We start from the raw sequence: 57010 nt of genomic DNA on the forward strand, positions 1-57010 counted from the left end.
GAGTATCCGGCCTTATACGTGACCCCGCCATGGGCCCATCAGGCATACGCAATCGAAAGCACAGATGATGAATGGGTCATCTATTCAGGAAGAAGCGGACGACCATCAACCGATTATCGAGCGAATGGTGTCGAATTGAAACCGCATCGTTTGGCGGACGGGGAACTGTTCTTCCCAGTCGACCGGATTTCAAAAGACAAAGGGACACTTGCCCTTGCCGAGTGGCTACGGCTAGAACGGAGAGAAGTCGAGGACTTTATGATGTCGTTCATGCAGACGATTCAAAAGTTTGACCCGTCATTCGGATTCGCGTGGGGGGGGACAGAAACGTTTTTTCATGGGGTACCAGTGGAGCCTTATGCGCAAGTACTCAGACTCGAGAATCGTAAACGCCGCTATCGCGTCATGAATAATACGGAGAAACGGTTGTTCGCCGTATCGGACGACGCGAACGAATGTCTGAAAGAAGTGAGTCAGACATTAAGGACGATCACGCTACCAGAACGACGTGTGTCAGCACTTGGACAACTTGTCATGGGAATTTGGCAGCAGTTCGAGCCTGATGAAGAAACCTATATTCAAGAAGTTGCTTATCGAGATATCTCTAAATTTCAGATGGAAGAGAAAATTGGTCATGCTCTTGCGAATCAACAACCGATTCGCTGGATCGACAAGAATCATCCACATCAACACGTGATTGAATATGCTCATTTACGGATTACGTTTCCGAATCGACCACCAGGTCTTGTTACTGTCGAACCTGCTGACTCTGGTTATGAGAGAGGTGCCTTATGAGAATCGTTGACGCACGGTCCATGCCTATCGACCACGAAGATGTAATAGCGGTCACGTCATCTTCTGTCTACTATCGAGAAAAAGTAGGTCGCACGACTTTTTCTCTTTATCGTTTTGATGAAGAGAACGCTGCGGTTACACAGTTAAATCGTCATTCGTATGAAGACTACGGCTATTCAAAACTCTTCGTGGATAGGGACATCGTGTATTTTTTGAATGAGATACCCGATGGGCAAGGTGTGATCAAGACAGAGTTGATTGCTTTTTCTTATGAGGAGGGGACCGAGGAAGTCCTAACAATGTTTGAAAAACGAGGAAATAGTACGTTGTTTTGGGTACTTGATAACCGTTACTTCCTCTTTTTGACGGCGTTTGAATCGTCTGAATCTGATGAGGCGTGGTTATACGATCGAGTGACGGGTCAACGTGAACGCATTCGGGATGAACGACTCGTCGGCAAAACAGAACGTTTTCGTGAGTTGTACTTGTTCACTACTAATTTTGATGGTGTGCCATATATTGTATGTAACGCGAGACTTGATGAATTTGACTATTATGACGCGCTCGATAACGGACGAATCTCTCCAGATGATCCGATTGATCACTCCGAGGCACTTCTCATATGCACGCTAGACGAAGCGGTCGAGGCTATCTGGGACCAACAAGATGAATTGCCTTTTGATGATATTCTTCGCTTACATGGAGAAGGGGATACAGTTCAATATCTTGGGGATAACGATGGTATCCTTCGATTTTCCGCATTTGTCGATGCATTGAACGAGGAAGTCATCTATGACTTGACGGCACCAGATGTGTTACACGAAGTGTCAGTCGTCGATTGGGGCGCCTATGAACCGCTCGACTTCACATATGACGACATCGGTTCAACGATTTTTATAAAAGTTGATGAAAGTGATATGCATACAGAGGTCATTGATATCACCACAGGGGCACGCTATATCGATGTGAACCCTTTTGAACGTGTCATCAGTCAACGCTATCTCGTCCATGAGTATACAGATGGACTCACAAGCGGGGTCATCCTCTTTGATTTGGAATTAGAAGAGCGTTTTGCATACGAAAATGCTTACTTTATGGTCATTGATGATACAATTTTAATTTTGTCAATGTCTAGCATTTAAATATAAACACCACCTAATTTATAGGTGGTGTTTATATTTGGATATATATTTAACATAACATATTATTGTAAACCTGATACCGCGTGTTTTTTGCGTTCGTCACCGATATGGGCATAAACTTGGGTCGTTGCTACCGATTCATGTCCGAGAAGTTGTTGAATCGTCAACACGTCAATCCCACTCATTGCAAGTCTTGTCGCGAATGTATGTCGAAGTTTATGTGGTGTCACTTGTTTGTGGGTCAAAAAGGGAAGGTACGGCTTTAACCGAACGATGTGGCCTTTCAGCACATGTTGAACCGTCCGCACAGCAATACGTCTCCCTTTATCATTTTGAAATACCGCTCCATCATTCGATACGTGTCTATACTCAGTAAGGAGGGGATGGAGTGGGCTGGCGATCGGGATGACACGTTCTTTATTCCCTTTTCCGATCACACGGATCGTTTCCGTCTCGAAGTTGATATCGGACCAATTGAGTCCGACGAGCTCGGACACGCGTATCCCCGTCAATCCGAGCAGTTGGATAATCAAAAAGTCGCGCGTGCGATTCGTTTCATAATAACTCGCTTCGCGGTTCGTCATCCCGACGTTGCTTCGTACGAGCGTGGAGAAGTCGAGCCATTCCGACTCTGTCAAATAGACTGGATTCCGTTTGCCTCGTTTCGGACGTTCCACAGCTTGGAATGGGTTCACTGCTGCCTGGTTTGTCTCAATCAAATAATTGAACAGGGATTGTAATGTCGATAGTTTTCTATTAATGACACTCGGTGCGTTCTCGAGGTCGAGGGCTAAATAGGTCGCATACGCTTCTGCCCCAGCATGGTCAATCTCGATGAATGCCGTTAAATCAATTGTTTCAGGGTCTAGTTCAGTCCCGCTTGCATGCTCGACCCACCGAAAGAAGTCCAATACATCATAAACGTAGCGTTGTGCCGTTTGTTTTGAATAGTGTTTGGCTGCTAGATGGTGAAAAAAATATTGAATAAATATCGGTAGTCGATGCAGACCATTCAACTCGAATCGTTTCGTAGTCGTAGGTGTCGATCGCTGTCCAAGTTGACGAAAAATACTCATTAAAATCTCCTTTCTTCAGGTTGATCTGACTTGATTTTTACCGTTTTGCTTACCTTCTCGAAGATAATCATCCGCCTCTTTCACTATCTCTTCAATCGTATCAAAACCACTGCGAACCGCGAGTCCGAACGTCATCGTGACACGAAGTCGTTCGCCTGCGTAATCGAGATACGTTGTCTCGATATGTCGTCTTAACTGTTCGATTGTCTCGTAAAAGTCGTCGGACGGGTCGGATAGGAAGATCAGGAACTCTTCTCCCCCCCCAACGGACCGTAATCCCGTCGACATCGGATAGGGTCGAGGCAACCTGTTGAATGACACGATCTCCACAGTCGTGACCATATGTTTCATTGAAAGATTTGAATCGATCGATATCACCGAGCGCGAGCGCGTATGGTACACCGTCCCGAGTGGTCTGCTCGATTGCTTCGGAGATTCGTTCATGACCGACTTTACGATTCAATAGCCCGGTCAACCCATCGGTCGAGGCGAGGATTTGCAACCGCTCGTTCGACAGTTCGAGTTCATCCGTCACTGCCACGACAGCGGACTCGAAGATGAAGGAGAGCCCTGCAATCATCATAACGGTCGATAGGATACAAAAGAGTCCAAGCGCTTGTTCTACGTGTATCGGTAGGGTCTCGATGCCGTCAGATACATAGATGAATAGAAGGCTATAAATCAGCATCGCAAGGGCCGTGGTTAAAATTCGTTGGCCCCTTGAGACACTCGGCATGAAAAAGACACCGTAGGCCATCATGAGAATAAAGTAATGCATATTGATCTCCCATCCGAGGATGACCGTCGAGATGATGGCGTTATAGATGACCTCGACGAAGAGCCCAGTGAAGAAAATACCATACCACCGTTTATGTACGAAATAAAACGAGATTGTATAATAGACGACGCTCAATCCGTTTGAAATGAAAAGTGAGTTTACTTCTAGTCGCCAAAATAAAATACAAAATAGGAAGTGGACCAACCAAGCGAGCACATTTCCGTAAAAAGCGATGCGCTCATTATACAGTGTTCCACGACTAACTTCATAAGCTGTCCTCATCTTACACCTCCTACTTTTCAGTATATCGAAAGAAGAATCATATTTGTATAAAAGTCATAAAAACACTATATAAATATTGCCTATACTCGGTATCTAACCTTGCGTGAAATAGATATTTCACGCAAGGTTCTTGATTTGTACTTTCGTTTGCTTATCGGTCAGTTATCATTAAATCATTTTTATCGCAAAATAAAAGGTATACAATAATTTGTTATGTAAACCATATTGATTTGTCTTGAGATTGAAATGATGAACCATTATACCTTATGATGAAAATAAGACTTGAAACCGTTAGGAAGGTAACGTTACACTGTAAACGTAAACTAAAGGGGGATTTTGGATGGATGATCAGCGTTTGAAACAACTTTTGTCTGAAGCGAAAACCATCGCGGTCGTCGGCGTGTCCGACAACCCAAACAAGACGGCCAACCAGATTGCGGAGTATTTACTCCGTGTCGGCTATACCGTCATCCCTGTCAACCCGATGCTCGAAAAATGGAACGGCCGCAAGGTGTATCCTTCCGTCGAGAGCATCCCGGGTAGAATCGATATCGTCGACGTGTTCCGTCGCAACGAATTTTTAGCAGGTGTCGCGGAAGATGCGGTACGACATGGGGATGTCGGGCTCGTCTTCAATCAGCTCGGGCTCTCAAGTACTGAGGCAGAGCAGATCGTACGCGATGCTGGACTCGATTATATCGAGAATCGTTGCCTGTACGTGGAGCATGCTCGTCTACTCGGATAAGACCTACCTCCTTGGTAGGTCTCCTTTTTTTCAGCGATGGCTGACGAGGGAGGCTTGCCAGAATCGATGAACAGCTATACAATAGGAAAGAAAAACGAACGTGTGTTCGAAATTGAGGTGACTGCTATGTCAACAGATCTATTTAATTACAATGAAGACGCCATCCAGGTGCTCGAAGGACTCACGGCCGTGCGGAAACGACCGGGGATGTACATCGGGTCAACCGACCATCGCGGACTTCACCATCTCGTCTATGAAATCGTCGACAACGCGATCGATGAGGCGCTCGCTGGGTTCGGTGGTCAAATCGATGTGACGATTCATAAGGACGATGCCATCACGGTCCGTGACCACGGCCGCGGGATGCCGACAGGAATGCACGCCTCTGGAAAGCCTACCCCAGAAGTCATTTTTACGGTCCTTCACGCTGGTGGTAAGTTCGGACAAGGCGGATACAAGACATCTGGTGGACTCCACGGCGTCGGTGCTTCGGTCGTCAACGCCCTCTCGAGCAAAGTCGTCGTGACGATTTATCGAGACGGCAAAGTGTTCGAACAGACTTTTGCGGATGGCGGTGTGCCTCAAACGACACTGATTGAGACAGGCAAGACACGCCAAACCGGCACGAGTGTCTATTTCAAACCGGATGCGACCATCTTCTCAACGACGACGTATAACTATGACACGCTCGCCGAACGCCTCCGTGAATCGGCTTTCCTCTTAAAAGGATTGACGATCTCACTCACGGACGAGCGTACCGATAAACAAGACACGTTCCATTACGAGGAAGGGATTGCCGAGTTCGTCCAATACTTGAACGACGATAAGGCGACACTCCATCCAATCGTCTATTTTGAAGGGGTCGAGAATGAGATCGAGATCGAACTCGCGTTTCAGTTCACGGACGCCTATTCCGAAAATGTGCTCTCGTTCGTCAACAACGTCCGGACACGCGATGGTGGAACGCACGAGGTCGGTGCCAAGACGGCGATGACCCGAATCATGAACGAGTATGCGCGGAAGAACGGATTGCTCAAAGAGAAGGACAAGAATCTAGACGGCGGTGATGTCCGCGAAGGGCTCACGCTCATCGTATCGGTCCGAATCCCTGAGGAGTTCCTCCAGTTCGAGGGACAGACGAAGTCGAAACTCGGGTCACCGGAGGCACGTGCGAGCGCTGACAGCGTCATGGCGAAACAGTTGACGATCTTCCTAGAAGAGAACCCGCAGATGGCCACAATGCTTATCAAAAAGGCGATTCGTGCGGCCCAGGCACGCGAGGCGGCTCGAAAGGCCCGGGAAGAGGCACGTAACGGGAAGAAAAAGAAACGTTCGAGCATCTTGAACGGAAAATTGACGCCTGCGACGTCAAAGAATGCAGCTAAGAACGAGCTCTTTCTCGTCGAGGGTGACTCGGCCGGTGGCTCCGCCAAACAAGGGCGCGACCGGACGTTCCAAGCCATCCTCCCATTACGCGGGAAGGTCATCAACTCGGAGAAGTCGAAACTCCAGGACATCATGAAAAACGAAGAGATCAACACAATCATCCATGCGATCGGCGCCGGGGTCGGTCACGATTTTGATTTGGACGACTGTAACTTCGATAAGGTCATCATCATGACGGATGCCGACACGGACGGTGCACACATCCAAGTGCTCCTCCTCACGTTCTTCTTCCGTTATATGCGACCGCTCGTCGAGGCAGGCCGCGTGTTCGTCGCCTTGCCACCGCTCTATCGTATCTCAAAAGGGAAGGGCAAGTCCGAACAGTTCGACTATGCCTGGGACGAAGAGGCGCTCGAGAAGCTCGTCAAAGTGTATAAGAAAGGCTATATCCTCCAACGCTACAAAGGTCTTGGTGAGATGAACGCGGACCAGTTATGGGAGACGACGATGAACCCGGACACGCGCACACTCATCCGCGTCACAGTCGACGATGCGGCCGTCGCGGACAAGCGAGTCTCGGTCTTGATGGGTGACAATGTCACACACCGCCGTGAATGGATTGAGGAGAACGTCGCCTTCGGACTCCAGGAAGATGATTCGATCATCGCCAATGAACATGTGACTAAAGCGATTGAGGAAGTGATGTAACGATGTTGACGATTCAACACATTTTAAACTTATCTCTCGAGCAGGTCGTCGGTGACCGGTTCGGGCGTTATTCGAAATATATTATCCAAGACCGTGCCTTACCGGATGCTCGTGACGGGCTCAAGCCCGTACAGCGCCGGATTCTATATGCGATGCACCATGAGGGAAATACGAACGACAAGCCATACCGGAAGTCTGCGAAGACGGTCGGGAACGTCATCGGGAACTATCACCCGCACGGTGACTCGTCCGTCTATGAGGCGATGGTACGTCTCTCGCAAGATTGGAAACTCCGGTATCCGCTCATCGACATGCATGGGAACAACGGATCGATGGATGGTGACCCGGCGGCGGCCATGCGTTACACGGAAGCCCGTCTCTCGAAGATTGCGGGTGTCATGTTGACGTCAATCGCGAAGAATACGGTCGATTACACGCCGAACTTTGACGATTCAACGGAAGAACCGCTCGTCTTGCCATCGCTCCTCCCGAACCTGCTCATGAACGGAACGACAGGGATTTCAGCCGGTTATGCGACGGAGATCCCACCGCATAATTTGACAGAAGTCCTCAACCTTGCCATCGCACGTTTGAAAGGCCAGGTCGATATCGCTAAAGATGCGCTCGAGTATGTCACAGGTCCTGACTTCCCGACCGGGGGGACGGTCATGGGTAAAGACGGTATCCTAAAGGCGTTCGAGACCGGTAAAGGGAAGGTCATCATCCGAGCGAAGTCCGAGATTGAGCAATTAAAAGGTGGCCGTGAACAGATCACGATCACAGAACTTCCGTATGAAGTGAATAAGGCGAACCTCGTCAAAAAGATGGAAGAGCTCCGCCTCGATAAAAAGGTCGAAGGCGTCGCAGAAGTCCGTGACGAAACAGATCGGACGGGACTTCGGGTCGTCATCGAATTGAAGAAAGAGGCCGACGCAGAAGGTGTGCTTCACTTCTTTTTGAAGCATACGGACTTGCAACTCGCCTATAACTATAATATGGTCTCCATCGTGAACCGGACGCCGAAGCAGATGGGAATCATCCCAATCATCGATGCTTACTTGAAGCATGTCGAAGAGGTCGTGACGCGCAGGACGACGTTCGAGCTCGAGCAGGCGAAGAAACGCGCTGAAATCGTCGATGCCTTAGAACAAGCCATCTCGGTCCTCGATGAGACACTTGAATTGATCCGTTCCGCCAAAGACAAGGCGGACGCGAAGAAGAAACTGATGGAGCGGTTCTCATTCACGGAACGACAAGCTGAAGCCGTCGTCATGCTCCAATTGTATCGACTCACGAATACGGACATCGTCGAGTTGCAAAAAGAAGCAAAGGCGCTCCAAAAAGAGATTGCCCGCCTCTCAAACATCCTCGACGTGGACGCGACAAAACGGAAGTTGATCGTGAAAGAGCTTACGGCATTGCGTGACGAGTTCGGAGATGACCGTCGTTCGGTCATCGAGTCGGAAGTTGAGGAATTAAAACTGAAGACGGAAGTTATGATTGCTGTCGAAGAGACGATGGTATTCGTCAGCCGTGACGGGTACGTCAAACGTGCCTCGATGCGTTCGTATGGAGCATCGAGTGACGTTTTACCGGAGATGAAAGAGAAGGATCGTCCACTCCTTACGACACAAGCCATGACAACGGACCACTTGCTCGTATGGACGAACAAAGGAAGCTACCTCCTCATTCCGATCCACCAGATCCCAGAATCAAAGTGGAAGGATGCTGGGCAACATGTCGCCAACCTCGTTCCAATCGAAGGGGAGCAGGTCATCTCGGCAGACGTCGTCTCGACGTTCGAAACAGATGCCCATTGCCTCTTCGTGACGAAAGACGGGATGGTCAAGCGTACGCCGTTACGTGACTATGACGCGCAGCGGAAATCGAAACCGCTCATGGCCTTGAAACTGAAAAGTGACGATGAGGTCGTCTTCGCCGGAATTAGCGACGGTCCTGGACAGTTGTTCCTCGTCTCAGAGCGTGGATATGGACTCTGGTTCAAAGAAGATGATGTTCCGGTCGTCGGACAGCGGGCGGCGGGCGTAAAAGCCATGAATTTGAAAGACGGTGACGTCGTCTCCGATGCCTTCTCATTCTTCACACCACCGCTGTTCGTCCTCGTGACGCAACGGGGAGCGGTCAAGAAGATGAAACTCGAAGACCAGTTCGACTGTACGAACCGCAACCTTCGCGGAACGATGCTCATTCGTGAGGTCAAATCGAAACCGCATCAAATCCGTCGTGCGCTCCCGGTACATGGGGATGAGACGCTTCATATCGTCGGTAAAGAAAAAGTGAAAGAAGTGAGCACCAAAACCCTTACGCTACTCGATCGCTATGCCAATGGGTCATTCGTCTTTGACGAAGATTCGTTCGGCGAGATTGAAGATGTGTATCTCGATTAATCAAATTAGGTCTGTGGGTCGGCGACTATGCCACTCACAGACTTTTTTTGTGAATTCATTACGCCTGACTGTTTCAAGGGAATGTAAAAACCAAAAAGGAAGAATGCCTCGATTTGCCGAAAGAACATATAAGACAAAAGATAGGGGGATCTATATGTCTCAATGGCTGACGTGGGCAAAACGGATTCAGGCGCTGTCTCAGGCCGGTCTTACGTTCACACATGATCAATTTGACCGAGAACGGTATGAAGAGTTGCAGGAAATCGTAAGAGAAATGTTCGAACGTCATTCCGACTTATCGAATGATGCCATCTTACAATTGACGCATGTGAACGGTTATCCGACACCGAAGCTTGATGTACGTGGTGTGGTCTTTAAAGATGATCGACTATTGCTCGTCAAGGAGCGGTCAGACGGATTATGGACCTTACCAGGTGGATTCTGTGAAGTAAATCGTTCTCCTGCGACGAATATCATTAAAGAAGTGGAAGAAGAGGCTGGTTTGGATGTGATTCCTGTGCGTCTACTCGCGTTGTTCGATATGCACGAACATCCCCATCCGCCACTTTCCGAGCATTACTATAAACTCTTTATCGAGTGTGCGCTGATCGGTGATGGAGAGGGGGTTGCTGGCATTGAGACGAGCGACGTCGGTTTCTTTGAGCGTGACCATTTACCGGAACTCTCTCTTGCCCGAAATACGATTGAACAGATTCATATGTGCTTCGATGCGCATTGGCAAGAAGAAGACTGGACCACTTTATTTGATTAGGAGGTTTTTTCGATGAAAGTAAGACGATACGGACATATCCATCAACTAACTTTTTACGCTCCCGTTCTGCCGATCAACGTTCAACTGTTTGAACATGACCTCGGTCTCGTCTTGATTGATACGGCGCTGAAGCGGAACGCGACCGATATCCTGTCATATATCGCTGAGCTCGACAAGCCGCTCCTGGCGATATTGTTGACGCATGCCCACGAAGACCATGTCGGCGGGGTAGACATCATCAAAGCGGAACATCCGCTCGCCGAGCTCTTCATCTCCCGCCGTGATGCCCGTATTTTGTCAGGAGACCGATCCCTTGATGAGGGAGAACAGAGGGAAATTCGGGGGTCGTTACCGACGCTCCGCTCCACACCGGACACGTTACTCGAACCTGGTGAACGGCTATTCGGTCTACGTGTCCTTGATGCAGGGGGCCATACGCCAGGGTCTGTCGCCTATTATGACGAGACAAATCGGGTGCTATTCGCAGGAGATGCGTTTCAATCGCAAGGAGGGGCGGCGGTGGCGGGGGATGTTCGTCCATTGTTCCCACTTCCCGGACTTGCGACGTGGAACCGGACCGTTGCTGTCGAGAGCGCAGAACGGTTAGTGGATTTGGCACCACTCCTCACATTCGTCGGACACGGTGCACCATTAAAAGGAACGCACCGCCTCTATTTGGCGCTGAAGCGGGCAGAACGGAAGCGGGCAAGAAAATTTATCTGATGACGGGAGGGGTAAGGCATGCAGCTACAAGAAATCCCGATCAAACAATTTGATCAAGCCCAGCAGATGCTTGAGATACAACGAAATGCCTATGCTGTGGAAGCGGAATTGCTAGGGTTTGATGAGATACCGGCTCGATATGAGACAATCGACGTGATACAAAACTTACCAGGTACGAGCTACGGATTGTACATCGAGGAGCGGTTGATTGGATTCGTGACTTACGAGGCATCAGAAAAAACCGTAGAAATCACAAAACTGTGCATTGATCCGACATATTTTCGATCGAGGCTGGCCACGACGTTACTTGATCATGTATTAAGCGTTCATGAAGGTCGGCTTGTTTATGTGCATACCGGTAAACATAATGGACCGGCAAAACGTCTTTACACGAAGCTAGGATTCGAACCGAGTGCTGAATTTGAACCAGAACCGGGTGTCACATTGATCCGATTTACGCATACGTCTTAACAATCAATCTCATCTCACTATCATAAGTATACTAATATAATGAGATGAGTTCTTATTTTTACTGATAATATATGTTATGTAAACTAATAAAAAGAGAGCAAAAAAATTGCTCTACATTACAGTTCCCTATCCTTAAAAAATCTTATACCAGTTCAAAGTCAATTCGATTTGTGGATTCGCGTATTGTTTAATCGAGTCGACTCCTCCAAGTTGAAATCCCTCTCTTTCATAGAAACGACAAGCGATGAGATTATCGTTCTGCGCTTCGAGTGATAAGCCGATCAGCCGTTTCTCTTTTGCCCACTGTTCGGCTGTTTCAAGTAACATTTGTCCGATCCCACGCTTACGATGTGTTTGACGGACCGCGATATTTTCAATGTATGCAAATCGATTCCAATCCTTCACGAGTCGGATTTGTCCGACACATTCATCTGCATCCATCGCCAAAAACAGGATGCGATTGTCATGTCCGATATATTGTTTCCAGTCTAATCGATCGTCCGGAAATGTTATCTCCGTGACTTCCTTATCTAATTCTTCGACATATGTCCATTTTCCATTCATATATCTTGGCATGATTCGACCGATGATTGGAAATGGATCATTTGCGTCATTTACTCGATTGATGTCTTCCTCAATTAACTCTTTTATTTGTATAGGATTCATTCCCTGCACCTCTTTCCCCATTTACACCTCTTCGTTTGTTCAGTTCCTTTTCTTCTGATTTTATGGCATTTTATCATCTGTTTCATAAATAACTCTTTTCTGTATTAATCAAATGAATTTTGCATTCAGAAGAATGATAGCGCTTTATGAATAAACGTTTCAAATATTATATGAAACTGTATAAACTGGGCTTCACAGTTGCTAGACCGCTGAAGTCATGCTATTTTTAGACAGATGAAACATCTAAGGAGGAATTCTTGTGAAACGAACGACAAAAGGTTTGGCCGCAACATTATTTTTAGCAATCCCGCTTGCCGCTTGTGGTGATGATAGCACGAATCAAGCAGACATGACACCGTGGGAAGAGATTCAGGAAGAAGGGACATTGACAGTCGGGACTGCCGGCACCCTCTACCCCGCTTCTTTCCGTGAAGAAGAGAGCGACACATTGACAGGTTTTGACGTCGAACTCATGAAAGAAGTCGCTAAACGTCTCGACCTCGAGATCGAGTTCAAAGAAATGGCGTTTGACAATATGTTGACGGGCGTTCAAAATGGACAAATTGACGTCGCAGCAAACGATATCTCCGTCACCGAAGACCGTAAAGAGAAATTTGCCTTCTCAAAACCCTATAAATACACTTACGGGACTGCCATCGTTCGTAAGAGCGACCTATCTGGAATCGATTCACTCGAAGACTTGAAAGGCAAAAGAGCTGCTGGCGAAGCGACGACTGTCTTCATGGATGTGGCCAGAGAGTATGGTGCTGAAGAGGTCATCTATGACAATGCGACGAACGACCAGTATTTGCGTGACGTCTCGACAGGTCGTACCGACGTCATCTTGAACGATTACTATCTTCAGACGCTTGCTCTTGCTTTCTTCCCTGAGTTTGATATTACAATTCACCCGGATATCGCCTACAACCCACAAGAAGTCGCATTCTTGATGGATAATGAAAATAACGAGCTCCAAGAGAACATCGACCGTGTCATGGATGAGATGCTTGAAGACGGTACGGTCAAAGAGCTATCTGAGCAATTCTATAACGGTGTGAATGTCTCGGTTGAGCCCGACGTAGACGCAACAATCGTCGAAACGAAGTAAGGTCGACATGTCGTTCTCAGATATCAAGTGGGACGCTATCTTTGACGTAGACCTAGCCATAGAATCGTTCCCTTATTTATTGGGTGGGCTCCCGAATACGATTTGGATCTCATTCGTCAGTATGTTTTTCGGTCTCGTGCTCGGTCTCGTTTTGGCATTAGGAAAGTTGTCTCCGACGCGTCTCCTTCGCTATCCATCAACATTTTATATCTCGTTCATGCGTGGCGTGCCCATCTTGATCATTCTGTTCATCCTTTATTCGGGTTTCCCGTTCATCGGGGTCGAATTCGCCGCTTTGACGGCAGCGATTCTCGGGTTCAGTTTGAACTCTGCCGCCTATATCGCTGAGATCATCCGCTCTTCGATTCGCGCGGTCGATTCAGGACAAGTTGAGGCGGCACGTTCGCTCGGGATGGGAAGATGGTTGACATTGAAAGGTGTCGTCTTGCCGCAGGCGACACGGATCGCCCTCCCCCCGCTTTCGAACGTCTTTCTCGATTTGATTAAAGCGAGTTCACTCGCCGCAATGATCACAGTACCTGAGATTTTTAACAAGGCCAAGATTGTCGGTGGACGAGAGTTCGACTACATGACGGTCTATATCGTCGTGGCATTGATTTACTGGGCGATCTGTACGTTCATGTCATTTTTTCAGGAATGGCTCGAACGTCATTTTGAACGATACTTAGATTCTCCGAAACGTTGACTGACTGGCTCTGCCGGTCGGTCTTTTTTGGTGAAATGGATTTTTGATTCATCTCATGAAGTGATTATGCTATGATTTTCTTAATTATCAGAAAAATAATAGGGGGATTTTGAATGAACCATCCATGGGTTTCACATTTGAATAATCAAATCATAGGTCAAGCGAAAGCCATCAAGCTTGCCTCAATCGCATTATTATCAGGGGGACACGTCTTACTCGAAGACCGTCCAGGTACGGGAAAAACTACCCTCGCTCGTAGCTTGGCAAGCTCGATTTCGGCGACGTTTCAACGTGTACAGTGTACACCGGACACGTTGCCGAGTGATATTTTAGGGATGGAACTGTTCAATCCGACGACCGGGGCATTCGAACGCCGGACGGGACCCATCTTCACATCGATTTTACTCGTCGATGAGATCAACCGGACGACACCACGTACACAATCCGCATTGCTCGAGGCGATGCAGGAACGTCAAGTGACACTCGGGGAAGTGTCGCTCAAGTTACCTGATCCGTTCTTTATGATTGCCACTCAAAACCCATTTGACGGTCAAGGGACGTTTCCGCTTCCGCAAGCTCAATTGGACCGTTTCTTATTCAAATTGACACTCGCGCCACTTTCGCGAGATTCAGAACGGCGTTTGATTCGCAATGAACACCTCACTATCGAATCATTCTCTCTACAACAGGACGAACTGTTGAAGATGCAGCAAGAGGTAAGAGATGTTCGCTTCCATGAGGCGATGGAAGATTACTTGCTGGATTTAATGGAGTTGCTTCGTCACCATCGCGATATCGAGGTCGGACCGAGTCCACGTGCAACGCTTGCGTATACGATGGCTGCTCGGGCTCATGCCTATATGGAAGGTCGAGACTATGTCTCTCCGGAAGATATTCGGGCACTCGCACTTCCGATTTTAGGGCACCGAATCGCCTTGACGGTTGAAGCGTCGTTGAAGACGAAACCGTCAAAGTTGATCAAATCTGTACTCGAGACCATCCCGGTCCCTTCAGAGGTGTAACATGCAGTTAGTCAGTCCACGCTATCTCGAGTCCGGCTATATGTGGCTCTTGTTCGTCGTCGGGGTCTTCACGGCACTTTATGGGAGCGTCTTGATTGCGAGTCTATTGATCGGCTTCAGTCTATATGCACTGATCATGCCTTCCTTCATGTTTCGTTTGGCCGAACAGATTCATGTCGACCTCACAGAAGAACTGAAATTATTTCCGAACGACGAGGCCATCTATGTGTTAAAACTCGTATCGACGGCAAAAGTACCGCTTGGCGTCGTCCGCCTATCCGGCTATTTACATCCGACCGTGGAATCGGAAGGACATGCGTTCTGGCGGCAGGAAAATTTTGTTGAGACAAATGCGACCGTCGACTTCACGATTCCGCTCCATGCGAAGAAGCGGGGCCCGGTTCGTCTCGAAGCGATCGGTTTGGAAATCCGGGACCCGTTGCGCATGTTTTCTCTCTACAAAGAGGACTCACTCCCACGCATCGGCTATGTCTTCCCTGAGTTTTCGCCTTATCCGATTCCAAAACGCCCGCCTACTCTCCCTGGTGAGGAGATGGTTCGTCATAGTGCCTATCGCGACCCGGAAACGTTCCAGTCGGTCACCCCATATCACGGACAACCGATGCGACAGCTGTATTGGTCCGCCTATGCAAAGACGGGCGAACTGCTCGCCCGTACTGAACAACCGGTACAAACGAATGAATATGTCATCGTCCTCGACTTGTTGACGAAGGATGGGCGGGCCCTCACCTATCAGATGGAACGCCTCATTTCACAAGCGGCCGCATTATGTCGTGATTTTGAGAAAGAAAACGCGAGTTACGGGCTGATTGTCCCGACACTCACGAAAGATGGGATCACGTATGACCTACAACCAGGAAGTGGCGAGGTGCATTTCCGGAAGATCATGACGACGTTCGCCTGTCTGTCTGAGAGTGACTTTCCACTTGCTCGCTCCTTGTTTGAGCGAAAAGTAGCTAAGTATAGCGGGAATCAATCGATTTTACGGTTAGGGGGTGACGGTCAATGAAATGGCTATGGTGGGTCTTTTCAGCATTTTATATTGGACATGTGTTTCCACTACTTTTTTTATTGACGCTTCGTCTCCCTCGGAACATACAACTCATCGTCCAGACAGTCATGAGTATCGGTGCCCTTTACTTCTCGTATGAGATGAGTGTCCTGCTATTGGTCTTCACATACGTCCATGCATTCATTCGGACGTTAGATTGGACCGACCGCTATGCGATGGCAAGTGTACTATTCTTGGTGGCGGACTGGTTATTCCCTCCGGCATCGCAACCGCTTGCAATGGTGCTCTTTCCATTCATCTTTTTGATTTGGCAACGGAACTTGTATTATCGGCGTGACTATAAACGAATGGTGACGATGCTAGTCCTCGATTTAGGCATCGGTTTAGCCGTTTCCCTTGTCATTCGTACAATCAAAGAGCTGTTGTTCGGAAATGTCGTCGCCTGGATCAGTCCGTTCTTTCTGTGGATTGGGGGGTGGTTTGACGGAATCGTACTCGATCCGAATGACCGCGTGAACCGGTTCCTCGTCCCAAATAACCCGAACCTAGATGCGGAGACGGTGACGCAGGAGACATTGCTCAAGTCGGCATCGGGTAACTCGTTGTTCTATATCGGAGCCTTCGTTGTCATCTTATTGATTGGGGTAGGACTGTTCTTCTATTTACAAAAACGAAAAGACATTCAGGAGGATGGAATGATTCCAAGAAGTATTCATCATCCGACGCTTTCGGATAAGCGGATTGTCCGCTCCCCTCGTCAGATTCAACTCCTTGAGACGGGACGGAGACTAGAACAGCAATATCCGCGTCTCCGAGAAGAGACGGTGGCCGATTGGCTTCAGCGAATCGAGTTCACGGACCATACGTTGTACGCTGGATGGTTAGAGGCAGCGGAGTATGGGGATAAAGAAGCCCCACAGGATATCAATGATTCATTCGAACGTCTTGTCGTACAATTGAAAAGACGTTAAAAAAAATATCCGGTCATGAGGAATTCCTCTGCCGGATGTTTTGCGTTATAAAATCGGACTGAGTAAGCGTGACACACTCTCCTTGAATCGAATTAAACGCGTCCTCGACTCATAACGCTCAATGGTCAGTCGCTGTGCACGCGATTCATCTCGCTCAAACGCATCGATGACAGACTGAGCGACATCTCGATCAAAGACGAGCGCTGAGATTTCAAAATTGAGACGGAAGCTTCTAGCATCGATATTCGTCGTCCCAATTGAGGCGATTTCTCCGTCGATGACGAGCGTCTTCGCATGCAGGAAGCCTTCCTCATATGTGAACACCTCCGCCCCGTAACGGACAAGCTCTGCCGCATTCGCATAGGTCGCCCAATAGACAAACATATGGTCCGGCTTGTTCGGGATCATCAGTTTGATTTTTGTTCCTGCCATGAGGGCGATGCGACAGGCATCAAGGAAACTCGCATCTGGGATGAAGTAAGGCGTTTGGATATAGATGCACTCTTTCGACTGTGTGATCATTTTGACGAGCATATTCTTTAAATGCTCCGTCGACGAGTTCGGACCCGATGTCACGATTTGAACGGGGGACGCGTGATGAGTGATCCCTTCCGACGGCCAAATGAAGTCGTCTTTTTGTGCCTTCGTTCGCGTCGGGACAGAGCGATTCCAATCCAAGATAAAGCGTTCTAACAACTCTTTGACAGCATCACCGGAGATCCGTAAATGGACGTCCCGCCAATAACCGAAATGTTCATCCTTGCCGAGATATTCATCCCCGACATTGAATCCCCCGATATAGCCGAGTTCACCGTCGATGGTACAAAGCTTTCGGTGATTTCGATTATTGACGCGGAAATTGATGCCGAGTTTTGACGGGAAGAAGGATTTGACTTCCCCACCGTGAGAGAGTAAGTCCTTGAAGTGCTTGTGTCTAAGTCCCCTCGATCCGACAGCATCATAAAGGAGTCGGATGCGTACCCCTTGTTTCGCCTTCTCCGTTAACAGGCGGATTAATGCTTGCCCGAGTGGATCGTTTTGGATGATGTAATATTGAATATTGACTTCTTTCGTCGCTCGTTCGATGTCTTGAAACAGCTGATCAAATTTTTCAGTTCCGTCGTGCAGGACGCTGATATCGTTGTGAAAAGACATCAACGCATTCGTTGACACGAGATTCAGACGAGCGAGCCGCCGATATTTCAAAAGGAGCGGGTGATCGAACGGTGCGAGAGAACGGTCGAGTTGATCGAGTTGTTCTTCGACATGGTGATGATACGCTTCGCGTTTTTCTTCTTCCACTTCATAAAAATTATGAGATTTGATCAGTCGGCCAAAGAAGATATAAACGAAGAAGCCGATCAGTGGCAAGAAGAAGAGGACGAGTAGCCACGCCCATGTCGTCCCGATGTCTCGTCTCTCGAAAAAGATGATGGTGATGGCGAACGTGAGATTAAGTAGTAAGATGAGCCATGTCAATATGACGATGATGAGTCCGATAGTCACTTCCATCGTATCCCTCCCTTTCTTTCAATTCTTACCCGAAATCGGGCAATGTTAGCAAATGTTTTTCGTGATTTGGGTATACATTTAATGAAGAAGTGAAGAAACGGGGGGAGCATATGGAAGACATGATGATTGGATTCAGCCTACTTGTCCTCATCGGGGCACTTTCGCAGTTACTTGCTTGGCGTTTTGACTCCCCAGCCATCTTGATCATGACGGTTGCCGGGATTTTGGTCGGACCGATTTTCGGTTGGTTAGAACCAGATCAGATATTAGGGGACCTATATAGCCCGCTCATCTCGATCGCGGTGGCGCTCATCCTATTTGAAGGAAGCCTCAGTCTTGAATTCAGAGAGATTGATGATTTGCGAAAATCGATTTTTCGTCTCGTCACGGTCGGTGTGTTCGTTTCCTTTATTTTGACGTCGGTGTTACTGATTATGGTCGGCGATTTTCATTGGTTGCCGGCGTTCACGCTCGGTGCGATCTTCGTCGTGACCGGACCAACCGTCATCATCCCGTTACTACGGCAAGCCAACTTATCCGCACGTCCGGCCAAAATCTTGAAATGGGAAGGCATCATTGTCGACCCGCTCGGCGCCTTGATGGGATTATTCGTCGTCCGAGTCGGTTTCATCTTCTATCAAAATGACGGGCTCGCGAGCCACTTGCCATTCTTTTGGTCCTGTATCGTCGCCGTTGCCTTCGGGATCACTGTCGGACATCTTTTGATTCGTTTGTTCGGGAATGAGAAAGTCCCTGAATATTTAAGAACAACCCTCACGTTCTCGGGGGTCCTTCTCGTATATTCAATCAGCGAATGGGTCATGAGCGAAGTCGGGCTATTGGCTGTGACGGCCATGGGATTGACGATGGCAAATTCTAAGCATGGACATATGCATATCCTGAAACAGCTTCGTGAGTTCAAAGAGAACATTTCCATCTTACTCGTGTCGACCGTCTTCATCATTTTGACGGCGAGTTTGACACGTGATAGCTTACTCGCCATTCTCGACTGGCCGCTTCTCTTGTCGATTGTTGGGATCTTATTCTTGATCCGACCGATCTCGGTACAAACGTCGCTCCTCGGTTCCCCGTTATCGATGCAAGAGCGGGCGCTCATCAGTTGGATTGCCCCTCGTGGAATCGTCGCCATGACGGTGACCGGCTTTTTTGCCCAAGAAATCGCCGAACTGGGAATTGAAGACGCGGAGCGGATGTTACCAATCACACTCGGTTTAGTCGTGACGTCTGTCGCCTTGCATGGATTGACGATTAAGCCACTCGCGAAGCGACTCGGACTGACGAAAGTGAAGAATCCTTGGGAGAAGGGTTAAACAAAAAAAGACACCGCCCGATGGCAGTGTCCTTGATTAGCTTGAATTAGTTCAAGACTTTGATTGTAATTGACTTGCGACCGAAGTTGAGCGCTTGCTCTTGTGTCGGCATCAAGATATCGATCTTATTCCCTTTGATGGCACCACCAGTATCTCCTGCGATGGCTGTACCGTATCCTTCAACCCATACTTTAGAGCCGAGCGGAATGACAGAAGGGTCGACCGCGATGACTTTTTGGTTCGGGTTCGAACGAACGTCGATACCTGTCGCTGTGATACCAGAACATCCAGCACAGTATGGTGTATAAGCTGTTGCTTCAACAGTCATCGTCTTACCTGAAGCCGGAGCTTGGGTTTGCGTTGTAGACGATGCTGTTTTAGTGACAGGCTTAGATGTTGAAGTCTTTGGTGCTGATGTCTTCGCATCGTTTGCTACTGACGCAGCTGCTGCACCTTTCACGGCAAACTGTTGCCCTGGGAAAATAAGATCTGAATTAAGACCATTCCAAGTCATCAATTGATTGACAGAGATCCCGTTGTTTAATGCGATACGATAAAGTGTATCTCCTGATTTAACTGTATACGTTTTTGATGCAGTAGCAGCTTTTGCTTCTGCCTTTCCAAGTTTTAAGACTTGGTTCGGATAAATCATATTTGAGTTTAAGCCGTTCGCTTGTTTGATGTCATTTACAGAGACGTTGTTGTTCACGGCGATACGATAGAGTGTATCTCCAGACTGAACTGTGTGTGTTGATGCTGCCGAAGCTGGAGCAGCGACTCCTAAACTAAGGCCAGCGAGTGCCGTTAGTGTCAATAGTGGTTTTTTCATAAGAATATTCCTCCCTTTTCTAACGCCCCCTTACTGTAACACCTATATGTTTCACTGCGATTACAGGACGATATGAGAGTGTTATCAGTTCATTTACAGAACAATTCGCGAGGATGAGAGGTTTCAGAAAATTGTTTTAATCTATTAGAACGGCTTTGTAAAGCCATTTTAAGATATAATGAAGAGAGAAATAAGGAGGTTTTGGTCTTTGGAACTATTACTGCTGTATTACATTGTGACTAATTTACTAGCCTTTGTGTCATTTTTTGTCGATAAACGACGATCTCGCGTCGGGGCTTGGCGTATTTCGGAGCGTACGTTATTGACGATGACTTGGGTTGGTGGAGCTTTTGGAGCGTATTTGGCGATGCGGATCTTTCGCCACAAGACGCTGAAGCCTATGTTCCGAATTGGGGTACCTGTCGCCATCCTCGTTCATGCCGCATTTACAGGATGGCTAATCTTTTAGGCGTTATATAGAAGAAACTTGATTGAGCCTATTACTGATCGACGATGAGAAATGTCGGATTCGTCCCACTTTATTTTCGTTTTAAAGTGTTTCTCCGTGAACAATCGAAATGAAATGTCGGGAAATGATCATAGTGAGGAGGAAGACGTTTTTGAAGAGTATCGAAATGATTCGTCATGGGCCAATGACATTAAAGGTAACCGATTGCTTCACCGTTCTGCTATGCGAGTCTGGAACGTCTTTGATTCGGGTGAACGGAGTGAGCCTCAACCTTAATTCGAGAGAAGCCGTTCTCTTGGCACGAGGACAAAGTGTCATGTTGGAGAAGATCGAGGAATCGTCGCGGTTGAGGCTACTCGAGTTTGATCCGATTGATTTGTTCCACCCCGAACTGGCGAGGCGATATGTAACACCACATCTAAATTCGGAAAAATCCATACATATTTTAAAACAGGAACAGGGACATCAATCTGTCATTCAGACGATTGAACGCGCCCTTCAACATTCTCAAGCGGACGGACCGCTCGCATTAATGGATGCGACACTGCAGTGCACGGTCATCTGGCGTTATTGGATTCAGCAAGAGGGTCAAGCGATGAAGGATGAGAAGAAACGGGAGAGCCTTCGTCACATGCTCGCTTATATCGACGCTCATTTAGAAAGCAAACCAACATTAGCTCAAATCGCTCATGCAGGAAACGTGAGTCGAAGTGAGTGCTCTCGTTTGTTTGTGACCTTCGGAGACACGTCTCCCATTGCATATGTACAAATGAAGCGAATGGAGCGAGCTGCAACTCTGCTAGAAAATTTGACTGAAAACATCGCAGACATTGCCAATCGACTTGGCTACGCCAGTGTCAGTCACTTCGTTCAAATGTTTAAAGCACACCACACCATGACACCGCTCACCTATCGAAAACAGTACAAAAGGAAAAGAGCCGATTGAACCCGACTCTTTTCCTTTATCTATCTTGCCGTCCAACCACCATCCGCTTTCAACACATCCCCATTCACGAAGCTTGAATCGTCTGATGCTAAGAAGAGAGCGACACTCGCGATTTGCTCGGGTTCTCCCATCGGGGCTTCCCCAGCCCCTTGAATGGCCCGCATCCCGAGTTCGCTCGGTGCCGTGATCGTTGCACCGATGTTCGTGTTGACGCCACCCGGTGCGATGGCGTTTGCCCGAATCTTACCGAGCGTCCCATGTGTCGCCGCAATGTTTTTCGTTAAACCGATTAACGCATGTTTGGATGCGACATACGCTGCACCACCGCGTGTGCCGAACAATCCGCCGACGGACGCATTGTTGATGATGACGCCACCATGATCTTGTTTTTCCATCACTTGGATAGCGGCACGTGCTAGTTTCATCGGACCGGTCAAATTGACGGCAAGGACTCGGTCCCATAGTTCATCCGTCACTTCACCCACCGTCATGAAGTTATCCATGATTCCCGCATTATTGACGAGAATGTCGACCGAGCCGAACGTATCCTTCGTCGTGTCAATGAGTCGGTCGATATCCGATTGATTTGTCACGTTACCAGCAATCCCGACGACATCCTCGCCTCCCGTCTTGATTTCTTCGACGACCGCCTGAACACCATCTTCATCCAAATCGAAGGCGATGACCCGCGCGCCTTCCTTCGCGAACAGTTTGGCGATGGCTCGCCCCATACCCGAACCTGCGCCAGTGATGATTGCCGTTTTCCCCGAAAGCTTCATTCATCATTCCTCCTTTGAAGGTCAGAACGTACATGATGCGTGATGACAGAGATTTGCCTGTCACTATGTTATACCCGCATTTGTCAGAGACCCCATTCAGAAATATAGAAAATTTTCTTCAATTGATTTCCAACTATCTTTATACTTGAATGGAAACCACTTCATTGTATAGAGGAGAGATGACGTGAGACAATTTCAAGTCACGATTCATGGCCAAGGTGATCCCGTATTATTCCTTCCCGGTGGGGGCTTCACTGGATCGCAAGGATTACAGTTCGTTGAAGCCCTACATAAAAAATCTGAAGTCCATCTCTTAGATTTACCGGGATTTGGTGAAAGTGCGGGGCTACATACATACGCCACATCCAAAGTACTAGCGAACTGGGTCGAGTCGTATCGAATCTCTCGAAAACTTGATGCTGTTCGATTAATCGGTCATTCGATGGGGGGCGCGATTGCTCTCGCCTACGCGGTCCATTATCCCGACCGAATCAGGCGCTTAATACTACTCGACCAAGGTCATAAACCGAATGCTGTGCTCCCATATCGTGAATACGGCATCTTCGGCTTCACCTTCCCGCTTTTGCGACTACTGTATCACTGCTCTCCACAACATCTTTTAAACTGGTTTGAAGCTCGCATGAACAAGAGCGACTCCACGTTTTCTGAAGAGCGGTTCCAAGTGTTCTGTCGACGGATCGGGGTTGAACCGACCGCAAACGTTCGAACAGCTTTCGAGCGTCCGGCACGTCTGTCGTCCGGTGGATTACATTTGTTGTTCGGATATGATGGACTTGATTTCACCGACTTGCTACAACGGCTCCAAGTCCCGACGCAACTTTACTATGCAGACTTCACAGGTATTGGTTTGAAAGAGGCGAAACGGACGCTTTATCATGTCAAACGAGCGGAACGACAACTCCATCCCTCTGTACAATTGATTGCCGTACCAGGCGGACACTTCGTTCAGTGGAGCCGTCATTTCTCGATGGGAAACGTCGAGCGATTCCTACATTCGTAAAAAGATACAGCGGAGCAGGATCGGCTGTCCTTTCGTCATGATGTCCAATTGTGGCGTATGAGCCATTCGTGAAGTTGATGCTGTAGCTCAGGATGGAGCGGCTCCCTGAGTTGTGAACGATATTGTTTTTTCACATCCAAAATACTCATCTCACCATCGAAATGTTTCAACATATGGTCCATATCCTTAACTTTTTGTACCTTGATATGTTCCGCGTGAAGTGCGTCGAGCTCGTCTAAATGCTGGACGTCCGTTTGAACGTCACGGTCCCCTGTCAGTGCGAGCGTTGGAATGTTCAACTGAACCAATCGTTTCCGAAACGACTCGTCTGTGTAAGCAAGATGCTCCCGTAACCATTTGGCAGGGAATTTCACCAGCTGGATACGCATCGTATCTTGATCCATTGCTGTGACGCGCTCGAACAGTTTTTGTTGTTTCCCGACGACCGACTTCTCGTTCAAGCTAAGTCGAAGCAGCTTGCCCTTGATTCCTTTCGTGCGTTTCACTTCTTCGAGCAAAGCATATGCCTGTTCCTGCATACTCGTCTTCAAGGCGACACCGGCACCGGACAACAGGATGAGACCAGAAACGGATTCACGTTCGGCCGCGAGTGTCGCGACGATACATCCTTCACTATGACCGAGCAATAAAATGTCTTGTGAGACAAGATCATGAGATTTCAGATAACGGACGACTGCCGTCACGTCATCAACGAGTCCTGTCAACCCGACGCTATTTCGATTGCCGCCACTCTTGCCAACCCCACGTTTGTCATAGCGTAACGTGACGAATCCTTGTGTTGTCAGCCATTCTGCTAAGTTTTTATACAAGTTCGACTTGAATCCGATTCCGTTTCCGTCACGGTTCAACCCTCCCGTACCCCCGATGAGGACGATGGCTGGAAATGTCGACTGTTCCTGGTTGGGTGACGTTAGGGTAGCAGCAATCATTGTTTCTCCTTGAATCAATACCTCTTCTTGTTTATACATCTTCCGCTTCCTCCTTTTCTCCGACCGGCATGACGGCATAGGAGAATTTTCGTAACGTCCGTTCTTCTGCCGGTTCATGCTCGAGCACACTTTCTAATAGATCATAGAGACCTTTTAAGAATCGATCACTTTCAGCATCGGAGAGATAGAGCGGGATACTCCGAAAGCCGACCTTGTCTCCTTGAAGGTCAATTGTGTCCCGGTTTAAATAGTTTCCGAAATCCATGAGCAGTGACATCGTGAATGTATAACAGACCATGTACAGTTGCTCGCGGTCCTCTTCCTCCACAATCTTGTTGATACTGGTCAACGGATTGTTTTGAATCGCGTACACCTTCTCATACACCCCGCGTACTTTGTTCTCGCTGACGACTGATAAGATCTCGTCTTGTACCATCTTATTGATATGACGATATAGGCTCGCCTGCGGTACATCGGGAAGTACTTTTGCCAAATCGGCGGTCGTCACTCCTTCATTCATCAGAACATGTTGAAAGATTTTCATGCGAATCGGATTCAACAGGCTCTTTAACACATCTTGGTTCATCATCTTCACCTCATTATTATCAGATTTGATAATGTTATTATATATGATAATATCATGCATCCGAATACGTGTCTATCTGTATACAAAAAGTCATCAACGCTGAGGATACATCGTCGTGAGGTGATGCACCTTATTAAACACAAAAAATCCTTTTCATTTTGACTTGAAAACGAAAAGGATTTGGCTCATACGTATTTATCTCTTTTCAACGACGCCTCGAACGATTGCAAAGAACAACCGGTTCGGAAGATAGCGCTTGAGCGCAATCAATAACCCTGACTGTTTACCCGATGGATAACGGAGTCGTTTCTTCCCTTCGGTCGCAGCGCGCCAAATCGTCTCGGCGACGACATCAGGTCTTTCGGCGTTCGCACCAGCGGCATTCGTGTTATGGAGTGCGACCTCTGTATAGTCATCATATACATCGAGCGGTTGGTCACGGACGAGTTGTTGGGAGCGATCGTAAAAGTCTGTCTTAATCGGCCCTGGTTCAATCAATTTCAACTCGATATTGAATGGTGCCAACTCGAACTGAAGTGATTCAATGAATCCTTCAATCGCCCATTTTGAACTGTGATACAAGCTATAGATTGGGAATGTGATCTGGCCACCGACTGAGGAAACGGTCACAATCCGTCCGCTCCACTGTTTGCGTAAGTATGGAAGTGCTGCCCGAATCACGTTCATGACACCGAAAACGTTCGTATCAAACTGTCGCTGAATCTGTTCCGGCGAGGCCCCTTCGAAAATTTCGACCGCACCGTACCCGGCATTATTCAATAACACATCGATTGTTCCGTGGTCGGAAACGATTTGTTTAAAGGCGTCACGTATACTCGACTCATCCGTCACATATAGCCGATAGAGCGACACCCCTTTCAGATTAGACAACTCTTGATGATTTTCAGGTTGTCGCATCGTTGCGGCGACAGTCCAGCCTCGTTTGCTGAACAGTTCGACCGTTGCCCGACCGATTCCGCTCGATGCTCCTGTGATGACAATGGTTTGTTTCTGATTCATGTTCATTCTCCTTTAACGTTTATATGTTTAAACTTTTAAACTAATTGGTGGAAAAGAAGCCTTTCTTTCTGTTTCCAAAAAGAAAGGTCATAGGATGCATTCGTCTTCAATCGCACGTGTCAGTGCCTTCAGCAGTCCGACCGCGTCCTCGAGCGTCAGGAAGTAAAAGTTCTCTGTCCCGACTTTCTTTGATGAGACGATGCCCGCTTGTCGCAACAGTTTAAGATGATGCGAGATGGCCGGTCGAGACAGCTCGATCTTTTCATCAATCTGATTGACGTTCAAGCGCTCATGTTTGGCGATCTCGACGATGATGCGTTGCCGATTGACGTCGGCTAATACTTGGAACAACGGGATCGCATCTTCAAATAAAGAAAGCGATACTTCGGGTGTAGCATCTGGTTGCTTCATATTCATCACTCCGTTTAAAAGTTTAAACGTTTAATCATATCTTCAGAATACTAGGTGATCCGCCTTCTGTCAACGAAGTTGTTCGTAGATTTCTCGAAGAATGCTTGCAATCATATGTTTAGAGTCATAATCCCGCTTGGATATTCGGACGAGCGGCGATGGTTCGGGGAAGAGTTGAGCATTGATGTCGTCAATCGTATAGCCTGCTGCAGTTTTCGTTATCACGTCATCCGTCAAACGTTCTAGATAATCGAGCTTTTTGGTCAGTTGCTCCCTTCCCTGTTCGAGACGCCCGGCATGCTGACAGTACACCTCATCAAAATCGAGGGATAGGACCCGTTTGAGCGAACGAATCTGTTCAGGGACCGACTCCTCTGGAATCATCACCTTCGGATACGGATGGACAAACAAATCACCCGAGAACAGTCGACCGTTCTCCTCATCATATAAGACGACGTGATTCGGTTCATGACCGGGTGTATGGATCACCCGATAGCTATGATGTTCTGACGTGATCTGATTTTCATAATAGGCAATCGGCTGAAACGGTTCCGGATCTCCTGAAAAACGCGCTCGATAATCTGGGATGTTTAACCCCGTCCGGCACATGTCCCTCGCGGACTCTCGTATGTAAATCGGAACACCGTATGTCCGCTCAAGCCAGGCCGCCGTTCCAATGTGGTCTTCATGGGGGTGGGTGATGCTGACGAGTTCGATCGGGACCGACTCATAAAAGGGTTGGAGAGCGGGTAGCATCGTGCGTGTCCCCGTATCGATGATCATGCCGTCGATATAATAGACGTACATCGACATCTCGAATGGACCGTTCTTCACTTTCGCGCAAACGGCTGTCACTGGTCCATACTGCTTCACTTGCATCATTCTTCCCTCCGATATTGTATTTTTCTTCATTATAGCGAAAAAGAGCAAAGACCTGCATACATTTCACAGTTCTTTGCTCAACTGAATTATAGTTCTTCCCCGTTCGTCGCGATGACCCGCTTATACCAATCGAACGAGTCTTTCTTCATCCGCTCCATCGATCCGCTCCCTTCATTGTCACGATCGACATAAATCATCCCGTACCGCTTCTTCATCTCTCCCGTCGTGAACGAGACGATATCGATGATGCCCCAAGGTGTGTACCCGATCAAATCGACCCCGTCATAAAGGACGGCTTGCTTCAATTGTTCGATATGTGCCTTCAAATAATCGATTCTGGCCGCGTCATGAATCTTCCCGTCGACAATCTCATCGACGGCACCGAATCCATTCTCGACGATGAAGAGCGGGATTTGGTACCGGTCATAGAGTCGGTTGAGCACATAACGGAGACCGACCGGATCGATTGCCCATCCCCAGTCACTCGACTGGATATACGGATTCTCGACGCCGTTCGGCAGACCACCGTTGACGATATCTCCGCTGTTGTCCGCGACGACATCACTCTTCACGGTCGTCGACATATAATAGCTGAAACCGAGATAATCGACCTTCCCGTTCTGTAAAATCTCTTTGTCCCCTTCAAGGATGGGGATGTTGTATCCCTCGCGCTCGAACTCGTTCAAGGCGTAATTTGGATAGAACCCACGAACTTGTACGTCCGGGAAGAAATAGCGTTGCCGCATCATTTCTTCGGCGAGCATGACGTCGTCTGGGTTTGATGAATACGGATAGATTGGGACGTGAGAGACCATAGCTCCAATCTCGAAGTCCGGATTGATGGCTTTCCCTTTAGCGACGGCGAGTGCACTCGCAATCAGTTCGTGGTGTCCGGTCTGATACATGACTTCACGCGCGTTCTCCCCTTCCTTTAAGAGGACACCCGAATTGGTCCACAAGAAGAGAGGATTGTTGACGTCCATCTTATTGTTGATTTCGTTAAACGTCATCCAGTATTTGACCTTGTCTCTGTAACGGTCGAAACAGACCTCGGCGAAGCGGACGAAGTGGTCGACGACGGCACGATTTCGGAAGCCACCGTATTCACGGGCAAGATGGAGCGGCATCTCGAAATGCGAGAGCGTGATGATCGGCTCAATGTCGTACTTTAACAACTCGTCGAACAAGTCGTCATAAAATTGAAGACCTGCTTCGTTCGGTGCTGCATCATCCCCGTTCGGGAAGATGCGGCTCCATCCGATGGAAGTACGTAAACATGTCAGTCCCATCTCAGCAAAGAGGGCCACATCTTCTTTATAACGATGGTAAAAGTCAATCGCCTCATGGTTTGGATAGAACTCGTTCGGTTCGACCTTGTCTGTGATCCGGCGCGCGACGCCGTGTGCACCTGCCGTCAAGACATCGACGACACTCGGTCCTTTGCCATCAGCGTCCCAACCACCCTCGAATTGATGAGCGGCGAGTGCGCCTCCCCAAAGGAAATCTTTAGGTAACGTCTTCATCCTCTGTTCCTCCTTTTGATATATCATACATGGCAAGTATAATTGTACCGGTACAATTATACAAGGTCGGTACATTGAATTACTTTTATTTTTTTCATGATATAATAGAACCAGTGACGAAAAAGTGAGGAATGACCATGCTAAAATACCAACAAATCGCGAATGAAATCGAACAATACATCCATGAACAAAACTTAAAACAAGGCGATAAGCTCCCTGTCCTTGAGCAGATGATGAATCAATATGCGGTGAGCAAGAGCACCATCACGAAAGCTTTAGAACTGCTCGAACGAAAGGGTGTCATTTTTCAACTGCGGGGAAGCGGCATTTTCGTCAGACGACATAATCGACCTGGCTATATGAGCCTCTTCTCGACCCAAGGGTTCAAGAGCAATCTCGGAGACCGTGTCTTGACGTCTGATGTGATTGATGTGTCTGTCATGAAGCCAGATGCGACCGTTGCGGAGAATCTAGGGATTGATGTGTCTGACGATGTGTATCGGGTCGAACGGGTGAGATATGTGGACGGGGAAGTGCTCTGTCATGAGGAATCCTATTATGTGAAAGCCATCGTCCCTTATTTGAATCGAGAAATCGTAGCGGACTCGATTTTCGATTACGTCCAAAGTGCGCTCGGTGTCACAATCGGTTTTTCTGACATGTATCTACAGGTCGATCGATTGACGGAAGTGGAAGCAGGCCACCTCGGATTGCAAGAAAATGATCCAACGCTTCGCATCGAAACGATCTTTCATCTGACGAACGGGAAGCCTTTCGACTATTCACGGATCACCTACCACTACGCACATTCGCAGTTCGTCATTCAGGCGAACGGACCCTATATGTGAAGAAACCCCTTATGCGCGCATGAGGGGTTGTTTGTCGCGAGATGAATATCACTTCACGACGGGGAAATTAACCTGTTCGACCCAATCGTCAATGAACCGACGTTGATGTTGTAATCAAAAAATCTTGATATCCCCATTCAAGTGATCAATGAAATAGTACGTATCATCAGCATTATGTGCGAGTATGAAATTTCCTAGTATATTTGGATGAAATTCAGTAGTGAACGTCTCAAGTGTCTGCTCGTATGTCGGATATGAAAGGGACTGCCACACATTCTTTGCCTTCGGAATCTGAAGTTGAGGCAACAGCTCGTCTTCAATCAACGTCTTCCAATCTGTATTATGCAACATAAAGCGAAACACGTTCTCAAATGGAGCAAACGTTTCACCTAAACCAAACGCCAATTTGATGGGAAACGCGCCTCTAACCACATGTTCAAAGAATGTTTCGATTTGGACAATACCAGTTGTCACGACACGACTCACTTGGTTTTCTTGAAGCGTCACCCCGTCTTCGTAATAACTTACGACCCAATCTCCTCCTATATAGAGGACAAGCACCTCATACGGAGAGAGAGTTAGGTCCGATTCTAATGACTCACGATTCTTGATGATTTTGGTCGTCACATGCTTTTCTTGCCGTTCAAAAGAGAAGCGTTGTTTTCTCGTAGCTTTCACAGTCCGTTTCCGTTCAATGCGCAATGGAAAGTCCTCATTCTTCAGATGTCGAAAATCGGTTTGCTTCTCCTTCTTTCAGTGCATGACTCGGTATGATCACTATTTCTAAAGGTCTATGTTGATTGTATAAGTCTTTTGACATCATGCTGTTTTTCGTCTCTTGAGGAACCAATATCCGAATGGCAACATCGCTAACACCGCAAAGCCAATCAATCGATTGAGGCTCGATGTTGGATTGTTTGATTTTGCTTCATCCGAATAGTCACCCGCTCCACCCATCATCCCTTCTTCAGCAGATTCCTCGAGACTTGCATGCTCTTCAATCAATAAGGTTTGGAAGTCCTTCGTTGAAATTGCATCCCCGCTGACCATCTGTTGAGAATCATTAAAAAACAGCACCGTTCGTCATGAACGATGCCGTGCGTATCTCTATAACCAGACTGGTAATGAGAAGAAAACTAAGAACAATACGGTCAAGACACCGACGACCGGACTGAGTGACCGGTAGCCCTTCTTGAACAAAACAATCATCGTGTATGCGATGAACCCGAGACCGATCCCATCGACGATGGAATATGTGAACGGAATCATGATGATGACGAGAATCGCCGGGAAGGCGTGCTCCCAGTTATCGAGCGGCAAGTGCTTCACGTTCTGGAACATCATCATGCCGATGATAATCAACACCGGTGCAATCGCCGTCACGGGGATGATTGCAAAGAGCGGTAGCAATAAGAGCGATACCACATACAATCCCGATGTGACGAATGAAGCAATCCCGCCTCGTGCACCGACCGATATCCCGGCAGCCACTTCGACTGTTGAGACAGTTGGGCTTGACCCGAACATGGCCCCGGCCATAGTCGACAAACCTTGTGCGACGAGACCTTTCGGCGCCTCTTCTTCTTTGCCGATTGCCCGTGTCTGATTCTGTATCAAGCTGATGTTTTCAATCAACAAGACGAGCGTCAGTACACCGACCGCGACCAAGAAGAGCGGAGACGCTGATTCCGCGAACGAGATGTTCCCAAACACCGTGCCGAATGACTCGAAGAATGGTGACAATGTGAAGCTTCCTGTCCATTCTAATGTTCCCATCACGGCGCTGAGACCGACACCGAAACCGATCGTCCAAAGGAAGCTGCTCGGTCCCATCTTCAAGAACAGCAAGATGGCGACGAAGAGTGATAGAAAGGCCACCTGGACATTACGCTCCCCGAGGTCACCGATGTGGAGCAATGCCCCACCCCCGCCTGAGACGATTCCAGCCGCCTCGAGACCGATCAAGATGAGGAAGAGGCCGAGACCGATCGTCAATCCGTCATGAATGATCGGCGGGAACGCGTTCGCCAATTTCCTCGCCACTTTGGTGACCGTCAACAATACGACGAGTACACCTGAGACGAACGAGACGGCGAGCGCGCTTTGCCAGCTCAAGCCCATCTGTAAGACGAGTGTGTACGTGAAGAGCGCGTTAATCCCCATCCCCGGTAACAAGAGCAGCGGAAGATTGAAGAATCCCGCAATCAACGTCCCGATGATGCTTGTCAAAATCGCTCCGACGAGCGCCCCTTCGAACGGGAGTCCGGCTTGTGTCAAAATTGCCGCATGCACGGCCGGGATGTATGCTGTCGCCAGGAAGTTCAACACGCCCCCGTATGTTTCTGTTTTCCATTCTGTTTGTTTTGCCATAGGAATCAATCCTTTATTGGCACCCTCACCCACCCGTGTATACACACGAAATTGATTATATCCTGTCAGACATCTAACGAGCAAGAGCGATTCGACTCAATTCCTTCTTTGGACCCATTCATGAGACCAATTCCATCAAAAGATTCATTTTATAAAATAAGAACGTTTGTTCTTATTTTTAACGTCGTTTTACGAACAAATCTGTTATAATGAAGGGGCAGGTTAACGCAGCAATAGTGGGGTCAGCCGCCAAGTCCACAATGGAGGAAGGCGGTGGTGCGGATGGAACAACTTTGGACCTGGGTTGGAGATTATGTCATGATCCCAATCCTCGCTCCGATTATCGTTCACTTGGTGATTCACCGAACATCCGATCGTGCAACGTCTGAACGCACAAAAAAATGACCCCCTCGGCGCAATGAGATGGGTCACTTTCTGATTCACTAACCATTGTGGCGGCTGGGACCACTCTTAAAGTGGTAGCCTGTAAGCCAGAGGTCGGTGTGTCGAGCACCGGTCTCTTTCTACTTGCATCATACCATACTTTATCCGCGTTTTCAGTAAGAGAAACATCATTTGACACGAAAATCACAAATAATTCAAACGCTCAGGAAACTTTATCCTGAGCGTTTTTCTTTGAGTTCGTTATAACGAGAGAACCAGACGAGCATCTCGTCCGCCTCTTCTTTCGGAATGTCGTCAATTGTCTCGATGGACAAGAATCCTCCTCGAGTCGAGAACTGCACCGTACATAATCCGAAACGTCGTTGCAAGAGCGATTGTTTCACTTGAATCTGTTCGATTCGCGGTTTGTCCGTCAAGAACGATTGGACGTTGAATGCCCCCGTCCGTAACTGAATGAATTGATTGGTGCGGACATACATGGTTGTGACGTAACTGAGCACGCGTCCTCCGATGATAATGGCCCATAACAGGATGAGCCACCATGCGTAATCTCGGAAGAAGTAGAGCACGAGTCCTGATAGGATGAAGCCGAACCAGCTGATTCGTAGTAGTTTGATTCCTAACGCACGTCTCGGGAGTCGATGCAATTCATCTGACCATGTGAAATACGCAAAGTGTTCACGTAGGACGCGCATCGCCCGGTCACGCCGCACGAACGGGAGAATCGTCGACGACTCGTCCTTCAATTCATCCATCGTCCCTGCTGCCACGAGTTCGACTCCGACGATGTGGAACCAGCGACGGATGAACGTCTCCTTGATCCGGATTGCTTGAATCTTCTCATATGGGATCTCTTTCGCACTCCGGTTCAACAATCCTTTTTCGACACGAATGCGCTCCCCTCTCCGCTCGAGCCGGAAGTTCCCATACTTCAAGAAGTTGATGACCATGCCGATCACGACCGATATCATCAACACCCCGATGACGAGAAGACCGATGACGATGATGGACGCACGGATGACATAATCTTCGACCTGATTGAACGCCCCATCCAAGTTGATGAAGTCGTCAATCGACGAGATGATTGTCGAGGCGACAGGGAAGATGGCGAACACAGAGAGCGATGTGACGGAAGCCAACACGATTTCGCGCGTCGACAAGGCGTATAACAGACGGCTTGGTAACGGCTCTGCCTGTTCTGTTGTCGCATCCGACTCTTCAGAATCGCCTTCGGTTTGTGCATTCTGTTTCCGATGACGAACTTGCTCGAGAATCTCTTCAAGTCGTTTGGCTTCGGTCGGAAAGACACCAGCCAGTTTGAATGATGCATCGTCACTGTTGGCATTCGTATCGAACGTCAATTCCACGACACCAAGCAATCGATAGAGGAACGGGCTGTTGGAATGGACGCTTTGAATTTTATAAAGCGGAAGCGACTTTTCTTTTTTCAACCAGTTCCCTTCGATGACATAGACGGTCTTTTCATCGAGTGCATATCGGAAGTTTAACCATCCAAAGAACTTTTGGACAATGTCGAGTAATAGGAAGAGTAAGATTCCGACGCGGATGATGATTCCGAATGTCGATTCCCAGTCGTTGTTTAGCACAAAGAGTAAGACGATTGGAATGGCGAACGACTTGATGACTTCGAGAATACGCAGCACCAAAACGCGACTCGGGAGTCGATGCCATGTTAACGCGGTCTCGGTCATACGACATCCTCCTCTTCAATACGTGCATAGATGGCAATCTGCTCGCGGAGTGTCTTGGCGAATGACTCCTCGATTGCATAGATGTCATGAGATTCGGCCGCTGTCCCGATGGTGATGGTCTGTAACCCATATTTACGGAGAAGCGGTCCTTGTGCCGCATGGACATACTGGACTTTTGTCATCGGGATGAGCACGTCGTGTGTCGTGATGATTCCATGATGAATCCGAATCTCGAGCGGCTGGACATCATACGTGAATCGTTCTTGTTTCCACTTTTGGAACCAGATGAGATCAATCAAGCTATAGACGACATCGATGACGAGTAGCACGATTAAACCAATCTGTAGCCAAGTCGGCCAATCGAACCAATATGCGGCAGCCATGAGCGCTCCCGTGACGAGAAGTCCAATGAGATAAAAAATCGCACTTGATAACCGAAAGACAGCCCGTGCTTCGATTGGAAGTGTTCCACTGATTCGTTGTGGTGTGACACCTTCTTCTGGTGTCGGTGTTGTTTCTGACATGGTGAATCCTCCTATCGTTCTTATGTATCTTTCTCTATTGTATACGCGTTTCTTCTCGAAAAGTTTCAGGATTCGGTCGGGAATGTACTTAAGCGTTCATCTAACTCATCAAATATAATTGATCCTCTACTTCTCAACTTTTGACGAATGAGGTTCTCTGCCACATTCATACACGCTAAATCTGACTCAAAAGACTTTACTTGTACCTTTCCAATCGTCCCTATTTTTCCGTAGTTTACAGCATACTTATCGCCATCAACTAAGATGTTCCAATACTTCGTAACCTGCTCAAACGACCGTTTGATCATTTAAATCCTCTTCCGTCCCAAAGTTTTACTGAGTAAGATGATTGTACCTCGGATGAATCAGAAAAAACGAACCTTTTAATCGGTTCGTTTCCTCCGTATTTCGTTATTTCTCTCGAGTGTGATGATGGATAATAGCTTTACTTCGGCTCGTAGCGGAATCGTGCGATTTTTTCGTTCGCTCCCGCATAGAGTGTTTTCATTGAAAATCGACTCGGTCGAGAAAGATCTTTGGCGTATACGGCTTCAATCGTTTTGTCGATGTAGTCATTTTCTTCTTGAAGATATTCCATAAGTAACATTTTATAGTCTTCAGAAGTCGCTTCCTTCTGTTTCAATCCATTCAGTTCATCAAGATATATATCATTTTCTACTTTGAATCCGTCTAGTTCTTCGACTGCCCCTGCCACATCTACCGTATCCATCGGTAAACTTGATAACATTAACATTTTTATTTGATGATTTTGAGCTTCTGCGAGAATGGTTCCGGCATCAAATGAGATAACTGGTCGAGAATCAATTTCTTCAGTAGAGGATGTCGCGCCACAACCAATCAAAGACATCATCATGGCGGTCATCAGGAAAAGTGTTACTAAAATCCTGTTCATGTACATCCCCCTTCAAAATCAATTCATAAAGGCAACGTTATCAGTGATTTCTCTAGACTAACATAATTTACGTTTATTACCAAATACATTGTTGTAAACTCATTGTTTTATAGTAGCTGTTTATAATCGACTGATAATCAAGAAAAAATCACTACAAAAAACCACGAAGGTACACTCGATTCTGTGCACTCATTCATGGTCTTATGAAATGGTGGTTGTAATTTTCTTGATGGCTTGACCGTCCCTTAATCCTCGAAAAACCATTTCTTACGTGGTTCCACTTTTAAGTTGTCCCCATGTTTCTTCATTTCAGTTACAAGATAGCGTTCGAGTTCATTCATTGCCTTGACCCAGTCGGTCATCGTCGCCACGAGTGGCACAACGATGAGAATGAGTTCTTCCTCTTCTTCTCTCATTCTCTCAATCATCAGTTTCGCAAAGTCAAAGTTCTCATGGATGAGATCCTCTTCCCTGTCGATGAGATGTTCGTTCTCGAGTTCATAGGCTGAAAACAGACGCTCATGTCGACGTAACAAGTGACGAATATGGCGATACAACTCTTCGCTTAGTTGCGGGGGGAGTTGTTCGATTGTATGGAAGTCATGATCAAGTTTTTCGATGACATGGAGTGCAGCCCGGTTCGTCTCAATCATCTTAGATTTAATAACGGCTCGTCGGAAAATCGGCGTCTTCTTCTCAAGCCAGCGATTCGCTTTAATTTCTTCTTCAAAATAAGCATATGTTTGCTTTGAGTCACTATGCAATTTCTTCGTTTCAGGTAGCGACTCGAATGATGAACGACCGCCTTCCGTTTCAGCAAACAAACGCGCGATTCGGACGACCATTTGAAAGACATCGGTTACTTGTGCTTCGAGTTTCCGTTCATACCGAGGTGGGAACAAAAGTGCATTTACGATTAACGCAACCGTAATCCCCATCATGATGAGTAAGTAACGTTCGCCCGCAAACACCCAAACCGGCATATCGGACTGACTTGCCCCTTCCATGATTAGAATCGTCGTCAAGATAACGGTGCGCGTCGTCGATTCTAAATTTAAAAAGAGAAGGATGGAGATGGCGATGATGATGACGAATCCGATTGCAATCGGTGTCGGATTAGGAGTCAGTAGCAAGGAACCGACCGCAAGCAATGCTCCGATGAGATTCCCTTTCATCTCCTCGATTAGGCGAAGCCCAGTCTGATAGACAGACGGCAGAAGCGCCAGTGACGCAGCGAGTGCCGGGACGACGATTTGTTGGAATTGAAACGCCTCGGCAATCAGTAAGACGATTGCGACAGATAGTCCGGTCTTAATAGTTCTAGCCCCAAATTTCATGTAATGGTGCCTTCCTCTCTTACAGCTGTCATATGTATTTTTTGCCTTCTTCTTCAATTCTAAAACGTACCACATTCTTTTCAAGCAGAATCGAACCATTTCAGGCAGTTTTGTGAACGCTTCCGTGTTATGATGACGTTGAATATTTCTTTCATCTTGATGGGGAGGGGTTTACTTGTCAACAATTGCTTTATTCGGCGGAAGTGGCCGTACAGGGGAACGGGTGCTTGAACGCTTACTCGAAAAGGGACATCGCGTCACACTTCTAACAAGACAGTCGCTAGGTTCCAATGAAGGGATCGATGAAATTCTAGGAGATGCGATCGACCGAGACGCTGTCATTGAAACGGTTCGATCTGCAGACGTCGTCATCTCGGCGTTAGGGACGGACAAACAAAATGTATTGTCTACATTCACACCACTCGTCGTTGAAGCGATGAGACAGTTTGATTTGTCCCGCATCATCACGGTCGGGACCGCAGGCATTTTGCAGGCACATGACAGCGATAATTACCGCTTTGAAACGAGCGAATCGAAACGCTCAACGACAACTGCAGCAGAAGATCACGCTCGGGCTTACGAGTTATTACGAGATTCCGGATTGGCCTTCACAGTCATCTGTCCGACTCAACTGATCGATGAGCAATCTATCGGTGAACTCATCGTGTCAAAAGAGGTATTGGGGACTAAACATTCAGGTCCAATTTCGAGAGATGACGTTGCCGATTTGGTGGTGGCTTGTTTAACGGACGATGACTATGTCGGACATCGTGTCGGCATCACGACGGAATCATAATTAGGGGATGGGAAACATGCACGAACAACAAGAACAATTGGCACGGCTCGCTTTGACGTTTGAACAAGAGGAGATGACGGACGCTGCACGACTCGCTCGGACCGCCCTACAAAAAGTAACAAATGAAGAAGTCTGGATTGCCGTCTGTGGTCACTTCTCAGCCGGGAAGTCGACATTGCTCAATGACTGGCTAGAGGATGGATTCCTTCCGACAAGTCCGATTCCGACGAGTGCCAACATCGTCACGTTACGTGGTGGCGAATCAGCGGCATCCGTCGCCATCAATGATACGGATTGGATTTCATTAGACCCTTCTTCCCTATCAAACATTAGTGACTATTGCAAAGTCGAGGAAATCAAGGAAGTCGAGTATACGATTGACCGGTTCCCATTTGATGAACACGTCGTATTGATGGATACGCCAGGAATTGACTCGACCGATGAACGTCATCGCCAAGCGACGGAACGCTCGCTCTTCTTGGCCGATCACTTGTTCTTCATGATGGACTACAACCATGTCCAGTCAGAACAAAACATCGGCCTGATGAAACAATTTAGTCGAGAAGGACGTCCCTACTCGATCATCATTAACCAAATCGACAAGCACGACGAAGGGGAGATCTCCTTTGTAGACTTCAAGGCGTCGTTGACGAAAGCATTCCGTCATCATGACATCGTTCCGAATGACACGTTCTACATTTCACTTCGTGATTTACAGCATCCTCATAATGAAGTCGAGCGATTACGGTCGTATGTGCGACAAGTCATGACAGAATCGAGACAGCAGCAAGTCAAGCATGCGGATGCATTGATTCATACGCTAGTCCGCCGCAACGAAGCATCGATTCAATCGACGTTGGATCAATTGCCGACCTATGAGAAGAGTCCGAAGGAAATACAATCTCGCCTGCACCGCCTTGAGAAGAAACGGGCATGGTGGACATCGTTCCGTCGTGAATTCTTCAAACACCAAGCGCTAATAGTCGAGAGTGCACCCATCATGACCTATGAATTCCGTGAATTGTTGCGGTCCTATCTCGAAAGTTGTGCCCCGTCCTTCAAGGTTGGTCTCTTATTCTCGAAAGAGAAGACAAAACAAGAACGAGCTCGTCGTGAAGAAGTGGCGGTCAAAGAGTTCAATCGTCTGATTGACATGAATTTACGTCCACACCTCGTGAAGTACGCGGAAGACATCATTCGGGATTTGAAACTTCCAGAAACGTTGCTACCGAAAGGTGATGTCCTCCCGATTGCACCGAACTCACTCATCACCGAGCAAGTGAAGTCCGGTGCATCCCTCAGCGGTGACACCGTCTTACAATTTAGCCGTGACATCGAGACAGCCCTCGCGACATGGGTCACGAAAGTATCAGAACCGTGGGTCCATTCGACGGATACGTATATGAAAGCTGAAGTCGACACGCGCTTGGAACTATTTTCAGCTGAAGAAGACGAGTTGTATGAAGCGCTCGATACGGAAGCGTTACGGATTCGTCTTTCGAACCGTCTGAATGCTATCGGTCAATATGAAGCGTTGCAACTTGATTCAAATCAGTTAAATCAGTTGGCCGTTCGAAACTATGTTGATGCAACGTATCTCCCCGAAAAACAGTCGAATGTTGTTGAATTAGAGGTTGCATCGACGTCGATTTTAGATGATGATCATGATTTATTTGATTTTGATTTTTCTTATGAAAATGAGGTATGTGAAATATTAGAGAATCATCCGTTATTCCGCTCCCGTGTCTCGACATTACGCAAGAAAATCGAGCGTGCGAAGCATGAACAGTACACGTTCGCCATCTTCGGAGCATTTTCGGCTGGAAAGTCCTCGACTCTCAATGCGCTATTCGGTGAGACGGTATTACCGACGTCCCCTAACCCGTTGACGGCATCGATCACAAAAATTGTCCCGCCGAACGGACGGACGAATCGAACGGCATCGATCACCTTCAAATCACACGATGAACTCGAAGAAGAGTTACAAGGTTATGGGACTTCCCTCGCCTCTCTCGATGTCGACCACCCGTTCGTCAATGCCGTAAAATCGGCACCGCTCGAGTACCTCGGACGAACGGAAGTCGTCGACTATGACACGTTCTGCGCATTCGTCGCACAAGAAGAGAAGAGCTGTATCGTGAAAGAGATCGAACTGTATCTCGACTCTCCTTGGGCACGGCGTGGCATCGTCTTCGTCGATACGCCTGGTGCCGATTCGCAGTTCAATCGTCATAGCGAGGTACAGTTCGGCTACATGCGTGACGCGGACGCCGTCTTGTTCGTCACGTATTACAATCATGCGTTCACGGAAGCGGACCGGGAGCTCGTCATCCAACTCGGGCGGGTCCAGGGGACAGGAGATCACGAGATGTTCTTCCTCGTGAACGCATCTGATCTTGCGACAGATGACGAGGAGCGGGATGCGGTCACAAGCTATGTCTCACAACAGTTGACCGCGCTCGGTGTCCGCAGACCAAGCGTTCTCCCCATCTCAAGCCGAAACGCCATGCATGGGGATGACGGAGGATTCGATCGATTCGTCTCGACACTTGAACGCTATGTCGACAAAGACCTTCGTCTCGCCAACGCAATGCGTATACAGGAAGAAACGACAGCGCTACTCGCTGCATTTGATCGTGTTTTGAATGAAGCGAAAGAAGACGCGTCGGCGAAAGAACATCGTCGCCAGCAGTTGATCGCTTTACTCGAGAACCCACCGGCACTCGATGTGTCAGCACTCATCGATTTATTTGACCGGGAAGCGAAAGAACTCCTCGCCCACCTCGAGACGCGTTCGCTCCTCCGCCTCTCGGACTTCGTCAAGGAAACGTTCCATCCGGTCGAGGTCGATGGGTCAAGGAAGAGCTTGGAGCGTGCCCTCGGACGGACACTCGATAAGTATGCCTATGACATCCAGCAAGAGCTCCAAGTGTTCCAATATCGGTTGGAGCGATACGTTAAACGCGAGTTCGTCGCCTTGGTCGAACGGTTGACCGAACGTCAAGCGTCTCTCCTTCCGACGCTTGAATTCGACCGAGATCTCGACGTGGCATGGCTACGAGAGGCTGTCGAACCGATTCATCTCGAAACATCACCCTATCAGTCGGTGTTGAAGCGCTATAAGAATGCGAGTCAATTTTTCGAGGGAGACGGACGGACGCAACTGAAAGATGAGTTGACCTCACTGCTTCGCGATATGATTCGGTCGCGTCTTGAAACGATTCACTCGAAACAAGTCGAGCGGGCTAACGAAGAAATCAAGAAATCCGAAATTGAGATTGAACGAGAATGGTCGACTCAAGTGACGGAAATCGCCGATGCAGAGCTCAGCATGTTGACGGACAACCATTCCTTTGATGACATGCGTGAACGACTCGAGTCGCTCAGAAAGGAAACGGTATGAACACATTACTACTCATCGGACTCATCCCTGCCGTCGTCATGACGATTGTATTGGGATTGTTTCTAAGGTATCTCTATTTGAACAAAGAATAATGGAAACAGTCCTTGATGTGCAGACGACATCAAGGACTGTTTTATATTTATTTATCTGCTGGATAGACCACACCAACGTGTTTGCGCACGGTCGTCATCACATTAGCTAAGCGAATCATATCGGTCGCTGAGTGCACAGCCGTTTCTGTATCCTCCGCTTTAATTGCTCGGACGAACGCTTCGATTTCATATGACATCGGAGCGTTCTGCGCTTCTGATATGATTTCTGATGTGCCATCCCGTAACTCTAGACGGACATCATCGCACGTCGCAATATCATCGATGATGATGCGTCCCTTTTCCCCGATAATCTCAGAAGGCGTCGATGTCGCATGGATCTTTGAATGCATGATGATCACATCAAGGTCATCATAGGAGAGAATGACCGTTCCGCTCCCGTCCACTCCCGATTCTAACGTAACCCCGCTCGCCTGGACTTCATTCGGCTGACCGAAGAGTTTTAAGGCTGGTCCGAGGAGATAGACACCGAGGTCCATCAACGAGCCGTTCGAAAACTCAGGATTGAACGTGTTTGGATTTTCCCCGTTCTTGTACAGGTCGTATCGTGAAGAATACTGTGATTTATTGAAGACGGCCCGACGCACCGGAGCAATTCGCTCCATCGCCTGTTGAACCCGTTCAAGGTTCGGCATGAACAGATTTCGTAGTGCTTCAAGTAAGACGACCTCGTTCTCTTTCGCGACTTCAATCATACGAGTGACTTCCTGGACGTTCGAGGCGAGCGGTTTTTCACAAAGGACGTGCTTGCCATGCTGCATGAACAAGATACTCTGTTCGGCGTGAAGTGAGTTCGGACTCGCAATATAGATGGCATCGATGACATCACTCTGCGCCATCTCTTCAAGTGACGTGAACGTATGTAAAATGGAGTGATTTTCTGCGTATTCTTTAACACGTGATTCCGTGCGCGAGTAGAGTGCTGTCACTTCTACATCATCCAACTGATTGATTGTGTCAATAAACCAGTCTGTGATGAAGTTTGTACCAATAATGCCGAAACGGATCATATGAATTCCTCATTTCTATGTATATTTCTATCAAGTTAATTAACTAGGGTGAACTCGAAGGTCCATGAGAAATATTGACTCGGTTCTTTTGAAATCAAGTAACAAAATATGAAACCTAGAAGAAGTATAAGCGTAGTTAACACTATACATCAAATTGATTAGGAGAATTGCTATGAATAAAACAGACATATTGCTCGTTGGCACAACACATCTAAACATTCCACACAATGGTGATTTATTTATGCCCGACATGCCAGATGTGTTGAGCGAAAATCGTCAGTTAGAAATTAAACAATTCGTAAATCAATTTAAAAAATTTGAACCTACTAAAGTATGTATAGAAGTTAATACTAAAAATAAAGTATACATAAATGAGCAGTTTCAACGTATCATTCAGCAACCGGAATTAGCAACCGCTAACGAACGCGAACAAATCGCATTCCGACTTGCACACCAATCTCATCTAGATTGCGTATATCCAATCGATTGGAATGAGGATGAAGGATTCAGTTTAGAAACCATTGTTCAAGATAAGAAGCGAGAAATGGAACAAGTATTATCATCCCAACAAAATCTCATGAATAATATCGAAACAATATTTAAGAATCGTACGATTTCTGACTATTATAAAGAAATCAACCACCCTACAATTTCATTATCTATGCATCGCGCCTATATAGAGATTGCATCTCTTGAAGTGTCTGGCACTAGGTGGGTATCACACTACTGGTATTTTCGTAACTTAATGATTTTTAAGGAATTAATGTCACTAAGGGAATCAAATGATCGCATCTTTGTACTTTATGGTTTAGGACATATTCATCTGTTAAAGCAATTCTTGGGTGAGAGCGGATTATTTTCTGTTCATGACTTGAACTCTTATTTAATATAAATTCGGTATGTGAAATAATATTAATAGCTTTTTTGGCCTTTAATTTTGTGACTAAATCCACTGACTCTCAATACGATAAAGAATTCAATTGATTGCCCATTTAATCTACTTTATATCTTCGTTAACTTTCGAATAGTTCGGCACGCTTTCTATCCTCGAATGGCCAGCGATACACCTGCTCGTCTTTCATAACATAGGCAACACCGTCTTCTATCATCAATGACGAACAGTCAAGGAAATGACGTGGCATCGGATAGGAGTCAATCCGTCCGTTCATTTGGACATGGACGAGACGAGCATCGATTGAAGAAATGACCCACACCCCCGCTTCTGACGCGTACATTACGTCACAATCATGAAGAACTGGAGCCTTTCTGACTTCTTGATTATAGCGAAAACGTACGGTTCCCTCCTTTGAGAAACAGACGAGTGCCCCGGTCGAGATCCCATCTCCAAAGATGCCCTCGTCCCCATACCCGATCCAAATTCCCGTATCATTCATTACAACCGCTGCAATCGCGTTACCTGCGTGAAATGAATGTTTGATGTCTCCGTCTGCATCTAACACCCACGCATTGATTGGTTCCCCTTCTAACGTAAACGCCCAGATGAACAAGTGATTCTCGTCAATGATTCGAATACCCGCCACATATTCATGACGTTTGAAGTCCATAATCAACCCATTCCAATGGATGTAGAATTGATGATTGGACTTGACCAAACGTGCGGAACCCAATGACTTGCGCGCATCGGAATCAACCACCTCTATTTCATCGTTCATACACCATCACCCCTTACCGTCTTCGAATCGCTTAAACTCCAACGCCGCTCGAAATCGTCTAGATTCTTCATCACTCACCACTACATCCATATATCTCGATTTCCAATATGGGGAGAGGTCCAACTCTTCCACTCCGATTCGCTTGAACCAATCCAACACTGTCTCATTCGATTGATGTCTTGAGGCAATCGGCAAGTCCAGATTGAACTGGATGAGCGCATTCCGAACCGCATTATCGGTCCATTGAACCTCTTTGGATTCCACAAATCCATTTGCTTTAGCCTTACGCCCTTTTCGTTTTACGGTGCCACTCGAGAAATCAATAGTCGAGACGACACGCTTTCTTTTCCGTAGCATGCTGAGCGTCAAAATCAGGAGAACAATCAAACCCCCAATAAGGAACCATAACCAGTATGAATTTCCCGACTCGGTTACTGTCCCTCCTGTTTCGAACGTATAGTCTAAAAAGTCATTCTTCAAGAATTGAAAATCCTCATCATCTTTCAGACGAAACTTCCCTCCAAATTCATCACTGCTGGTTCCGTCCTCTCCAGACAAGAGAAGCACAATTCCACCTTTTGTCGGGTCGTGAAACCAGTCCCAAAACAGTCGAGCCAAATAGATGAATCCAGTCACCAACATCAAACTACCTAACATGACCATCAATAGTCGGATTGTATATCGCATCGTAACCTCCGTCACACATTATGTACTATCGTAACACGACATACGACGAATTGTCAGAAAAATCCAAATAAAAGGACCGGAAGATTTTCGGTCCACTGATTTACAAAATTGCTTCCGCGAGCAGACGGTCGAACTTACGCACGTCCACTTTCTTGTTCAAATTAATTTTAATTGTACCGGCGCGAGTGAACAGCTGGACTTCGGAATTAAAGTCGAACATCCTCCCCGCATTCTCCGTCGAGTACATATTGATTGAGTCGTACGGAAGCGAGTAGACCTCAATTTTTTTACCTGTCAGCCCTTGCGCATCGCGGACAATCAGACGTTTGTTCGTGAAGACGGCGACGTCACGGACAGTCTTATAGGCAGCGACCGCCCGCTCCCCATCGATGAATGACTCCGTGATATCATTCGGCACCTCGCACTCTGAATAAAACGTCCACGACAAATCGCCAATCGGGTTTCCCATATCGATTCCTCCCTATATGAAATGAATGTACTATCCCCTATATTCCACATTTCTTGTTTGATTAGACCTTGAATGGGAAGATAGTGTATAGCAACTTGATTGTAGAGGAGGACGTCGTCATGATTGCGCAACAAATCATCACATTGCTACTGATTGGCTATCTCATTTATTTGATTGATTCCAAACGAAATTACTTCCCTGTCCCGGTCATCTTGGTCTTGATCGGGATTGGTCTCTCATATATCGCCTTTTTTGATTCGGTATTCATTTCAAAAGATATGATCTTCGAGGTGTTCCTACCAGCACTTCTGTTTACATCGGCTTATCAGTTCAAATACAAAGATTTGAAAGACAATATCGGGATCATCACGATATTGAGTACGGTTGGTCTTGTCTTGACCGCCATCCTGATGGGGTATGGCACGTTTTGGATCAGCGAGCTCTTCACCCCGCTCAACCTGACCGCCTCATTCTTATTGGCGTCCATCTTGATTCCGACCGATCCCGTTTCCGTGACAGCCATTTTAAAACGGAGTAAAGGGGAAAAACGGATTGCGGATGTTGTCGAAGGTGAATCGATGGTGAACGATGGGACGAGTGTCGTCATCTTCACGATCTTCCTCAGTATGTTCGCGACAGGAGAACAGTTCTCCACGCTCAGCTTTTTAACTGAATTTTTGATTGTGTCTGCCGGAGGAATCGGCATCGGTTTTATCTTTGGATTTCTACTTAAGAAATTGATGATTGTCAGTTTTAAAAAACATGAACTCGTCATGTTGACGATCGTCATCGCATACGGGGCATTTTATCTCGCCGACGCGCTAGAAGTATCGGGTGTCCTTGCGACCGTCACAGCCGGAATGATGCTTTCTCATGAGCTCGGCATGAAAGAGGACTACGAATCGGTCCAGCGTCACTTGAATGGATTTTGGGACATCGTCATTCCGATATTGCTCGCTCTCCTGTTCTTATTGATTGGAATCGAAGCGACCAGCTATTTGTCTGTATCGCTCTGGACGTTCGCTGTTCTTTTATTCTTGCTTTCGCTTCTGACCCGGTTCATCGTCGTCGGCGGTCTCGTTTATACCGTTCCTGTATGGCGTAGAGAATTTAAAGACGATTTAACGGCGACTTCATTACTCACGTGGTCAGGAATTAAAGGGACGATGTCGATTGCCCTCGTCCTCTGGCTAGAGGCAGAGAACATTAACGGCTCGAGCGAAATGATATCTCTCGCGTTTGCCGTCATTTTACTCTCTCTGATCTTACAAAGCATCGGTGTCTACCCATTAACGACCTATTTAACGAATAAACATGACGAGTGACGGGACCCTTCCTTAGAGAAGGGTTTTTTACATTCTGAAATTGACATCGCCCACTTTTAGTGTAAAATTACACTTGTAATATACTAGGAGGTGATTCGTTGGAAAACACTTCAATACCATCCGCTGCCATCTCTACGGGGATTGTGACCGTCCTGCTTGCACTCATCGCTTCGTTTCTGACTCCATCGTTCTTGAAGGTTGGCATCATCTGGGATATTGTTGCGTTCTTAGTCATCGGGATTTCGACATTCAGTTTTACATACCATTATTATCAATCAAAACAATTGACCTACTGGCAATACATTTGCTGTTATATCATCGTCTGCCTGCTCTTATTTATCGTATTTCTCGGAATCTCGTGGATTTTGATTTTCATAAGCTCAGCGACGCTGTAAGTCAGACAAACAAGAAGGAGCACTTATGCAAAAATCCGAATTTATTGAACAAGTCTCTCGAAAAATGAAATTGATTCGTATCGAATCTCAGTATTCACAGGAAGAGATGGCGAACTTACTCGGTATTTCAAAAAAAACGCTTATCCAAATCGAGAAGGAGCGGAATGAAGCGAGTTGGTCGACGATTGTGACGCTATGCGCCTTGTTTAACGAAAGTGAGATTCTCATACACTTGATTGGTGACGACCCCGTCGAATTCGTCAAACTGATTGCGACCGAGAACACTTATGAGCCGAAAGAAAAAACACTCGGCGGACGCGTCTTTTGGCATGCAATCGAGTCAGGTCCACATTACACCCTTCAACAAAATATCATCAGCGGACATTATCGAATCATCGATCTCAACCATGTGAGGTGGTACAGCACGTTTGATGCAGAGGATGCCGAACAGGTAAGGTCGAAGTTGGAACATCAACGAGAGGGATTAAATGATTAAAAAGCGTAAAGATTTAATGATAGCTTTAATCCTCATCATCTTCACAATCACTTATTTTTGGTACGCTCCAAGCGTGACAAGTGGCACGATTGGATTCATCGGCACAATCATTTTACTCGTCCTCTCGTCGATTTTTACCACACGCTTGATTCAATCATACGTTTCACTTTCTTTGATGAAATTCGTCCTAATGATTGTGATTTCTTTCTTTGTACTTTGTTGCTTGTTGATCATTTTATTTTATGTTGTGGCTCTTTACCAGATGAATCATCTATAACGAATTGGAGGTTTTCACATGCGATTTTATGTCGGTTCAAGCTTTTCAAATATCGAAGAAGTACGGTTCATGCGTAATGAGCTGATTGCGCTCGGTCACACCCATACATATGATTGGACTCAAAACGAACGCGCCACATCGATTGATGCATTACGCTCGATTGGCGAAGAGGAGGTTTCTGGAATTCAATCAGCGGACTTTGTCGTCATCCTATTGCCTGGAGGTAAAGGCACACATGTTGAACTCGGGATTGCTATCGGGACGAGTAAACACGTTTTCCTATACGATTTGGGGGATCAGATGATGAATATGGAGGAGACGAGCACGTTTTATCATGTGAATGCGGTACAACGCTTGGAGGGACCGTTCAACGCCCTCCCCTACCAAATTCAAGATCGATTGAAGCTCTCTAATCACGTTTGAGCTGATGCCCTTTGTTCTCACGGAATCGAGCCGGGTTGTAGCCTACCCATTCCGTGAAATGCTTGTTGAGTTAATCTATATTTAATAGGTACTTAGATTAATCAATTCTACCCAATTGCATCACCAAATGTTGAATTTCAGTATTTAAGAAATCAGTCAACTCGACTAATTCTTCCTCAGATGGAAACAAGGATACGCCTGCTACTCGATAAGTATCAGGAATCGAAGCAGTACCACCTAAAGCTAATGCATTCTTATATTTGTTCAGAGTGTCGACCGGATGTTGCCTATACTGCATATACATGCGAAGTGCAGCAATCTGAGCAAGCGCATATTCTATGTAATAGAAAGGTGTTTCAAAAAGATGAATCACGCGCAGCCACTCTTTTCCTTTCAAATCACTCACATCGCTCCAATCAATCAAATCAGTCTCATATTGATCGACTAAGCGTTTAAATATTTCATCAAATGTGTCCACGTTCTTTTCTGAATCATATAGATTATGTTGAAATTGGTCCACGATGAAAACACTTGGTAAAAATTCGATGATTAATCGAAACTGTTCTAGTTTAGCTTGAATGAAAGCTCGTTCATCTGAAAAGATTTTTGTCCATTGGTCCATCGAAAATAGCTCTAGTGACATAGCTGCGAATTCGCCGACTTCAAACGAAATGGTCTGCGCTTCGAAAAATAGGTGTTGCTGTGAGAGATCATGGTGGATGGCGTGACCCATTTCATGTATTAACACAATGTAGTCATCAAATCCACCGAATCGGTTCATAAAAATGAAAGATGACCTTGAGTCGGGTAAAGATTCACAAAATCCACCTTCCGCTTTATTCGGTCGAGGCGTTAAATCGAGATGGCCCTTCGCACACATGTCCCTAAATAGCTTTTCAAAGTAGGGATCGACTTCATTCAAGATTCGTTCCGTTCCACTGATTAAGTCATGCAACGAAACGGATAAATCGTGATGATTCGAAAAGGGAGAAATGAATGAATCCCATGGCGAAAGTTTCGATTTCTTCAATTCCTTTGTCTGTAGTTGCTGGAACGAGCGGCGAAGTGGCTCAAAATGTCTACTCACTTGATTCGCAAATCGTATACAATCCTCGGCATCATAATCTAGACGACCTAGCTTCATAAAGGCTAGTTCACGATAACTCTTAGCGTTTAATCTTTGTGCCTGATGTTCCCTATTTTGAATAAGACTTCTCAAGCATTCAGTGATGTCAGCTTCTGTTGTGACATACGCTTTATAAATGAGCGTAAAAGCCTGTTTACGGATGGATTCGTCAGCATCGTATAGGTCTCCATGAAGTTCCGCAATCGATCTAGAATGATCTGTCGGGTCAGTCAATTGACCGATCGTTTGCAAATACTTCTGTATAAGTTGATCCTCTTCGATCAATAAATCAACATTCTCTTCATGATAAAGATTCATCCGATTTCGCATTAGGCGCGTCACGTGATCCTCATCCTTAATAGACTGTAATATAATTCGTGAAACATGTCTTTTCAGCTCATTGAGTGCAGGTTTTATCACGGTTTGAACATGATGTTGTCTTTGATTTGCTTCTTCACAATCGCTGTGTCGCTGTACGTCAATGTAACTCTTCGTGACGTATTCATCATATTTTCCAATCAATGCTGAATATTTCGATATAAATCCATCTAACTGATTAGAATCAATTTTATGAATAGTTGCAAGTACTTGGTTCGTCTCTTTTATTTCTTTATAGTCGATCAACACTGCACCTCGATTCTTCGTTGGCTTTTTATATTATAGATGAATTATAAAATTAAGTGCGACACCCAAACGTGAACACAAAAAAGCCCATGACGCTCTCCTCGTGTAGAATGAAGTCACCACAACACACATTCAAACGGAGGAAATCGCATGAGCTACACCCATCTTACCACAACGGAACGCGTGAAAATAGAGACCTATCTGGAGCTCGGGATGTCCATCCGGTCCATCGCGAGACGGCTCGGGCGACAGCCCTCGACCGTCTCGCGGGAGATCAGACGGAACCCCGACTACGTGGCTGAACGTGCCCAGAAACGCTACGAGAAGACGAAGACCAACTGCGGCGCCAAAACGAAACTCGATGACACGATGCGCCGGACGATCGTCTAGAAGCTGCGTGCGACCTGGTCCCCGGAACAGATCGTCGGCCGTCTCTACACAGGGAAAATTGCCTTCTCCACCATCTACCGATGGATCTACGCGGGACGGATCGACGTCGGTCTCCCCATCTCGAAACGACCTCCAGAGGTCAGGGGTCGCCGGACATTCGGGCATTGGGAGCTCGACACCGTCGTCTCCGGACATGGGAAATCGAAGGCGTGCGTCGCGACGTTCATCGAGCGGAAGAGCAGGTTCTATCTCGTCCTGCCGATCGCGGACCGCACCGCGGCCTCGATGGAAGGGGCAATCCATGCGGTGCACGGCGCCTTCCCGGAAGGCACGTTCGAGACGGCGACGACGGACCGGGGCAAGGAGTTCAGCGGTCACGAGCGCATCCAGGCGTCGCTCAGCGTGCCGATGTATTTCGCCGACCCGTACGCATCGTGGCAACGGGGGAGCAACGAGAACGCCAACGGGCTCCTCCGCGAGTTCTTCCCGAAAGGAACAGACTTCGCGCAGGTGGCGCACGACGCACTCGCGGATGCGCTCGCCAAGATCAACGGGCGGCCGAGAAAATGCCTGAACTGGAAAACCGCACACGAGGCCTTCACCGAGGAAGTGTTGCGCTTAATTTGACAAACCGTCTATTAAATAAAACTAGGGAAGACAAAATACCGATTTTTAGGGTTCAGAATAATCGTATCTTCATGGTTCCCTTCTTTATCTTCCCACTGAATAGTCAATTCCACTTTTTCATCCTCACTTTTAAACATTGGTTCCCAAGTGTGAATGAAGATGGTGGAATTCTTTTCCCCCGTCAGGTGTTCGCTGGTATTCTCAAGCTCATGGATCAGCTCACCGTCTTTAGTGAGTTCAGCCCCAACTAATGTAGCATCGTTTTCACCAAGCCAGTACACGTAACCTGTCCAGTCACCTTTTGGAGCATTCGACTCTCTATTATATTCTGCTTCCCATTGTTTAGAATTCCCGATCCATTTAGGAGGTTGATTTATAGAAAAAATGATCCAGATTGCTAAGATCGAAACAATAGATAAAATAGTGTAGGTGATCTTTTTATAGTTCATATAGTCTCCTCAAATTATCAAAGTCCTTATAAGACTTTATTTAATTTTAATTACTCTAAAACTAAGGGAATCATTGCCTCGGTTTTTGAAGTCTTGGTTATAATAATTGGCTGTATTAGAAGAAATATATACAGTTCCATTAGCTTTTCTATTTACGACAACCGAGTGAAACCATCCATTTTTACTTTTAAATTGAATGACATCTCCAACGTTTGCATTACTAATGATGGTGTTTTTTGTTAGTACTAGTTGTGGCGCTCATGCCTGTCTTTGTCCAATACGAGTAGAAATCCGTCACTCTTACCCATGAGGTAGATGTCTTATCTCGCATATAGCAACTATTAGACCCTGTGCAATCCATGTAGTTGTCATTAAACCAATACGTGGTCGTTTCAAGCATACCATTTTTTACAGGCGATGGTTTTACTTCCGCTTTTCCACCAGCGTGAATCGCATGTGAAACAAAATTAGTACAGTTTAAATTATAACGTTTATAATTGGGATTGGTTTTGGTTGCATATTGCCTTGCATAATCAGCCACTTTAGTTCTATTGTATGTAGCCATGATGGAGAACTGAGGAATTTTTAGCGATTCCTGTTCTTCTAATTCTTGTTCAAATTCTTCATTGGCAATATCACGAAGCTTAATATCTTCCTTTAAATTTTAATTATCCTAAATCTCTTTGATTTTTCATTCATGCAGGAATACTTTTGTTTTTATACGATGAATTGTTGTTTCCAATTTTTTCACAATGTGCTATCCTTTTAAAAATGATCTGACAAACGCGATGAAGAGAACAGTACATCAACGAATTTTTCGTAGAGAGCTCCGTCTGGTGAAAAGGAGTAAAGAACGTTGGTCGAAACAAGCCTCTGAGCAGCGCCATGGAACTCACCCCGAGGGATATGGCGACGGGCACTCCCGTTATAGAGTTGAGGTATAGTCCGATTTTTTCGGGAGTACCGAATAAGGTTCGTGCGGTAACGTGCGGACGAACAGGGGTGGCACCACGATGAGAATCTCGTCCCCAAGAATTCGTTCTTGGGGGTGGGATTTTTTTGCGTTCCGAAAGTGATCAATATTAGAAGGAGTGATTGACTTGAACTCGTTTCGAAAAACCTCTACGCTGCTGCTCGTCAGTGTCGGAACCTCAAACCTCGGTGCCTGGGTATACTTTATCGCACTCAACTTGATTGTCTTAGAGCTGACGGGATCCCCTTTCGCCGTCTCGATTCTCTATGTATTAGTCCCGCTCGCATCGCTCGTCTCGAATCTTTGGTCAGGTAGCCTGATTGACCGGGTCGATACGAGACGACTGATGATGTTACTGGATGGTCTGCGTGCGTTCCTCGTATTCAGCTTAGGCTGGATTGATTCACTGTGGCTCATCTACGGGATTGTCTTTCTTCTCAATGTGATGAGCTCGTTATTCGAATCATCGAGTCTGGTCTACATGACGCAACTCGTACCTGCTTCAAATCGACAAAAGTTCAATGCGATGAAGAACTTTGTGCAATCATCCGGATTTATTTTAGGTCCAACAATTGCCGGACTACTCTTGCTAGTTGGGAGTCCAACAACTGCAATTTTCGTGAACGCGTTCGCACTCGTTGTCTCGGTCGGAATGTTGTCGCGCCTACCGTCTCATCTTAGAACGAATGCATCTATTGAATCCTTCTCCGTCCGATTAATTATCGAAGATTGGAAAGTCGTCATCCGATTCGCTTCGAATGCCAGATATGTGACAATCATCTATGGCTTGTTCTGTGTCATAACCATCTTCATGTCTGGACTCGATTCGTTGGAAGCGTCATTTGCGACCCAAGTCCTTCACTTATCTGAGAGCCGATATGGCTTTCTTGTCAGTATCGCTGGGATTGGAATTATCGTTGGGTCACTCATCAATTCAAGATGGAGTCACCGTTTATCCTTATCGTTTTGTATCGGATTCGGGGCAATCATGACACCCGTCGGCTATCTCCTATTCGCAGGCTCTTCTTCGTTCACGATGGCTTCCATCGGATTCTTTATTCTGACGTTCGCGCTTGCGTTCGCCAATACCGGATTTTTGTCATTCTATCAACACCAAGTTCCTATCGAAATCATGGGCCGGTTCTCTGGCGTCATCAATGTGGCAGAGTCGCTATTCGTCATCCTGCTCACATTCGGGATTGGACTCCTTGCCGAAATGGTCGGGATTCGCCCAGTCTATCTCGCATTCTCGATTGTCTTCTTCCTCGTTGGTTGTTACACCATATATGTCATTCGCGATCGCTCGAAACGGGAGTATTTCATATACAATCAAATTGAAGAAGTGTCTTAAGTCATGAGCCGGTCGTTTTTATGCGACCGGCTTGTTTTAATCGATGAATCGCTTCATTGATTTTTCATCACACACTCCACCGTTTAATCAGCTCAAGATCCTCTGGAAATGCAAGTTCCAATCGCTCTATTTCATGAATCGACCACCATTTTACCTCATCAATGTCCGAGTCGATAGTTGCAGTCGCCACTCGCTCGTCACACGTTGCCAAAAAATAGTGCGTTTCGACTTGATAACTTGAGATGATGGCTCGTTTGATATGTGATCTTTGATTAATAGAAATGCGATAACCCGTTTCTTCGAACACTTCACGCAGATAACACTGTTCAGGCGTTTCTCCTTCTTCTAAACCACCTGATGGCAAACTCCATTGTTGCACGTCACGATTCTTTACGAGAAGAACTTTCCTCTCTTCGTTGATGCATAAAGCAGCTGATCCAATCCACTGTTTCATAGTTTTATTACTCCTTTTTCATTTTTCTGCTTGCAGGTGACGTTACGTCACCCGATATGATGGGGCTACAACCACATAAGGAGGAAATACGATGTTGAATCAAATGCAAAAGAAAACAACTCCCATTTGGACATGGAATCAGTTCGCAATTACGATGGTTCTTCTATTCGGAGTGACGCCCCTACTTATCGAGCGACAATTACACAACTTTCTAGAACAGTCATGGGGAAACACCCTCTATTCAGGAACAAGTATCGGCCTGTTATTAGCCATAATATTTATGACTGTCCTCTATCTCGTCGCAATACGTCCTCAAACCCTATCGCTGGAAACGTTAGGACTTCGCCGTTTTCCATTGAAAGATTCGGGCATCATCTTTCTATGGACAATTGTGTTAATTGTACTCAGTATCATCATCGTCGTATTCCAATCATATTTCGGCATCGGTACGTCGAATACAAAAACAGAGAGTTTGCAAAGTGACTTGTCGCTTATCTCCATACTGATTGCGTTTGGGTCGGCGGCCATCATATCACCAATCTATGAAGAAATCTTTTATCGTGGGTTCTTATACCGCTTCTTTCAAGAACGATTTGGGGTTGGGATCGGGATGATCGTAAGTGCTGGAATATTCACTCTCGCTCATTTACCGACGACAAACACGTTACTCGTCAATTTTGTATCGGGACTAGTATTCGCTTGGGTATATGAACGGACCAACTCTATCTATTCCAGCATGCTCATCCATGGCACCTTTAATGGGCTAGCCGTTCTATTGACTGCATTGGCATGAGGGAATCAGTCTGCTATCTCTTGATATAGTGAATCAATATAGGCAAGAATCGATGCATCGATTGGATACAGTCCTAATTCATTCGATGCATCAGTTGATTTTCGAATCTTCCAAAATGATTCAATCAATTGTTGATTGTCTCCAAATGTCTCGTCTGTTAACCAAGTCAAATCTTCTTTAAGAATTTGGGCTTCTTTTGAGGAAGGGGCGACCCCGCGTTCGATTAGAATTTCGGTTCTCCGAATCAAGTTGATCCACTTTTTCGTATCATGCTCACCGTCTTCTAATTTAGGTAAACTTGCTTGCAATGAATCAGACTCTTCTTCCGTAAAATAGTCCGTCCATTGTTTCCGGTCATTTGATTTAGCTTGAATAGTTTGCAGTTTCATCCAATCGATTTTTTCATTTTCAAGCTTCATGGATTGAAGGAGTGTGACAGTATGGTTTCTTGCCTGCTTCAATTCCTCTATCTTTCCTTCTAACGAGGACAGATGGGCGGACAAGATGCTTGTAAGTGATTCTTCATCTAAGATTCTCCGAATCTCATCAAGCGGCACGGCCATCGATTTTAAAAGCATGATTTTTTGAAGGCGAAACATTTCGTCGTCACTATAAAATCGTTTCTGTACATCGTTTGTATACGATGGAGTGACCAAATTGATTTGGTCATAGTATCGAAGCGTACGCACTGACACGTTCAGTTTTCTCGCGACCTCTCCCGTTGAATAGTGTCTGGTCAATTTTTGACCCTCCTAACTACATATGACGTGTATGTATGAATATCTTTTGAACTGATGAATCCCTTCATCCTAATCTGAAAATGAAATTCGTGGTACATCCCCATCCATTCACTAATCATTTCTCGAGTGAACATCTACGTCATCCTTTCGTGTCCCAATCAATCGATAGTCGTCTTGATTCTGAATGGCATCGAGAACCCCTTCTACAATCTCGTCATGTGTCAACCAACGGACAGATGCCATCTCATGAATTTCACCTAATTGAACTTGTCGATACGTTTGTTGTTCATTGAAACATAGACAATTCTTCTCATATTCCGAATTCGCCCGGCTACCTAAAATATGTATCACCTCTGCAGTCTCCGAATGTTCCAAAATGATTTGCATCGCTTTCCCTGAGCCGCGATGCACCCAGGCGATAACTCGATCAAACGGACCGTTTTGTTGAACTGCATGCTGCAGTGCGCTTGAAAGTGCTTCTTCCTCGCGATAATCAACAATCAGTGGATGACACGTTTCAGGATTTCGTTGTACGATGCTTGCCATTTTTTCTTTATCTCGTCCAATGACCGTGACATCCTGTTCAATCGCTAAATAAGATGTAAGTTCGGCCAACATCCCTGTCCCTCCGACAATCAACATATGTTTTAGATTCATACCACCACCTCGTTTTCCATTATACACCAATCATTCATTCTTCTTTTCCTATAGATGTGTTCGGAAATATTCACGTCTTTTCAAAAATAAACCTTTCATAATCGAGTGAATCACTTATAATGAATCAAGTGTTCAAATCGGTTTGAACACTCACTATTTTGGAAAATGGATAATAGTGTAACGATTTCAATTTATTTCTTTTAAGAGGAGGATACCTATGAGACATTGGACAACGAGTTCACTACAACTGATTGCACTCATCGTTGTATCGTTGGCATGTAGTATTCTATTTTCCTCTCTGCTGATCATGAATCATCTACCTGTTTGGTGGATGATCTGTATTCCGATTCTTTATCTTTCAACGTTGCTCATTTATCGCGGGTCTGGTGTACTCATTCTGTTAGGATTCGCTGCTTACTTTTTAATCACGATGCCTGTGTATGAGACTGCCGCTACTGCGCAACTATATATTTTATTACTATTAGCGATTTTGACGGGGTTGTCTTACTGGCTCCAAGTCAAGCTGTTTCATGCCCAGTTTGCACTAAAGGTTGCGGAAGCGAGGGTCAGTCAGTTAATTGCGGTCGACCCAGAGACTGGTT

Annotated in this window: 60 protein-coding genes, 2 pseudogenes and 1 other annotated feature (2 of these 63 only partly in view); of the genes and pseudogenes, 31 read left to right on the forward strand and 31 right to left on the reverse strand. The window is 46.6% G+C overall.

The genetic code is table 11. The features are described from left to right. Both KNO76_RS06860 and KNO76_RS06865 read left to right on the forward strand, forming a co-directional pair. A protein-coding gene (locus tag KNO76_RS06860; protein ID WP_026825956.1) for a hypothetical protein crosses the window boundary here: on the forward strand, window positions 1-795 show its 3' portion. Its footprint begins 417 nt before the window's first position; the window shows 795 of its 1212 coding nt (coding positions 418-1212); the start codon falls outside the window, past its left edge; it ends in the stop codon at window positions 793-795. Next, a complete protein-coding gene (locus KNO76_RS06865) occupies window positions 792-1937 on the forward strand; it encodes a hypothetical protein (RefSeq protein WP_214883996.1) in 1146 nt (381 codons plus the stop codon). Before KNO76_RS06860 ends, KNO76_RS06865 begins: the two co-directional genes overlap by 4 nt. Window positions 1938-1999: 62 nt before the next feature. Here the strand turns inward: KNO76_RS06865 and KNO76_RS06870 are convergent, their stop codons facing one another. The 3 genes and pseudogenes from KNO76_RS06870 to KNO76_RS14240 form a co-directional block, all read right to left on the reverse strand. After that, window positions 2000-3013, reverse strand: a complete 1014-nt coding sequence (locus KNO76_RS06870) for a tyrosine-type recombinase/integrase (protein WP_214883998.1) — start codon at window positions 3011-3013, stop codon at window positions 2000-2002. A 15-nt stretch (window positions 3014-3028) separates the two neighbouring features. Then, a complete protein-coding gene (locus KNO76_RS14045; RefSeq protein WP_353047880.1) occupies window positions 3029-3364 on the reverse strand; it encodes a diguanylate cyclase in 336 nt (111 codons plus the stop codon). Continuing rightward, a pseudogene (locus KNO76_RS14240) lies at window positions 3330-4073 on the reverse strand (GGDEF domain-containing protein); the annotation flags it as partial. The gene KNO76_RS14045 and the pseudogene KNO76_RS14240, both read right to left, overlap by 35 nt. A 340-nt stretch (window positions 4074-4413) precedes the next feature. On the opposite strand from KNO76_RS14240, the gene KNO76_RS06880 reads away from it, so the two are divergent. The 6 genes from KNO76_RS06880 (at window position 4414) to KNO76_RS06905 (ending at window position 11286) form a co-directional block, all read left to right on the forward strand. Then, window positions 4414-4818, forward strand: coding sequence for a CoA-binding protein (locus KNO76_RS06880; RefSeq protein WP_214698617.1), 405 nt, complete (start codon window positions 4414-4416; stop codon window positions 4816-4818). A gap of 126 nt (window positions 4819-4944) precedes the next feature. Beyond that, the gene (parE, locus tag KNO76_RS06885; protein WP_214884258.1) at window positions 4945-6912 is read left to right on the forward strand and encodes a DNA topoisomerase IV subunit B; all 1968 of its coding nucleotides are present in this window, start codon (window positions 4945-4947) and stop codon (window positions 6910-6912) included. Between the two features lie 2 nt (window positions 6913-6914). Then, a complete protein-coding gene (gene parC / locus KNO76_RS06890) occupies window positions 6915-9320 on the forward strand; it encodes a DNA topoisomerase IV subunit A (RefSeq protein WP_214884001.1) in 2406 nt (801 codons plus the stop codon). A gap of 154 nt (window positions 9321-9474) precedes the next feature. Beyond that, window positions 9475-10092, forward strand: a complete 618-nt coding sequence (locus KNO76_RS06895; protein WP_214884004.1) for an NUDIX hydrolase — start codon at window positions 9475-9477, stop codon at window positions 10090-10092. A gap of 12 nt (window positions 10093-10104) precedes the next feature. Then, the gene (locus KNO76_RS06900; protein ID WP_214884007.1) at window positions 10105-10815 is read left to right on the forward strand and encodes an MBL fold metallo-hydrolase; all 711 of its coding nucleotides are present in this window, start codon (window positions 10105-10107) and stop codon (window positions 10813-10815) included. Between the two features lie 18 nt (window positions 10816-10833). Beyond that, complete coding sequence (locus tag KNO76_RS06905; RefSeq protein WP_214698610.1) at window positions 10834-11286, forward strand: GNAT family N-acetyltransferase; 453 nt, start codon at window positions 10834-10836, stop codon at window positions 11284-11286. Window positions 11287-11418: 132 nt separating this feature from the next. On the opposite strand, the gene KNO76_RS06910 is transcribed toward KNO76_RS06905, so the two are convergent. Continuing rightward, on the reverse strand, window positions 11419-11952 hold the full coding sequence (locus KNO76_RS06910; RefSeq protein WP_214702010.1) for a GNAT family N-acetyltransferase: 534 nt from the start codon (window positions 11950-11952) through the stop codon (window positions 11419-11421). 259 nt (window positions 11953-12211) lie between these two features. Here KNO76_RS06910 and KNO76_RS06915 point away from each other — a divergent pair, with 259 nt between their 5' ends. The 5 genes from KNO76_RS06915 to KNO76_RS06935 all read left to right on the forward strand — a co-directional run bounded on the left by KNO76_RS06915 (window position 12212) and on the right by KNO76_RS06935 (window position 16792). Beyond that, entirely contained in the window at window positions 12212-13060 is an 849-nt protein-coding gene (locus KNO76_RS06915) for a transporter substrate-binding domain-containing protein (protein ID WP_214884009.1), read from the forward strand. 7 nt (window positions 13061-13067) lie between these two features. Then, a complete protein-coding gene (locus tag KNO76_RS06920) occupies window positions 13068-13766 on the forward strand; it encodes an amino acid ABC transporter permease (RefSeq protein WP_214884012.1) in 699 nt (232 codons plus the stop codon). Window positions 13767-13879: 113 nt separating this feature from the next. Beyond that, window positions 13880-14788: an AAA family ATPase gene (locus KNO76_RS06925; protein ID WP_214884016.1), complete on the forward strand. Its 909-nt coding sequence runs from the start codon at window positions 13880-13882 to the stop codon at window positions 14786-14788. A gap of 1 nt (window position 14789) precedes the next feature. After that, window positions 14790-15818, forward strand: coding sequence for a DUF58 domain-containing protein (locus KNO76_RS06930; protein WP_214884019.1), 1029 nt, complete (start codon window positions 14790-14792; stop codon window positions 15816-15818). Beyond that, entirely contained in the window at window positions 15815-16792 is a 978-nt protein-coding gene (locus KNO76_RS06935) for a hypothetical protein (RefSeq protein WP_214884022.1), read from the forward strand. Before KNO76_RS06930 ends, KNO76_RS06935 begins: the two co-directional genes overlap by 4 nt. Window positions 16793-16837: 45 nt before the next feature. Here the strand turns inward: KNO76_RS06935 and cls are convergent, their stop codons facing one another. After that, window positions 16838-18304, reverse strand: a complete 1467-nt coding sequence (gene cls, locus KNO76_RS06940) for a cardiolipin synthase (RefSeq protein WP_214884025.1) — start codon at window positions 18302-18304, stop codon at window positions 16838-16840. A 110-nt stretch (window positions 18305-18414) separates the two neighbouring features. Between cls and KNO76_RS06945 the strand changes: the two genes are divergently transcribed. Next, complete coding sequence (locus tag KNO76_RS06945; RefSeq protein ID WP_214884028.1) at window positions 18415-19635, forward strand: cation:proton antiporter; 1221 nt, start codon at window positions 18415-18417, stop codon at window positions 19633-19635. Window positions 19636-19681: 46 nt separating this feature from the next. Here the strand turns inward: KNO76_RS06945 and KNO76_RS06950 are convergent, their stop codons facing one another. Further along, window positions 19682-20464 carry a LysM peptidoglycan-binding and 3D domain-containing protein gene (locus tag KNO76_RS06950; protein ID WP_026825971.1) on the reverse strand — a complete coding sequence of 261 codons (783 nt, stop codon included), beginning with the start codon at window positions 20462-20464 and terminating at the stop codon, window positions 19682-19684. A gap of 208 nt (window positions 20465-20672) precedes the next feature. Here KNO76_RS06950 and KNO76_RS06955 point away from each other — a divergent pair, with 208 nt between their 5' ends. Then, window positions 20673-20933: a DUF1294 domain-containing protein gene (locus KNO76_RS06955; protein WP_214884031.1), complete on the forward strand. Its 261-nt coding sequence runs from the start codon at window positions 20673-20675 to the stop codon at window positions 20931-20933. 151 nt (window positions 20934-21084) lie between these two features. Then, on the forward strand, window positions 21085-21879 hold the full coding sequence (locus tag KNO76_RS06960; protein ID WP_214884036.1) for a helix-turn-helix transcriptional regulator: 795 nt from the start codon (window positions 21085-21087) through the stop codon (window positions 21877-21879). Window positions 21880-21899: 20 nt separating this feature from the next. On the opposite strand, the gene KNO76_RS06965 is transcribed toward KNO76_RS06960, so the two are convergent. After that, complete coding sequence (locus tag KNO76_RS06965; protein WP_214884039.1) at window positions 21900-22658, reverse strand: glucose 1-dehydrogenase; 759 nt, start codon at window positions 22656-22658, stop codon at window positions 21900-21902. A 184-nt stretch (window positions 22659-22842) separates the two neighbouring features. On the opposite strand from KNO76_RS06965, the gene KNO76_RS06970 reads away from it, so the two are divergent. Further along, window positions 22843-23679 carry an alpha/beta hydrolase gene (locus KNO76_RS06970; protein ID WP_214884042.1) on the forward strand — a complete coding sequence of 279 codons (837 nt, stop codon included), beginning with the start codon at window positions 22843-22845 and terminating at the stop codon, window positions 23677-23679. A gap of 35 nt (window positions 23680-23714) precedes the next feature. On the opposite strand, the gene KNO76_RS06975 is transcribed toward KNO76_RS06970, so the two are convergent. From KNO76_RS06975 to bglA, 6 genes are all read right to left on the reverse strand, one after another. Further along, the gene (locus KNO76_RS06975) at window positions 23715-24668 is read right to left on the reverse strand and encodes an alpha/beta hydrolase (RefSeq protein ID WP_214884045.1); all 954 of its coding nucleotides are present in this window, start codon (window positions 24666-24668) and stop codon (window positions 23715-23717) included. Next, window positions 24661-25215 (reverse strand): helix-turn-helix domain-containing protein, encoded by a 555-nt coding sequence (locus tag KNO76_RS06980; RefSeq protein WP_214884057.1) that lies wholly within the window; start codon window positions 25213-25215, stop codon window positions 24661-24663. Before KNO76_RS06980 ends, KNO76_RS06975 begins: the two co-directional genes overlap by 8 nt. Window positions 25216-25410: 195 nt before the next feature. Then, entirely contained in the window at window positions 25411-26235 is an 825-nt protein-coding gene (locus KNO76_RS06985) for an SDR family oxidoreductase (protein ID WP_214884061.1), read from the reverse strand. A gap of 87 nt (window positions 26236-26322) precedes the next feature. Beyond that, window positions 26323-26646: an ArsR/SmtB family transcription factor gene (locus tag KNO76_RS06990; RefSeq protein ID WP_214884064.1), complete on the reverse strand. Its 324-nt coding sequence runs from the start codon at window positions 26644-26646 to the stop codon at window positions 26323-26325. Window positions 26647-26715: 69 nt separating this feature from the next. Then, on the reverse strand, window positions 26716-27525 hold the full coding sequence (locus tag KNO76_RS06995; protein ID WP_251127926.1) for an MBL fold metallo-hydrolase: 810 nt from the start codon (window positions 27523-27525) through the stop codon (window positions 26716-26718). 89 nt (window positions 27526-27614) lie between these two features. After that, window positions 27615-29051, reverse strand: coding sequence for a 6-phospho-beta-glucosidase (bglA, locus tag KNO76_RS07000; protein WP_214884069.1), 1437 nt, complete (start codon window positions 29049-29051; stop codon window positions 27615-27617). Window positions 29052-29188: 137 nt separating this feature from the next. Between bglA and KNO76_RS07005 the strand changes: the two genes are divergently transcribed. Further along, window positions 29189-29899, forward strand: a complete 711-nt coding sequence (locus KNO76_RS07005; protein WP_214884072.1) for a GntR family transcriptional regulator — start codon at window positions 29189-29191, stop codon at window positions 29897-29899. A 114-nt stretch (window positions 29900-30013) separates the two neighbouring features. On the opposite strand, the gene KNO76_RS07010 is transcribed toward KNO76_RS07005, so the two are convergent. From KNO76_RS07010 to KNO76_RS07020, 3 genes are all read right to left on the reverse strand, one after another. Next, window positions 30014-30601, reverse strand: coding sequence for a hypothetical protein (locus KNO76_RS07010; RefSeq protein ID WP_214884075.1), 588 nt, complete (start codon window positions 30599-30601; stop codon window positions 30014-30016). A gap of 117 nt (window positions 30602-30718) precedes the next feature. Continuing rightward, window positions 30719-30949, reverse strand: coding sequence for a hypothetical protein (locus KNO76_RS07015; protein WP_214884077.1), 231 nt, complete (start codon window positions 30947-30949; stop codon window positions 30719-30721). Window positions 30950-31006: 57 nt separating this feature from the next. Next, window positions 31007-32269, reverse strand: a complete 1263-nt coding sequence (locus KNO76_RS07020) for an NCS2 family permease (RefSeq protein WP_214884080.1) — start codon at window positions 32267-32269, stop codon at window positions 31007-31009. A 282-nt stretch (window positions 32270-32551) separates the two neighbouring features. On the opposite strand from KNO76_RS07020, the gene KNO76_RS14165 reads away from it, so the two are divergent. Next, a complete protein-coding gene (locus KNO76_RS14165) occupies window positions 32552-32674 on the forward strand; it encodes a hypothetical protein (RefSeq protein ID WP_255349577.1) in 123 nt (40 codons plus the stop codon). Window positions 32675-32886: 212 nt separating this feature from the next. Here the strand turns inward: KNO76_RS14165 and KNO76_RS07025 are convergent, their stop codons facing one another. The 5 genes from KNO76_RS07025 to KNO76_RS07045 form a co-directional block, all read right to left on the reverse strand. Next, a complete protein-coding gene (locus KNO76_RS07025) occupies window positions 32887-34386 on the reverse strand; it encodes a PH domain-containing protein (protein ID WP_214884102.1) in 1500 nt (499 codons plus the stop codon). Then, window positions 34383-34910, reverse strand: coding sequence for a PH domain-containing protein (locus tag KNO76_RS07030; protein WP_214884104.1), 528 nt, complete (start codon window positions 34908-34910; stop codon window positions 34383-34385). The genes KNO76_RS07025 and KNO76_RS07030 overlap by 4 nt, the downstream gene beginning before the upstream one ends. Window positions 34911-34975: 65 nt before the next feature. Further along, complete coding sequence (locus KNO76_RS07035) at window positions 34976-35218, reverse strand: WGR domain-containing protein (RefSeq protein ID WP_214884105.1); 243 nt, start codon at window positions 35216-35218, stop codon at window positions 34976-34978. A gap of 137 nt (window positions 35219-35355) precedes the next feature. After that, window positions 35356-35823: a hypothetical protein gene (locus KNO76_RS07040; RefSeq protein WP_214884107.1), complete on the reverse strand. Its 468-nt coding sequence runs from the start codon at window positions 35821-35823 to the stop codon at window positions 35356-35358. Window positions 35824-36068: 245 nt separating this feature from the next. Then, window positions 36069-37160 (reverse strand): FUSC family protein, encoded by a 1092-nt coding sequence (locus KNO76_RS07045; RefSeq protein WP_026825989.1) that lies wholly within the window; start codon window positions 37158-37160, stop codon window positions 36069-36071. 175 nt (window positions 37161-37335) lie between these two features. Here KNO76_RS07045 and KNO76_RS07050 point away from each other — a divergent pair, with 175 nt between their 5' ends. Beyond that, entirely contained in the window at window positions 37336-37956 is a 621-nt protein-coding gene (locus KNO76_RS07050; protein ID WP_214884109.1) for an NAD(P)-dependent oxidoreductase, read from the forward strand. Window positions 37957-37972: 16 nt separating this feature from the next. Then, on the forward strand, window positions 37973-41359 hold the full coding sequence (locus KNO76_RS07055; protein WP_214884112.1) for a dynamin family protein: 3387 nt from the start codon (window positions 37973-37975) through the stop codon (window positions 41357-41359). Between the two features lie 139 nt (window positions 41360-41498). Here the strand turns inward: KNO76_RS07055 and KNO76_RS07060 are convergent, their stop codons facing one another. Further along, a complete protein-coding gene (locus KNO76_RS07060) occupies window positions 41499-42479 on the reverse strand; it encodes a Gfo/Idh/MocA family protein (RefSeq protein WP_214884115.1) in 981 nt (326 codons plus the stop codon). A gap of 172 nt (window positions 42480-42651) precedes the next feature. Here KNO76_RS07060 and KNO76_RS07065 point away from each other — a divergent pair, with 172 nt between their 5' ends. Further along, window positions 42652-43371: a DUF5694 domain-containing protein gene (locus tag KNO76_RS07065; RefSeq protein WP_214884118.1), complete on the forward strand. Its 720-nt coding sequence runs from the start codon at window positions 42652-42654 to the stop codon at window positions 43369-43371. A gap of 121 nt (window positions 43372-43492) precedes the next feature. On the opposite strand, the gene KNO76_RS07070 is transcribed toward KNO76_RS07065, so the two are convergent. The 3 genes from KNO76_RS07070 to KNO76_RS07080 form a co-directional block, all read right to left on the reverse strand. After that, a complete protein-coding gene (locus KNO76_RS07070) occupies window positions 43493-44152 on the reverse strand; it encodes a hypothetical protein (RefSeq protein ID WP_214884121.1) in 660 nt (219 codons plus the stop codon). 6 nt (window positions 44153-44158) lie between these two features. Then, window positions 44159-44839, reverse strand: a complete 681-nt coding sequence (locus KNO76_RS07075; RefSeq protein WP_214884123.1) for a hypothetical protein — start codon at window positions 44837-44839, stop codon at window positions 44159-44161. A 100-nt stretch (window positions 44840-44939) separates the two neighbouring features. Further along, a complete protein-coding gene (locus KNO76_RS07080) occupies window positions 44940-45308 on the reverse strand; it encodes a PH domain-containing protein (RefSeq protein ID WP_214884126.1) in 369 nt (122 codons plus the stop codon). Window positions 45309-45427: 119 nt separating this feature from the next. Between KNO76_RS07080 and KNO76_RS07085 the strand changes: the two genes are divergently transcribed. The 5 genes from KNO76_RS07085 (at window position 45428) to KNO76_RS07105 (ending at window position 48224) form a co-directional block, all read left to right on the forward strand. Next, window positions 45428-46633, forward strand: a complete 1206-nt coding sequence (locus tag KNO76_RS07085; protein ID WP_214884129.1) for a cation:proton antiporter — start codon at window positions 45428-45430, stop codon at window positions 46631-46633. Between the two features lie 98 nt (window positions 46634-46731). Beyond that, entirely contained in the window at window positions 46732-47028 is a 297-nt protein-coding gene (locus KNO76_RS07090; protein ID WP_214884131.1) for a hypothetical protein, read from the forward strand. Between the two features lie 25 nt (window positions 47029-47053). Continuing rightward, window positions 47054-47524, forward strand: coding sequence for a helix-turn-helix transcriptional regulator (locus tag KNO76_RS07095; protein WP_214781078.1), 471 nt, complete (start codon window positions 47054-47056; stop codon window positions 47522-47524). Next, window positions 47517-47801, forward strand: a complete 285-nt coding sequence (locus KNO76_RS07100; RefSeq protein WP_214884133.1) for a hypothetical protein — start codon at window positions 47517-47519, stop codon at window positions 47799-47801. Before KNO76_RS07095 ends, KNO76_RS07100 begins: the two co-directional genes overlap by 8 nt. Window positions 47802-47819: 18 nt before the next feature. Next, the gene (locus tag KNO76_RS07105; protein WP_214884135.1) at window positions 47820-48224 is read left to right on the forward strand and encodes a nucleoside 2-deoxyribosyltransferase; all 405 of its coding nucleotides are present in this window, start codon (window positions 47820-47822) and stop codon (window positions 48222-48224) included. A 97-nt stretch (window positions 48225-48321) separates the two neighbouring features. Here the strand turns inward: KNO76_RS07105 and KNO76_RS07110 are convergent, their stop codons facing one another. Then, window positions 48322-49974, reverse strand: coding sequence for a M3 family metallopeptidase (locus KNO76_RS07110; RefSeq protein ID WP_214884136.1), 1653 nt, complete (start codon window positions 49972-49974; stop codon window positions 48322-48324). A gap of 150 nt (window positions 49975-50124) precedes the next feature. Here KNO76_RS07110 and KNO76_RS07115 point away from each other — a divergent pair. Continuing rightward, window positions 50125-50991 (forward strand): annotated as a pseudogene (locus KNO76_RS07115) (IS30 family transposase). Window positions 50992-51002: 11 nt separating this feature from the next. Here KNO76_RS07115 and KNO76_RS07120 read toward each other — a convergent pair. Both KNO76_RS07120 and KNO76_RS14245 read right to left on the reverse strand, forming a co-directional pair. After that, window positions 51003-51440, reverse strand: coding sequence for a hypothetical protein (locus tag KNO76_RS07120; RefSeq protein ID WP_214884138.1), 438 nt, complete (start codon window positions 51438-51440; stop codon window positions 51003-51005). Between the two features lie 220 nt (window positions 51441-51660). Then, window positions 51661-52005, reverse strand: coding sequence for an amidase domain-containing protein (locus tag KNO76_RS14245; protein ID WP_214884139.1), 345 nt, complete (start codon window positions 52003-52005; stop codon window positions 51661-51663). A gap of 214 nt (window positions 52006-52219) precedes the next feature. Further along, window positions 52220-52473 (forward strand) — a binding site (T-box leader). A gap of 58 nt (window positions 52474-52531) precedes the next feature. Here KNO76_RS14245 and KNO76_RS07130 point away from each other — a divergent pair. Beyond that, window positions 52532-53764, forward strand: a complete 1233-nt coding sequence (locus KNO76_RS07130) for an MFS transporter (RefSeq protein ID WP_353047881.1) — start codon at window positions 52532-52534, stop codon at window positions 53762-53764. Window positions 53765-53831: 67 nt separating this feature from the next. Here the strand turns inward: KNO76_RS07130 and KNO76_RS07135 are convergent, their stop codons facing one another. Continuing rightward, window positions 53832-54218, reverse strand: a complete 387-nt coding sequence (locus KNO76_RS07135; protein ID WP_214884145.1) for an NUDIX hydrolase — start codon at window positions 54216-54218, stop codon at window positions 53832-53834. Window positions 54219-54309: 91 nt separating this feature from the next. Here KNO76_RS07135 and KNO76_RS07140 point away from each other — a divergent pair, with 91 nt between their 5' ends. After that, complete coding sequence (locus KNO76_RS07140; protein ID WP_214884148.1) at window positions 54310-55011, forward strand: CPBP family intramembrane glutamic endopeptidase; 702 nt, start codon at window positions 54310-54312, stop codon at window positions 55009-55011. 5 nt (window positions 55012-55016) lie between these two features. Here the strand turns inward: KNO76_RS07140 and KNO76_RS07145 are convergent, their stop codons facing one another. Both KNO76_RS07145 and KNO76_RS07150 read right to left on the reverse strand, forming a co-directional pair. Continuing rightward, window positions 55017-55751 (reverse strand): MerR family transcriptional regulator, encoded by a 735-nt coding sequence (locus KNO76_RS07145; protein ID WP_214884151.1) that lies wholly within the window; start codon window positions 55749-55751, stop codon window positions 55017-55019. Between the two features lie 111 nt (window positions 55752-55862). After that, window positions 55863-56408, reverse strand: a complete 546-nt coding sequence (locus tag KNO76_RS07150) for a Rossmann-fold NAD(P)-binding domain-containing protein (RefSeq protein WP_214777148.1) — start codon at window positions 56406-56408, stop codon at window positions 55863-55865. Between the two features lie 217 nt (window positions 56409-56625). Here KNO76_RS07150 and KNO76_RS07155 point away from each other — a divergent pair, with 217 nt between their 5' ends. Next, window positions 56626-57010 carry the 5' portion of a diguanylate cyclase domain-containing protein gene (locus tag KNO76_RS07155; RefSeq protein ID WP_214884168.1) on the forward strand. 425 nt of this gene lie beyond the right edge of the window, so only the first 385 of its 810 coding nucleotides appear in the window; its start codon is at window positions 56626-56628; its stop codon lies beyond the right edge, outside the window.

This window comes from Exiguobacterium sp. s101 (assembly GCF_018617835.1).
GTDB lineage: Bacteria > Bacillota > Bacilli > Exiguobacteriales > Exiguobacteriaceae > Exiguobacterium > Exiguobacterium marinum.

What these genes read in the sequence shown, in the direction of transcription:
- KNO76_RS06925 (WP_214884016.1), top strand. Translation starts at nt 13,880, where the DNA reads ATGAACCATCCATGGGTTTCACATTTGAATAATCAAATCATAGGTCAA.
- KNO76_RS06935 (WP_214884022.1), top strand. Translation starts at nt 15,815, where the DNA reads ATGAAATGGCTATGGTGGGTCTTTTCAGCATTTTATATTGGACATGTG.
- KNO76_RS06870 (WP_214883998.1), bottom strand. Translation starts at nt 3,013, where the DNA reads ATGAGTATTTTTCGTCAACTTGGACAGCGATCGACACCTACGACTACG.
- KNO76_RS07100 (WP_214884133.1), top strand. Translation starts at nt 47,517, where the DNA reads ATGATTAAAAAGCGTAAAGATTTAATGATAGCTTTAATCCTCATCATC.
- KNO76_RS06990 (WP_214884064.1), bottom strand. Translation starts at nt 26,646, where the DNA reads ATGAAGCAACCAGATGCTACACCCGAAGTATCGCTTTCTTTATTTGAA.
- KNO76_RS07085 (WP_214884129.1), top strand. Translation starts at nt 45,428, where the DNA reads ATGATTGCGCAACAAATCATCACATTGCTACTGATTGGCTATCTCATT.
- parC (WP_214884001.1), top strand. Translation starts at nt 6,915, where the DNA reads ATGTTGACGATTCAACACATTTTAAACTTATCTCTCGAGCAGGTCGTC.
- KNO76_RS06965 (WP_214884039.1), bottom strand. Translation starts at nt 22,658, where the DNA reads ATGAAGCTTTCGGGGAAAACGGCAATCATCACTGGCGCAGGTTCGGGT.
- KNO76_RS14245 (WP_214884139.1), bottom strand. Translation starts at nt 52,005, where the DNA reads ATGGCTACATACAATAGAACTAAAGTGGCTGATTATGCAAGGCAATAT.
- KNO76_RS06920 (WP_214884012.1), top strand. Translation starts at nt 13,068, where the DNA reads ATGTCGTTCTCAGATATCAAGTGGGACGCTATCTTTGACGTAGACCTA.
- KNO76_RS06995 (WP_251127926.1), bottom strand. Translation starts at nt 27,525, where the DNA reads ATGCAAGTGAAGCAGTATGGACCAGTGACAGCCGTTTGCGCGAAAGTG.
- KNO76_RS07025 (WP_214884102.1), bottom strand. Translation starts at nt 34,386, where the DNA reads ATGACCGAGACCGCGTTAACATGGCATCGACTCCCGAGTCGCGTTTTG.
- KNO76_RS07150 (WP_214777148.1), bottom strand. Translation starts at nt 56,408, where the DNA reads ATGAATCTAAAACATATGTTGATTGTCGGAGGGACAGGGATGTTGGCC.
- KNO76_RS06900 (WP_214884007.1), top strand. Translation starts at nt 10,105, where the DNA reads ATGAAAGTAAGACGATACGGACATATCCATCAACTAACTTTTTACGCT.
- cls (WP_214884025.1), bottom strand. Translation starts at nt 18,304, where the DNA reads ATGGAAGTGACTATCGGACTCATCATCGTCATATTGACATGGCTCATC.
- KNO76_RS07015 (WP_214884077.1), bottom strand. Translation starts at nt 30,949, where the DNA reads ATGGTCAGCGGGGATGCAATTTCAACGAAGGACTTCCAAACCTTATTG.
- KNO76_RS07135 (WP_214884145.1), bottom strand. Translation starts at nt 54,218, where the DNA reads ATGAAACAGTGGATTGGATCAGCTGCTTTATGCATCAACGAAGAGAGG.
- KNO76_RS07060 (WP_214884115.1), bottom strand. Translation starts at nt 42,479, where the DNA reads ATGATCCGTTTCGGCATTATTGGTACAAACTTCATCACAGACTGGTTT.
- KNO76_RS07075 (WP_214884123.1), bottom strand. Translation starts at nt 44,839, where the DNA reads ATGCGATATACAATCCGACTATTGATGGTCATGTTAGGTAGTTTGATG.
- bglA (WP_214884069.1), bottom strand. Translation starts at nt 29,051, where the DNA reads ATGAAGACGTTACCTAAAGATTTCCTTTGGGGAGGCGCACTCGCCGCT.
- KNO76_RS06950 (WP_026825971.1), bottom strand. Translation starts at nt 20,464, where the DNA reads ATGAAAAAACCACTATTGACACTAACGGCACTCGCTGGCCTTAGTTTA.
- KNO76_RS06975 (WP_214884045.1), bottom strand. Translation starts at nt 24,668, where the DNA reads ATGTATAAACAAGAAGAGGTATTGATTCAAGGAGAAACAATGATTGCT.
- KNO76_RS06895 (WP_214884004.1), top strand. Translation starts at nt 9,475, where the DNA reads ATGTCTCAATGGCTGACGTGGGCAAAACGGATTCAGGCGCTGTCTCAG.
- KNO76_RS07140 (WP_214884148.1), top strand. Translation starts at nt 54,310, where the DNA reads ATGTTGAATCAAATGCAAAAGAAAACAACTCCCATTTGGACATGGAAT.
- KNO76_RS07005 (WP_214884072.1), top strand. Translation starts at nt 29,189, where the DNA reads ATGCTAAAATACCAACAAATCGCGAATGAAATCGAACAATACATCCAT.
- KNO76_RS07040 (WP_214884107.1), bottom strand. Translation starts at nt 35,823, where the DNA reads ATGAACAGGATTTTAGTAACACTTTTCCTGATGACCGCCATGATGATG.
- KNO76_RS07095 (WP_214781078.1), top strand. Translation starts at nt 47,054, where the DNA reads ATGCAAAAATCCGAATTTATTGAACAAGTCTCTCGAAAAATGAAATTG.
- parE (WP_214884258.1), top strand. Translation starts at nt 4,945, where the DNA reads ATGTCAACAGATCTATTTAATTACAATGAAGACGCCATCCAGGTGCTC.
- KNO76_RS07070 (WP_214884121.1), bottom strand. Translation starts at nt 44,152, where the DNA reads ATGAACGATGAAATAGAGGTGGTTGATTCCGATGCGCGCAAGTCATTG.
- KNO76_RS14045 (WP_353047880.1), bottom strand. Translation starts at nt 3,364, where the DNA reads ATGAAACATATGGTCACGACTGTGGAGATCGTGTCATTCAACAGGTTG.
- KNO76_RS07120 (WP_214884138.1), bottom strand. Translation starts at nt 51,440, where the DNA reads ATGAACTATAAAAAGATCACCTACACTATTTTATCTATTGTTTCGATC.
- KNO76_RS14165 (WP_255349577.1), top strand. Translation starts at nt 32,552, where the DNA reads ATGGAACAACTTTGGACCTGGGTTGGAGATTATGTCATGATCCCAATC.
- KNO76_RS07020 (WP_214884080.1), bottom strand. Translation starts at nt 32,269, where the DNA reads ATGGCAAAACAAACAGAATGGAAAACAGAAACATACGGGGGCGTGTTG.
- KNO76_RS06945 (WP_214884028.1), top strand. Translation starts at nt 18,415, where the DNA reads ATGGAAGACATGATGATTGGATTCAGCCTACTTGTCCTCATCGGGGCA.
- KNO76_RS07065 (WP_214884118.1), top strand. Translation starts at nt 42,652, where the DNA reads ATGAATAAAACAGACATATTGCTCGTTGGCACAACACATCTAAACATT.
- KNO76_RS07030 (WP_214884104.1), bottom strand. Translation starts at nt 34,910, where the DNA reads ATGTCAGAAACAACACCGACACCAGAAGAAGGTGTCACACCACAACGA.
- KNO76_RS07105 (WP_214884135.1), top strand. Translation starts at nt 47,820, where the DNA reads ATGCGATTTTATGTCGGTTCAAGCTTTTCAAATATCGAAGAAGTACGG.
- KNO76_RS06985 (WP_214884061.1), bottom strand. Translation starts at nt 26,235, where the DNA reads ATGAATCAGAAACAAACCATTGTCATCACAGGAGCATCGAGCGGAATC.
- KNO76_RS07045 (WP_026825989.1), bottom strand. Translation starts at nt 37,160, where the DNA reads ATGAAATTTGGGGCTAGAACTATTAAGACCGGACTATCTGTCGCAATC.
- KNO76_RS06910 (WP_214702010.1), bottom strand. Translation starts at nt 11,952, where the DNA reads ATGAATCCTATACAAATAAAAGAGTTAATTGAGGAAGACATCAATCGA.
- KNO76_RS06905 (WP_214698610.1), top strand. Translation starts at nt 10,834, where the DNA reads ATGCAGCTACAAGAAATCCCGATCAAACAATTTGATCAAGCCCAGCAG.
- KNO76_RS07080 (WP_214884126.1), bottom strand. Translation starts at nt 45,308, where the DNA reads ATGGGAAACCCGATTGGCGATTTGTCGTGGACGTTTTATTCAGAGTGC.
- KNO76_RS07035 (WP_214884105.1), bottom strand. Translation starts at nt 35,218, where the DNA reads ATGATCAAACGGTCGTTTGAGCAGGTTACGAAGTATTGGAACATCTTA.
- KNO76_RS06930 (WP_214884019.1), top strand. Translation starts at nt 14,790, where the DNA reads ATGCAGTTAGTCAGTCCACGCTATCTCGAGTCCGGCTATATGTGGCTC.
- KNO76_RS06880 (WP_214698617.1), top strand. Translation starts at nt 4,414, where the DNA reads ATGGATGATCAGCGTTTGAAACAACTTTTGTCTGAAGCGAAAACCATC.
- KNO76_RS07055 (WP_214884112.1), top strand. Translation starts at nt 37,973, where the DNA reads ATGCACGAACAACAAGAACAATTGGCACGGCTCGCTTTGACGTTTGAA.
- KNO76_RS06980 (WP_214884057.1), bottom strand. Translation starts at nt 25,215, where the DNA reads ATGAACCAAGATGTGTTAAAGAGCCTGTTGAATCCGATTCGCATGAAA.
- KNO76_RS06865 (WP_214883996.1), top strand. Translation starts at nt 792, where the DNA reads ATGAGAATCGTTGACGCACGGTCCATGCCTATCGACCACGAAGATGTA.